At 72.7% G+C, this 56,668-nt stretch carries 48 protein-coding genes and 2 pseudogenes (1 of these 50 cut by a window edge); 24 read left to right on the plus strand and 26 right to left on the minus strand.

Annotated elements, in window-relative coordinates:
• Nucleotides 1-370 precede the first annotated feature (370 nt).
• The 5 genes and pseudogenes from C4U44_RS39660 to C4U44_RS39675 all read right to left on the minus strand — a co-directional run bounded on the left by C4U44_RS39660 (nt 371) and on the right by C4U44_RS39675 (nt 7,237).
• Entirely contained in the window at nt 371-2,692 is a 2,322-nt protein-coding gene (locus C4U44_RS39660; protein WP_103890991.1) for a hydantoinase B/oxoprolinase family protein, read from the minus strand.
• An 11-nt stretch (nt 2,693-2,703) separates the two neighbouring features.
• The gene (locus C4U44_RS43145; RefSeq protein ID WP_235032703.1) at nt 2,704-3,303 is read right to left on the minus strand and encodes a hydantoinase/oxoprolinase family protein; all 600 of its coding nucleotides are present in this window, start codon (nt 3,301-3,303) and stop codon (nt 2,704-2,706) included.
• A 60-nt stretch (nt 3,304-3,363) separates the two neighbouring features.
• Nucleotides 3,364-4,793, minus strand: a pseudogene (locus tag C4U44_RS39665) (hydantoinase/oxoprolinase family protein); the annotation flags it as partial.
• A gap of 30 nt (nt 4,794-4,823) precedes the next feature.
• Nucleotides 4,824-6,455, minus strand: a complete 1,632-nt coding sequence (locus C4U44_RS39670; RefSeq protein ID WP_103890992.1) for an FAD-dependent monooxygenase — start codon at nt 6,453-6,455, stop codon at nt 4,824-4,826.
• Complete coding sequence (locus C4U44_RS39675; RefSeq protein WP_103890993.1) at nt 6,452-7,237, minus strand: alpha/beta fold hydrolase; 786 nt, start codon at nt 7,235-7,237, stop codon at nt 6,452-6,454. Before C4U44_RS39675 ends, C4U44_RS39670 begins: the two co-directional genes overlap by 4 nt.
• A 285-nt stretch (nt 7,238-7,522) precedes the next feature.
• On the opposite strand from C4U44_RS39675, the gene C4U44_RS39680 reads away from it, so the two are divergent.
• Complete coding sequence (locus tag C4U44_RS39680) at nt 7,523-8,107, plus strand: TetR/AcrR family transcriptional regulator (RefSeq protein ID WP_103890994.1); 585 nt, start codon at nt 7,523-7,525, stop codon at nt 8,105-8,107.
• A 78-nt stretch (nt 8,108-8,185) separates the two neighbouring features.
• Here C4U44_RS39680 and C4U44_RS39685 read toward each other — a convergent pair whose 3' ends face one another.
• From C4U44_RS39685 to C4U44_RS39695, 3 genes are all read right to left on the minus strand, one after another.
• A complete protein-coding gene (locus tag C4U44_RS39685; protein ID WP_235032700.1) occupies nt 8,186-8,791 on the minus strand; it encodes a TetR/AcrR family transcriptional regulator in 606 nt (201 codons plus the stop codon).
• Between the two features lie 196 nt (nt 8,792-8,987).
• Complete coding sequence (locus tag C4U44_RS39690; protein WP_103890996.1) at nt 8,988-9,416, minus strand: organic hydroperoxide resistance protein; 429 nt, start codon at nt 9,414-9,416, stop codon at nt 8,988-8,990.
• Nucleotides 9,417-9,463: 47 nt separating this feature from the next.
• Nucleotides 9,464-10,255: an alpha/beta fold hydrolase gene (locus C4U44_RS39695; protein ID WP_235032701.1), complete on the minus strand. Its 792-nt coding sequence runs from the start codon at nt 10,253-10,255 to the stop codon at nt 9,464-9,466.
• 180 nt (nt 10,256-10,435) lie between these two features.
• Here C4U44_RS39695 and C4U44_RS39700 point away from each other — a divergent pair, with 180 nt between their 5' ends.
• The 4 genes from C4U44_RS39700 to C4U44_RS39715 all read left to right on the plus strand — a co-directional run bounded on the left by C4U44_RS39700 (nt 10,436) and on the right by C4U44_RS39715 (nt 13,820).
• A complete protein-coding gene (locus tag C4U44_RS39700) occupies nt 10,436-11,008 on the plus strand; it encodes a TetR/AcrR family transcriptional regulator (RefSeq protein WP_103890997.1) in 573 nt (190 codons plus the stop codon).
• Nucleotides 11,009-11,260: 252 nt separating this feature from the next.
• On the plus strand, nt 11,261-12,511 hold the full coding sequence (locus C4U44_RS39705; RefSeq protein WP_160145210.1) for an MFS transporter: 1,251 nt from the start codon (nt 11,261-11,263) through the stop codon (nt 12,509-12,511).
• A complete protein-coding gene (locus C4U44_RS39710) occupies nt 12,501-13,085 on the plus strand; it encodes a TetR/AcrR family transcriptional regulator (RefSeq protein ID WP_103890999.1) in 585 nt (194 codons plus the stop codon). Before C4U44_RS39705 ends, C4U44_RS39710 begins: the two co-directional genes overlap by 11 nt.
• Before the next feature lie 57 nt (nt 13,086-13,142).
• A complete protein-coding gene (locus C4U44_RS39715; protein ID WP_103891000.1) occupies nt 13,143-13,820 on the plus strand; it encodes a nitroreductase family protein in 678 nt (225 codons plus the stop codon).
• Between the two features lie 32 nt (nt 13,821-13,852).
• Here C4U44_RS39715 and C4U44_RS39720 read toward each other — a convergent pair whose 3' ends face one another.
• Nucleotides 13,853-14,815 (minus strand): NADP-dependent oxidoreductase, encoded by a 963-nt coding sequence (locus tag C4U44_RS39720; RefSeq protein ID WP_103891001.1) that lies wholly within the window; start codon nt 14,813-14,815, stop codon nt 13,853-13,855.
• Between the two features lie 124 nt (nt 14,816-14,939).
• On the opposite strand from C4U44_RS39720, the gene C4U44_RS39725 reads away from it, so the two are divergent.
• Together C4U44_RS39725 and C4U44_RS39730 are read left to right on the plus strand one after the other, a co-directional pair.
• Nucleotides 14,940-15,920 (plus strand): GlxA family transcriptional regulator, encoded by a 981-nt coding sequence (locus tag C4U44_RS39725; RefSeq protein ID WP_103891002.1) that lies wholly within the window; start codon nt 14,940-14,942, stop codon nt 15,918-15,920.
• Between the two features lie 151 nt (nt 15,921-16,071).
• Nucleotides 16,072-16,713: a histidine phosphatase family protein gene (locus C4U44_RS39730; protein ID WP_103891003.1), complete on the plus strand. Its 642-nt coding sequence runs from the start codon at nt 16,072-16,074 to the stop codon at nt 16,711-16,713.
• A gap of 42 nt (nt 16,714-16,755) precedes the next feature.
• On the opposite strand, the gene secY is transcribed toward C4U44_RS39730, so the two are convergent.
• Nucleotides 16,756-18,069 (minus strand): preprotein translocase subunit SecY, encoded by a 1,314-nt coding sequence (gene secY, locus C4U44_RS39735; protein ID WP_235032702.1) that lies wholly within the window; start codon nt 18,067-18,069, stop codon nt 16,756-16,758.
• A 410-nt stretch (nt 18,070-18,479) separates the two neighbouring features.
• Here secY and C4U44_RS39740 point away from each other — a divergent pair, with 410 nt between their 5' ends.
• Together C4U44_RS39740 and C4U44_RS39745 are read left to right on the plus strand one after the other, a co-directional pair.
• The gene (locus C4U44_RS39740) at nt 18,480-19,154 is read left to right on the plus strand and encodes an SGNH/GDSL hydrolase family protein (protein WP_103891005.1); all 675 of its coding nucleotides are present in this window, start codon (nt 18,480-18,482) and stop codon (nt 19,152-19,154) included.
• Nucleotides 19,155-19,357: 203 nt separating this feature from the next.
• A complete protein-coding gene (locus tag C4U44_RS39745; protein ID WP_103891006.1) occupies nt 19,358-19,738 on the plus strand; it encodes a hypothetical protein in 381 nt (126 codons plus the stop codon).
• Nucleotides 19,739-19,764: 26 nt separating this feature from the next.
• Here the strand turns inward: C4U44_RS39745 and C4U44_RS39750 are convergent, their stop codons facing one another.
• Nucleotides 19,765-21,159, minus strand: a complete 1,395-nt coding sequence (locus C4U44_RS39750) for an FAD-binding oxidoreductase (RefSeq protein ID WP_103891007.1) — start codon at nt 21,157-21,159, stop codon at nt 19,765-19,767.
• 473 nt (nt 21,160-21,632) lie between these two features.
• Here C4U44_RS39750 and C4U44_RS41805 point away from each other — a divergent pair, with 473 nt between their 5' ends.
• Nucleotides 21,633-22,298 (plus strand): LAETG motif-containing sortase-dependent surface protein, encoded by a 666-nt coding sequence (locus C4U44_RS41805; protein ID WP_160145211.1) that lies wholly within the window; start codon nt 21,633-21,635, stop codon nt 22,296-22,298.
• Nucleotides 22,299-22,463: 165 nt separating this feature from the next.
• On the opposite strand, the gene C4U44_RS39760 is transcribed toward C4U44_RS41805, so the two are convergent.
• On the minus strand, nt 22,464-23,237 hold the full coding sequence (locus C4U44_RS39760; RefSeq protein WP_103891008.1) for an oxidoreductase: 774 nt from the start codon (nt 23,235-23,237) through the stop codon (nt 22,464-22,466).
• 80 nt (nt 23,238-23,317) lie between these two features.
• On the opposite strand from C4U44_RS39760, the gene C4U44_RS39765 reads away from it, so the two are divergent.
• Nucleotides 23,318-23,908: a TetR/AcrR family transcriptional regulator gene (locus tag C4U44_RS39765; RefSeq protein WP_103891009.1), complete on the plus strand. Its 591-nt coding sequence runs from the start codon at nt 23,318-23,320 to the stop codon at nt 23,906-23,908.
• Between the two features lie 158 nt (nt 23,909-24,066).
• Here C4U44_RS39765 and C4U44_RS39770 read toward each other — a convergent pair whose 3' ends face one another.
• From C4U44_RS39770 to C4U44_RS39790, 4 genes are all read right to left on the minus strand, one after another.
• A complete protein-coding gene (locus C4U44_RS39770) occupies nt 24,067-24,684 on the minus strand; it encodes a TetR/AcrR family transcriptional regulator (protein ID WP_103891010.1) in 618 nt (205 codons plus the stop codon).
• Nucleotides 24,681-25,523: an oxidoreductase gene (locus C4U44_RS39775; protein WP_103891011.1), complete on the minus strand. Its 843-nt coding sequence runs from the start codon at nt 25,521-25,523 to the stop codon at nt 24,681-24,683. Before C4U44_RS39775 ends, C4U44_RS39770 begins: the two co-directional genes overlap by 4 nt.
• Before the next feature lie 265 nt (nt 25,524-25,788).
• Nucleotides 25,789-26,280 (minus strand): NUDIX domain-containing protein, encoded by a 492-nt coding sequence (locus C4U44_RS39785; RefSeq protein ID WP_103891013.1) that lies wholly within the window; start codon nt 26,278-26,280, stop codon nt 25,789-25,791.
• Nucleotides 26,281-26,289: 9 nt separating this feature from the next.
• Nucleotides 26,290-27,183: a TIGR03619 family F420-dependent LLM class oxidoreductase gene (locus C4U44_RS39790; RefSeq protein WP_103891014.1), complete on the minus strand. Its 894-nt coding sequence runs from the start codon at nt 27,181-27,183 to the stop codon at nt 26,290-26,292.
• Between the two features lie 293 nt (nt 27,184-27,476).
• Here C4U44_RS39790 and C4U44_RS39795 point away from each other — a divergent pair, with 293 nt between their 5' ends.
• Nucleotides 27,477-28,013, plus strand: coding sequence for a hypothetical protein (locus C4U44_RS39795; protein WP_103891015.1), 537 nt, complete (start codon nt 27,477-27,479; stop codon nt 28,011-28,013).
• Nucleotides 28,014-28,071: 58 nt separating this feature from the next.
• On the opposite strand, the gene ku is transcribed toward C4U44_RS39795, so the two are convergent.
• On the minus strand, nt 28,072-29,010 hold the full coding sequence (ku, locus tag C4U44_RS39800; RefSeq protein WP_103891016.1) for a non-homologous end joining protein Ku: 939 nt from the start codon (nt 29,008-29,010) through the stop codon (nt 28,072-28,074).
• Nucleotides 29,011-29,182: 172 nt separating this feature from the next.
• Between ku and C4U44_RS39805 the strand changes: the two genes are divergently transcribed.
• Entirely contained in the window at nt 29,183-29,599 is a 417-nt protein-coding gene (locus C4U44_RS39805) for a hypothetical protein (RefSeq protein ID WP_103891017.1), read from the plus strand.
• On the opposite strand, the gene C4U44_RS39810 is transcribed toward C4U44_RS39805, so the two are convergent.
• Nucleotides 29,588-30,592: an Lrp/AsnC family transcriptional regulator gene (locus C4U44_RS39810; RefSeq protein ID WP_103891018.1), complete on the minus strand. Its 1,005-nt coding sequence runs from the start codon at nt 30,590-30,592 to the stop codon at nt 29,588-29,590. The genes C4U44_RS39805 and C4U44_RS39810 overlap by 12 nt on opposite strands.
• Before the next feature lie 231 nt (nt 30,593-30,823).
• Here C4U44_RS39810 and C4U44_RS39815 point away from each other — a divergent pair, with 231 nt between their 5' ends.
• The gene (locus C4U44_RS39815; RefSeq protein WP_103891019.1) at nt 30,824-31,693 is read left to right on the plus strand and encodes an oxidoreductase; all 870 of its coding nucleotides are present in this window, start codon (nt 30,824-30,826) and stop codon (nt 31,691-31,693) included.
• 37 nt (nt 31,694-31,730) lie between these two features.
• Here C4U44_RS39815 and C4U44_RS39820 read toward each other — a convergent pair whose 3' ends face one another.
• The gene (locus C4U44_RS39820; RefSeq protein ID WP_103891020.1) at nt 31,731-32,660 is read right to left on the minus strand and encodes an NADP-dependent oxidoreductase; all 930 of its coding nucleotides are present in this window, start codon (nt 32,658-32,660) and stop codon (nt 31,731-31,733) included.
• A gap of 137 nt (nt 32,661-32,797) precedes the next feature.
• Here C4U44_RS39820 and C4U44_RS39825 point away from each other — a divergent pair, with 137 nt between their 5' ends.
• Nucleotides 32,798-33,181, plus strand: coding sequence for a winged helix-turn-helix transcriptional regulator (locus C4U44_RS39825; protein WP_103891021.1), 384 nt, complete (start codon nt 32,798-32,800; stop codon nt 33,179-33,181).
• Between the two features lie 245 nt (nt 33,182-33,426).
• Nucleotides 33,427-36,480: an alpha-L-rhamnosidase-related protein gene (locus C4U44_RS39830; RefSeq protein ID WP_103891022.1), complete on the plus strand. Its 3,054-nt coding sequence runs from the start codon at nt 33,427-33,429 to the stop codon at nt 36,478-36,480.
• A gap of 125 nt (nt 36,481-36,605) precedes the next feature.
• Here the strand turns inward: C4U44_RS39830 and C4U44_RS39835 are convergent, their stop codons facing one another.
• Nucleotides 36,606-39,836, minus strand: coding sequence for a family 78 glycoside hydrolase catalytic domain (locus tag C4U44_RS39835; RefSeq protein ID WP_200823570.1), 3,231 nt, complete (start codon nt 39,834-39,836; stop codon nt 36,606-36,608).
• Nucleotides 39,837-40,105: 269 nt separating this feature from the next.
• On the opposite strand from C4U44_RS39835, the gene C4U44_RS39840 reads away from it, so the two are divergent.
• Nucleotides 40,106-41,008, plus strand: coding sequence for an NADP-dependent oxidoreductase (locus C4U44_RS39840; protein ID WP_103891024.1), 903 nt, complete (start codon nt 40,106-40,108; stop codon nt 41,006-41,008).
• 69 nt (nt 41,009-41,077) lie between these two features.
• Here the strand turns inward: C4U44_RS39840 and C4U44_RS39845 are convergent, their stop codons facing one another.
• Nucleotides 41,078-41,728, minus strand: a complete 651-nt coding sequence (locus C4U44_RS39845; RefSeq protein ID WP_103891025.1) for a TetR/AcrR family transcriptional regulator — start codon at nt 41,726-41,728, stop codon at nt 41,078-41,080.
• 100 nt (nt 41,729-41,828) lie between these two features.
• Here C4U44_RS39845 and C4U44_RS39850 point away from each other — a divergent pair, with 100 nt between their 5' ends.
• Nucleotides 41,829-42,482, plus strand: a complete 654-nt coding sequence (locus C4U44_RS39850) for a CatB-related O-acetyltransferase (protein ID WP_103891026.1) — start codon at nt 41,829-41,831, stop codon at nt 42,480-42,482.
• Nucleotides 42,483-42,512: 30 nt separating this feature from the next.
• Nucleotides 42,513-42,737, plus strand: a pseudogene (locus tag C4U44_RS39855) (glycosyl transferase); the annotation flags it as partial.
• 25 nt (nt 42,738-42,762) lie between these two features.
• Here the strand turns inward: C4U44_RS39855 and C4U44_RS39860 are convergent.
• Complete coding sequence (locus tag C4U44_RS39860; RefSeq protein ID WP_103891027.1) at nt 42,763-43,473, minus strand: type 1 glutamine amidotransferase domain-containing protein; 711 nt, start codon at nt 43,471-43,473, stop codon at nt 42,763-42,765.
• A gap of 260 nt (nt 43,474-43,733) precedes the next feature.
• Between C4U44_RS39860 and C4U44_RS39865 the strand changes: the two genes are divergently transcribed.
• Complete coding sequence (locus C4U44_RS39865; RefSeq protein ID WP_103891028.1) at nt 43,734-44,345, plus strand: ABATE domain-containing protein; 612 nt, start codon at nt 43,734-43,736, stop codon at nt 44,343-44,345.
• 12 nt (nt 44,346-44,357) lie between these two features.
• Here C4U44_RS39865 and C4U44_RS39870 read toward each other — a convergent pair whose 3' ends face one another.
• A complete protein-coding gene (locus tag C4U44_RS39870; protein ID WP_103891029.1) occupies nt 44,358-45,764 on the minus strand; it encodes an amidase in 1,407 nt (468 codons plus the stop codon).
• Complete coding sequence (locus tag C4U44_RS39875; protein WP_200823571.1) at nt 45,761-46,846, minus strand: DMT family transporter; 1,086 nt, start codon at nt 46,844-46,846, stop codon at nt 45,761-45,763. The genes C4U44_RS39870 and C4U44_RS39875 overlap by 4 nt, the downstream gene beginning before the upstream one ends.
• Before the next feature lie 94 nt (nt 46,847-46,940).
• On the opposite strand from C4U44_RS39875, the gene C4U44_RS39880 reads away from it, so the two are divergent.
• Nucleotides 46,941-47,888: a LysR family transcriptional regulator gene (locus C4U44_RS39880; RefSeq protein WP_103891030.1), complete on the plus strand. Its 948-nt coding sequence runs from the start codon at nt 46,941-46,943 to the stop codon at nt 47,886-47,888.
• A gap of 30 nt (nt 47,889-47,918) precedes the next feature.
• Here C4U44_RS39880 and C4U44_RS39885 read toward each other — a convergent pair whose 3' ends face one another.
• Nucleotides 47,919-49,196 (minus strand): MFS transporter, encoded by a 1,278-nt coding sequence (locus C4U44_RS39885; RefSeq protein WP_103891031.1) that lies wholly within the window; start codon nt 49,194-49,196, stop codon nt 47,919-47,921.
• A gap of 163 nt (nt 49,197-49,359) precedes the next feature.
• On the opposite strand from C4U44_RS39885, the gene C4U44_RS39890 reads away from it, so the two are divergent.
• Nucleotides 49,360-50,271 (plus strand): LysR family transcriptional regulator, encoded by a 912-nt coding sequence (locus C4U44_RS39890; RefSeq protein WP_103891032.1) that lies wholly within the window; start codon nt 49,360-49,362, stop codon nt 50,269-50,271.
• A 45-nt stretch (nt 50,272-50,316) separates the two neighbouring features.
• On the opposite strand, the gene C4U44_RS39895 is transcribed toward C4U44_RS39890, so the two are convergent.
• Nucleotides 50,317-50,754, minus strand: a complete 438-nt coding sequence (locus tag C4U44_RS39895) for a TIGR03618 family F420-dependent PPOX class oxidoreductase (RefSeq protein WP_103891033.1) — start codon at nt 50,752-50,754, stop codon at nt 50,317-50,319.
• A gap of 422 nt (nt 50,755-51,176) precedes the next feature.
• On the opposite strand from C4U44_RS39895, the gene C4U44_RS39900 reads away from it, so the two are divergent.
• Nucleotides 51,177-54,152 carry a helix-turn-helix transcriptional regulator gene (locus tag C4U44_RS39900; RefSeq protein WP_103891034.1) on the plus strand — a complete coding sequence of 992 codons (2,976 nt, stop codon included), beginning with the start codon at nt 51,177-51,179 and terminating at the stop codon, nt 54,150-54,152.
• A 286-nt stretch (nt 54,153-54,438) separates the two neighbouring features.
• Nucleotides 54,439-56,668: the 5' portion of a hypothetical protein gene (locus tag C4U44_RS39905; protein WP_103891035.1), read on the plus strand. Its footprint extends 206 nt past the window's final position; the window shows 2,230 of its 2,436 coding nt (coding positions 1-2,230); its start codon is at nt 54,439-54,441; the stop codon falls past the right edge of the window.

The raw sequence follows: 56,668 nt of genomic DNA on the forward strand, positions 1-56,668 counted from the left end.
GACGAGCAGGGTGACACCGAGCGGCCCGAGGTGGGACTTGTTGGCGAACAGCAAGGCAGCCCAGACGACGGCGAACCCGAACCGCACGAAGTACAGCTGGCGCAGGGCCGGCGTGAAGGAGAGGGCTGCTGGTGAGTCGACGGTGGTCACGATGATCCTTTCGGGACGGGGTGAAGGCGGTCCGGCAGGTGACACGGCCGGCCGCGGGAGGGGTGAGGGCGGCGGGCCGTCGGACCCGCCACCGAGAACGAACGTTCTCTCTCGCATCATCAGCATGGCAACTCCGTCGCGCCCTGTCAAGACCGAACGTTCTCCCCGCTGCACCCGGCCGCCCCCTGGCGTGCTCACCGGTGGGACCCGGCCCCCCGGCTCAGGGGGCGTAGAGGTCGACCGGGAGGGGGTGGTCGACCGGCACCACGCGGGAGTTGACGGCCGTGAGGCAGCCCGGGCAGAGCAGCTGCCGGAAGACGACCTCCGCGTCGACGTACACCGAAGGGTCGTGCCAGATGTGCGGGCCCGCCTCGGTTGGTGCCGCGTCGCGGCGGGCCAGGGCGGCGAAGAACGCGCCGCCGGCCAGCGGCCCGACCGCGTACCCGCAGTGGACGCACACCACCGTGCCGCCGTCCGGCGACTCCCGGACGGCGAGGTTGTCGTCGAGCCGGCGGACCTCGTCCAGGTCCGGTCGCGTGCCGATCGGCGCGAGCGCGGCAGCGGGCAGCCCGGCGCCCGCGGCGCGCCGCCGCCGCAGCCGTTCCCGGCGCTCCTCGGTCGCGTCCCCCCGCACCTCGCCGTCCTCGCCGAGCACGACGCCGTAGACGTCCCGGGCTGCGTCCACCGACACCCGGACCTGCCGCACGTCGTCGCGGACCCGCTCGGCCGGGCGCAGCAGCGGGTCGCCGTATCCACCGCCGGCCTGCCAGTGCAGGTAGAGCGCGTCGCCGGGGCCGAGGTCCGACTCCCCCTCGCAGGGGAGCACCTCGGTCGTGCCGCCGAGCTCGCCCAGGTCGGCGGGGATGGTGGTCGCCCGCACGAGCTGCGGGACGCCGATGCCGCGCACCACCAGGTCGAGCTGGGAGTTCCCGGGATATCCCCCGGCCAGCCCGACGTTCTGGTTCGCGACCTTGCCGGTCCCCGAGACGACCAGGGACATCGTCCCCTTCTGGTCGGGGTGCTGCACGTAGCAGACCGAGCCGCTCATCCCGCCGCGCTGCCGGCCCGGTCCGCCGGAGTCGGTCTGCTCGCGCCGCCACAGGGCGACGAGGGGATAGAGGTACTCGGTCATCTCGACGTCGGGCGCCCGGGCGGAGGGGATGATGAGCCGGCCGCCGGTGTCGACACCGTCGTGGTGCACCTGGGCCCCGTAGCCGCCGGCCATCACGTCGAAGATCGGGGACACGAAACCCTTGCTGCCGCCCCCGCGGACGTCGACGCCGGAGACGACGCACAGGTCGGTGGTGCCGTTGCAGATCGACTGCACGTCGTCGCGGTGGGCCGGTTCGGCGTCCAGCATCTTGGCGAGCACCTCGGCGACCAGGTTGCCCGAGCCCCACGCCGGACCGAACGGTCCCTTGCCCACCGCGGCCGGGAACGAGGCGTTGGTGAGGGTGTCCTCGTCGGTGACGATCTCGAAGCAGCGCATCAACCCGCCCGCGGCCCACGGGATGTCGCCGGCCAGCAGCGGCAGCAGGGTGAAGACGATCCCCGCGCGCAGGCCCGGGTAGGGGCAGTTGATGATGCCGGTCTGCCCGGCGGTGCCGCGGAAGTCGAAGACGAGCCGGTCGGCCTCCTTGGTCATCGCGACCTTGATGGGGTGCAGGCCGCGGTCACCGGTGCGCGACTGCTCCTGGTAACCGACCGCGCTCCACGTCCCGTCGGGCAGGGCCGCGAGCTTGGCGCGCAGCCGGCGCTCGGCGTCGTCCATCATCCGGCGCATGACGCCCTTGACGGTGTCGGCGCCGTACTTGGCGATCAGCCGGAGGATCTGCTCGCCCGCGTTCTTGTTGGCGGCGACCTTGGCCCGCAGGTCGAGGCCGACCAGGTGCGGAAGGCGGGATCGGCGGACCCAGGCGTCGGCGACGTCGCGCTGCAGCACGCCGTCGCGCACCACCTTGAGCGGCGGCGTGGGCACCGCCTCGCCGAACACGTCCTGGGCCGAGGGGCTGAAGGAGCCCGGCCGCGGCCCGCCCAGGTCGACCTGGTGGGCGATCGCCGTCGTCCACCCGAACAGCCTGCCCTCGTGGAAGATCGGGGCCAGCACCGCCGCGTCGTTCTGGTGCAGCCCGCCGCCGATCCACGGGTCGTTGCACAGGAACATGTCGCCCTCGGCGATGCCCGGGTTGTCGCTGCGGTGCCGCAGCGTCCAGACGACGGCCAGGTCCATCGAGCCGATCAGCCCGACGTTGTACGCGCCGACCTGGACCTGCTCGCCGAGTTCGTCGCAGATGGAGAAGTTGAAGTCGTTGGACTCGGTGACGACGTGCGAGCCCGACATCCGCCGCAGCGTCTCGCCCATCTCCTGGGTGATCGCCCACAGCCGGTGCCGGACGACCTCGTAGGTCAGCGCGTCGACCCGGTCGCCGTGCCCGTCGTCGATCCGGTGCAGCCGCAGGGTGGGCGAGATCTGCCGCAGCAGTTCCTCGCGGGGCAGCGGCCGGCTGGTGAACTCGTCCGCGCCGGGGATCTTGGATGTCATGGAAGCCGTCCTCACTGGTAGCGCAGCACGAGGTTGCCGAGATGGTCGACGTGGCCGGTGGCGCCCGCGGGGACCACGACCACCGTGGTCGGGACATCGACGACGGCCGGACCGACGAGCGTGTGGCCGGCGCGCAGCCGGGCGTACTCGTAGACGGGGGTGGGCACGAAACCGGTCTGCGAGTCGAGACAGACCGCGCGTTCGCCGATCAGGGCCTCCGCCGGGTCGGGGCCGTCGGCCCGGGGGACGGTGGGCAGCCTGACCGGAAAGCCGAGGCCGGCCTTGGCCCGTACGCGGTAGGTGATCGCCTGCACGCCGGCCTCGCGGTAGCCGGCGCCGCTGCCGTTGATGCGCTCGTACTGCTCCTCGAAGCGCTCCAGGATCTCCTCGCCGGTGCGCTCGGTGAACTCCGCGTCCGGTACCGGGGTCGCGAGTTCGGTGACCTGCATCGAGTACCGCAGATCGATCTCGCGCTGCAGCGTCACGTCGTGGAACGTCACCTTCTGCCGGTCCAGCGCCTGCCGCAGATCGGCTTCCAGGCGGGCGAAGTGGGCCGCGAGCACCGGGGGCGCGACCGGGAAGGACGACGGGTCGGAGAGCTCGGCGCTCATGACGATGTCCGAGGCCGCCAGCCCGTAGGCGGAGAACGCCGAGGCGACGGGCCCCAGGGGCACGACGACCTCGCTCACCCCCAGGTCCTGGCAGTAGCCGGCGCAGTGGGCGGGGCCGGCGCCGCCGAAGGCGTAGGCGACGAAGTCGCGGGGGTCGTAGCCGGCCTGCACCACGGCCCGGCGCAGGAGGTCGCCGGCCTGCGCGTTCTGCACCTCGTGGATGGCGATGGCGGCCTCCTCGACGGTCAGGCCGAGCGGCTCGCCCACGTGCTCCCGGATCGCCTCCCGTGCCAGGTCGATCCGCAGCGGCTTGCGGCCGCCCAGCAGCCCGCGGGGACTGAGGATGCCGAGCACCAGGTTCGCGTCGGTGTTCGTGGGGCGGGTGCCGCCGTTGCCGTAGCAGGCGGGACCGGGGACGGCCTCGGCGCTCTGCGGGCCCAGCCGCAGGTTGCCCAGGCCAGTGCCCCGCCACCCGAACCGATGGTGTGCACGCGGATGGTGGCCGCGTTGATCGGGAACTGGTTCACCACGGAACCCGGCGCCATGACCGGCTCCCCGTCCACGATGAGCCCGGCCAGGAACGTGGTGCCGCCGACGTCGGTGGTGATGACGTTGCGGTGCCCGAGTTGCTCGGCCAGGCGCATCCCGCCGATGACGCCGCCGGACAGCACGGACCCGACGGTGGTGATGGCGTGCTCGGGTGCCCGGTCGGCGGTGATGGTGCCGCCTTCGCTCTGCATCACCAGCAGCGGCCCCTTGAGCCCGCGCTCCTCCAACTGCCTCTGCAGGGGCAGGAGATACGTGCGCAGCCGCGGGCCCACCTGGGCGTTCATGATCGTCGTGGAGGTCCGGGCGAACTCGCGGATGCGCGGGCTGACCTCCGAGGAGAGCGTGACGTACACGTCCGGGTCGATCTCGTGGATCAGCTCGCGGACGCGCTGCTCGTGGGCGCCGTTCTTGAACGACCACAGCAGGCACACCGCGATCGCCTCGACGCCCTGGTCCAGCAGGGATCTCGCGACGCGGCGGACCTCGTCCTCGTCCAGCGGGACCAGTACCTTGCCGGCGTGGTCGATCCGCTCGGTGACCTCCAGCGCCCGGTACTTCGGGATCAGCGGCGCGGGCTTGCGCTGCCGGAGGGTGTCCTGGATCTCGTGGGCCGACCGGCCGAGCGTGCGGCCCTCGGCGTTCATGATGTAGATCGCGTCCCGGTGGCCCTTCGTGGCGATGAGCCCGACCTCGGCCACCTGGCCCTGGACGAGGGCGTTGATCGACGCGGTGGTGCCGTGGGCGATGTAGTCGGTCTGCGTGAGCAGTTCGCCGACCTCGATGCCCAGCCCGTCCGCGATGTCCTCGATCGCACGCATGACACCGATCTCGCGGTGCGGCGGCGTCGTCGGCGTCTTGGCCGACACGATCCGGCCGCAACCGTCCGAGGCGACCGCGTCGGTGAACGTGCCGCCCACGTCGATGCCCAATGCGTATGACATGTGCGTCCTCCTGGTGATCCCTGGTGATCTCTACCGCGGGTGGGCGGCGACCCGCCCGGTGACTGTGTGCAGGACCTCGGCGGGGCGGGCGTGCTCCCCGCCCATCCAGGCGACGTGCTGGTCGGGGCGCACCAGCAGCAACTCGGCGGGATACCGGTCGGGTCGGCGCACCGGCAGGTCGACCACGGTCAGCGGGATCCCGAGGGCGCGCGCCGCCGAGGTCCAGGACGCCACGTCGGCGCGCGTGTCGGTGCGCAGCAGGGTGAAGTCGGGGCCGAGCAGGTCGAGTACGGACCGGTCACCGTCGAGCCAGACGTGCGGCAACCGGAAGCCGGGCCGCGCGCGTTGCAGGTGGTCGCCCATGGTGATCGCGGCCCGGCCCCCGCCGCCGACCACCAGGGGTGAATCCGCGTAGTGGTAGCCGAAGCTGAACCCGTCCGGCGAGTAGCGGGGCGGCTCCGTGACCGCGAGCCGGCCGGCGAACTCCGCGCGGGCCCGCTCGCCGTCCGGGCCGGGCAGGTGGATGTCCGGCGAGTACTCCGCGTACGCGCTGCGCGCCGCCGTCCCCACCGCGCGGGCGAACTGCTCGCCCACCGGCTTGCGTTCGCGCTCGTACGCGTCCAACACCTCGGGGGGCGCCCAGCGATGGTGGACCGCCGCCAGCATCCAGGACAGCGTCGCCGCGTCCTGGATCCCCGCGTTCATGCCGAACCCCCCGACCGGGATCCAGATGTGGGCGGCGTCGCCGGCCAGGAACACCCGCCCGGCGCGGTACCGCTGGGCCACGAGCCGGCGTCCGGTCCAGCGCACCACGCCGAGCACCTCGTGCGCGACGGGTTCTCCCACCGCCTCCCGCAGGAGCTCGTCGGGGTCCTCGCCCTCGGTGTCGTGGTCGGGGGCGAAGGCGACGTGGTGGAGCCACAGCTCGTCGCCGTCGACGGCGATCAGCGAGGAGATCCGGCCGCCGTAGGTCCAGTACGTCCACGCCGGGTCCCGGGCCGCCAGCCGGCCGAGCGCGGGCGAGCGGAGGAAGGTCGACACGAACCGCTGGATCGCGTCGACACCCTCGTAGCTGATGCCGAGTTGGCGGCGAACGGTGCTGCGGGCGCCGTCGCAGCCGACCACGTACCCGCAGTGCAGGGTGCGCCGCACGCCGGAGGACTCCACGACCGCCTCGACGTGGTCGTCGTCCTGGCGGAGCCCGACCAGCCGGGTGCCCCGTTCGAGGGTCAGTCCGGGAAGCCCGCGCGCGTGCCGCTCCAGGATCGGTTCGAGGAACAGCTGCGAGATCCGGTGCTGCGGCTCCGGGGTGGGCCAGTCCTCCTTGCCGGCGCCGTCCAGGACGTCGCGCGCGGCCGGCAGGTCGATGCGGAAGATCTCCGCGCCGGTCAGGGTGGTCCGGTACCGGATGGACGTGGGGTGGTCCTCGGGCAGCCCGGCGCGCCGGATGTCGTCCGCGATGCCGAGCCGCCGGAAGATCTCCATGGACCGCGCGGAGGTGGTGTTGCACCGGGGGTTGACGGCCCGTTCCCCGCTCTCCTCCACGACGTGGCACGCCACGCCACGCCGGGCCAGGTCGATGGCGAGGGTCAGCCCGGCCGGGCCGGCACCGACGACCAGGACCTCGACCCGCTCCGCACCGCTGCTCGTCGGATGTGTCATGTGCTCAGGAACTCCCCTACCAGGCTGCAGAATTCGTCCGGCCGGTCGACGTGGATCCAGTGCCCGGCCCCCGCCACCACGGCGAGGCGGGCGTCGGGCAGGGCGCGGACCAGGCGCTCGGAGACCTCGACCGGCGAGACCCGGTCGCGTTCCCCGTGCAGCGCGAGCACCGGGCCGGCGATCCCGCTGGGATCGACCGGTGGAGGGCCGCCGGGGTCCGCGGGGGCGAACATCGACCGGAACGCCTGCTCCGCGCCCGGGCGCAGGGCCTGCCGCAGCCGGATCCGGGCGAGCTCGTCGAGGAGTGCCGGGTGGGCGCTCTCGTCGGCGACCAGCCGGGCGAGGGTGGCGCGCATGGAGCGCTCGGTCGGGTCCTCGTAGAAGGGCACCGCGGCGGGCAACGGCCCGCTGCCGGCTCCTCCCATGACGACCGCGCGGGCGATCCGTTCGGGCGCCAGGGACATGAGGGCCAGCGCGGCGGCCCCGCCCGCGGCCGAGTTGCCCACCAGATGCACGCGTGCCAGGCCGTCGCGGTCGAGGATGCCCAGTACCTGCCGCGCCCGGGCCCTCGCCCAGGCACCCGGGCCCTTGATCCCGCTCGATCCGGCGATCTGCGTGCCGAAACCGAGCAGGTCCGGCGCCAGGCAGCGGAACTCGCCGGCCAGCCGGAAGCGCACGGCCGCCCAGTTGCTCTCGGCGTCGACCCCCGGTCCGCCACCGTGGAGCAGGACGAGCGGGATGTCGCCGTCCTGACGGCCGGCGGTCTCGGATGCGGACGGCACCTGCGACCTCCTCGACGCACCACGTCTGTATGTAGCGTTCACTCTACGACCCCGAGGAGGCGTTGGCTACAGCGCGACCGGGACCACGACGGCCATGCCCAGGCCCACGGCCACGGGCCACGGGCCACGGGCCACGGCCACCGAGCGCCAGGATGGCAACCGCCGCCGTTCCCGTCAAGACCGAACGTTCTCCCCTGGCGGGAGAACGCTCGGTTGCGGCCGCGGGGCAATTTCCCTGGTCCGCACTAGAGACCGAACGTTCTTCCGTTTGTTAACCTGGTCAGCATGAGTCGGAGTACAGAAGGCGGCAGCATCTCCGAGGCGAGAGAGCGGCTGCTCAACACAGCAACCCGGATCTTCTACACGGAGGGGATCCATTCCGTCGGCGTCGACCGGATCGTCGAGGAAGCCAAGGTGACCCGGGCCACCCTGTACCGGCACTTCTCGGGCAAGGACGACCTGGTCCTGGCATACCTCTCGCTGGCCGACCAGGGCATCCGCGGGCAGGTCGCCACCGCCGTCGCGAGCAGCGAATCGGCGCCCGACCAGGTCCGGGCCGTCGCCAAGTCGATCACCGCGGGCATCCGGTCCCCCGGATTCCGCGGCTGCGCCTTCCTCAACGCGGTGGCCGAGTACCCCGATGCCTCGCACCCGATCCACCAGTCCGTCATGGCCCACCGCGAGTGGTTCCTGAACACCGTCACGGATCTGCTGGCACAGACGGGCGGCGGACCCGCCGACGCCGCCGGCCGGCACCTGGTCATGCTCCGCGACGGCGCGATGGCGGCCGGCTGCCTCTTCGACCCGGAGCTGATCTCCGACACCTTCCTGCACGGCGTCGAAGGCATCCTGCACGCGCGCACGGCCTGAGTCACCGAGCGGCCGGGCCGCCCGGGAGGCCGGCGCCTCGGCCCGGCGCGTTCCCGCCCGGAAACCGCCGTGAATCCGCTAGGAAGCGCGTCCTGACGCGCGGTCACGCTGCTCCGCGAGACCGCGGACCAGGGAGACGATGCCGTCGACGTGCGAGCTGTAGCTCACGCCGTCGAAGCTGTTGGTCACCGACAACCCGTCCATCATGGCCCGGCCGAGCACGGCGATCCGGTCGACGAACGCCTCGTCGACCTCCCCGCCGTCCGGCGCGAACACGGGGGTGAGGGCCTCCACCCACGAGGCGTGGGCGTAGTCGCGGATCCGGCGCACGGTGTGCGTCACCGGATCCGTCTCCTTGTGCGGGCCGACGCTGATGGCCAGCAGCAGGCGGAGGTACTCCGGCCGCTGGTCAAGGGAGTTGCACGCCGCGGTGACCCACTTCTCGAAGCGCTCGAGCGGCGCGTGCTCGTCGAAGGACGAGGGGTTCGGGAACGTGGCGTGCAGTTCGTCGAAGGTGCGCTCCAGCAGGGCCGCCAGGACGCCGAGCTTGTTCCCGAAGTGGTAGTAGATCGAACTCGGGGGCAGCCCGGAGGTGGCGCTCAGGTCCGAGATGGCCATCCCGTCGTATCCCCGGCTCGTGATGAGGGCCCGGGCGGCGTCCAGGATGACGTCGCGGCTGCTCACGCCGGCAGCGGTCGTTGCGGATCTCGGTTCCTTCACCACCCGTCAATGATAGGGGCCGAGCAGCCGCCCGCGCTGGCGGCGGGCACGAGACGGTACGGGGGCGGGCCGGGTGCGAGGGGCGCGAGGGCACAGGTAAGGACCCCCCTCCTAGGAATACAGCCCTTACCTGATGCCCTCGCCCGACGGAGCCGCCGCCTCAGACGAGGATCAGCTCGACGGCGATGTTGCCGCGGGTGGCGTTGGAGTACGGGCACACCTGATGGGCCTTCTCCACCAGGTCCTTCGCGGTGCCGGGGTCCACGTCCGGTATCGAGACGAGGAGCTTGACGTCGAGGCCGAGACCTCCGTCGGGGGTCTTGCCGATGCCGACCTTCGCGGTCACCAGGGAGCCGGCGACGCTGGTCCCGGTCTGTCGCGCGACAACGCCGAGCGCGCTCTGGAAGCAGGCACTGTATCCGGCCGCGAAGAGCTGCTCGGGGTTGGTGCCCGCACCGCTGCCGCCCAGTTCCTTGGGGGTGTTGACGACGACGTCCAGCTTGCCGTCGTCACTGGCGACGCGGCCGTCGCGGCCGTTCTCCGCGGTGGCGACGGCAACGTACAGGACGTCCACGGACTGCGTGGTCATGAGAAGTTCTCCTTCGAAGGTGGGGATGGGGGTGGGGTCGAGCGGGCTCAGCGTGCGGCCTGCTCGATGATCTTGGTGACGGCGCCGGGCCGGCTGACCATCACCGCGTGTGCGGCCTTCACCTCGGACACGTGGGCGTGCGCACGTGCGGCCATGAAGCGCTGCACATCGGGTGCGATCGCGTGGTCCTGAAGGGTGATCAGGTCCCAGGAGGGGATGGTGCGGAAGGCCTCACCGACGCTGGGGTCGGTGACCGCCCTGGTGTTGGCCGGGCGCTGCGCCGCGGCCAGGTTGGCGGCCGTGTCCGCGTCGACGTCGCCGGCGAACGCCTCCCGGAAGTGCGCCGGATCGATGGACACCTCCGTGCCGCCCGGCACCGGGGTGTAGACCAGCGGCAACGACGGAGAGGTCCGGCCGGCGAGGTCGCCGACCGTCTCACCCGTCACGGGGATGAACCCCGCGATGTAGACGAGGGACTTGACGTCGGGATCCGAGGTCGCCGCGTTGGTGATCACCGCGCCGCCGTAGGAATGGCCCACCAGCACCACCGGCCCCTTGATGGTGGCCAGGTAGCTGGAGAGGTACGCCGAGTCGCTGGTGAGCCCCTGCAGCGGGTCGGCGATGGCGCGCACCGGATAGCCGTCGGCGCGCAGCCGCGTCATCACCGCGTCCCAGCTCGACGAGTCCGCCCACGCCCCGTGGACGAGGACGACCGTCGGCTTGGGCGGCCCGGACTTGCTGTCGTTCGCCAGCGCGACACCGGGCACCATGGCCGCCGCGAACAGGGTGAAGGCGGCGGCTCCGGCGAGCGCGACGCGGCGGGAGAGACGGAGTTGCACGATGAATCCCCTTCTGGAGTGGGACGGGAGGCGGAACGCGGCGCTCGGCGATCGCCTGGTGGGGACCGCGACGCGGCCACGAAGTTCCGCTCCCGTACGAGGTAGACTAACTAGTAACTCTACCTGCCGCCACAGTGCCAGAACGGACGGCTCGACGCAAGCGAAGGGGGAACCCGTACGATGAGCCACGTGAACGTGCCCGTACGAGAGCGTCTGATCGACGCGGCCACCGAGCTCTTCTACGCGCACGGACTGCGCGCGGTGAGCGCCGACAAGATCATCGAGCGGGTCGGCACCACGAAGGTGACCTTCTACCGGCACTTCAGGACCAAGGACGACCTGGTCGTGGCGTACCTGGAGGGGTGTGCGACGCTCGAGCGCGACGGCGTCGGCAGCGTGATCGCCCAGGCCGGCGGGGACGTCGACACGGCCCTGCGCCTGATCTCGGAGGCCATCGGCACCCTGGCCTGCAGCCCGGGCTTCCGCGGCTGCCCCTTCATCAACGCGGCCGCCGAGTACCCCGATCCCGCCGGCTCCGTGCGCCAGGTCGTCGAGGCGCACCGGGCCTGGTACACGAAGACCTTCGAGCAGCTCATCGCGCCGCTCGGACTGCCGGACCAGGCCGCCGCCGCAGCGGATCTGATGGTCCTCCGCGATGGCGCCATGGTCGCCGGCTACCTCGGCGACCCCACCGCCGCCGCCGGTTCGTTCCTGCGCGGCTGCCGCGCGCTCCTTCGCCCGCTGCGCGACTGATCGGCACCAACTCCCGCACGGCGCAACGGGATCGGCCGATCCTCGGGCACCGAAACAGGCCAGTCGCGACCTGCCGCACCGACGACGCCACGTCATGAGCGGCCCGGCGCGCGCCGACCACCCCCCGAGCAGGGCCGTGCGGCGATGCCGGAGCGCCCACTGCCGCCCCCCGCTGCCTCCCCCCTGGACAGACTGGTCGGTCTGTTGTTAGCTTCGATCCGGACAGACCAGTCTGTCTGGAGGAGGGGTCCCTTGGCATCCCACTGCGTCCGCGCGGCCGCGACGGCCGACGCCACGGCGCCCGGCCGCGACCGACCGGACACACCCGTCGGCGCCGGCACGCTCGCCCTCGCGAGCTCCCTGGTCGTGCTCTTCCTCGCGAGCGCGAACGCGCCGAGCCCGCTGTATCAGAGGTACGAGGCGGCGTGGCACGCCAGCGCGCTGATCGGGACGGCCGCGTTCGCCACCTACGCGGCCACGGTCATCGTGGGGTTGCTGTGGCTGGACCGGCTGCCCGAGCGCTTCGGGCGCCGCGCGGTACTGCTCGCCTGCGTCGGCGGCCAGGTGATCGCCCTCGCCCTGTTCGCCGTCGCCGGCTCGTTCCTGGCGATCATCGTCGGCCGGGCGGTGCAGGGGCTGGCCTCGGGCGCCGCGTTCGGGACCCTGTCGGCCCTGATGATCGAGTCCGACGAGGAGCGCGGCCCGATCGCCGGCGCCGCCTCGCCCGGCACCGGGAGCGGGATCGGGGCGCTGCTGAGCGGCCTCCTCATCCAGTTCGCCCCCGGCCCCACCCACACGGTCTACCTCGTGCTGGCCTCGGTCCTGCTGGCCCAGGGGGTCCTGGTCCTGCGCCTGCTCCCGGACACGGGCCGGCGGCCGGGGCCGGTGCTGTCGCTCAGGCCGCGGATCGCCGTGCCCCCGCACGCCCGCGCGGCCTTCCTCGGCAGCGCGCCCGTGGTCTTCGCGGTCTGGGGCCTGTCCGGCTTCTACGCGGCGCTGAGTCCGGCGCTGTTCCGCACGCTGGCGCCCGGAGCCGCCGGCTGGCAGAGCGCGCTCCCGCTGTTCACGCTGCTGGGCACGGCGACGGTGACGACCGTGGCGCTGCGCCGCGTCGGCGGCCGGGCGGTCACCGTCGCCGGCCTGTTCCTGACGCTCGCCGGTCTCGGCGTGACCCTCGCGGCGCTCGCGGCGGGCTCGGTCGGCCTCTACCTGACGGCCAGTTCGATAGCGGGCATGGGGTACGGTTCCGGCTTCCAGGGCCCGGTCCGCATGGTGACCGCGGGTGCGTCGGACCGCGACAGGCCGGCGTTGATGGCCGCCGTGTTCGTGGTCGCCTACCTGGGCCTCGGGGCCGCCGCGATCGTGCCGGGCGCCCTGACGAGTGAGGGGATAGCGCTCACCCGGGTGGCTGCCGGCCTGGCCCTGGTGCTGGCGATCCTCAGCGCCGCCGCACTGGTGGCGGTCCTACGTGTCACAAGGAAGGTCGGATCGGATGCGGACTGACGTCGGCGGTTCACCACGCGAGCGGCTCCTCGCCGCCGCCGCGGAGCTGTTCTACCAGGAGGGGATCCGGAGCGTCGGCATCGGCCGGCTCCTCGAACACGCGGGAGTGGCGAAGGCCAGCCTGTACGACGCGTTCGGGTCGAAGGACGAGCTGGTCGTCGCCTACCTGAGGGCCCGGCACGACGCGATGCGGGGGCTCTTCCGCGACGCCGTCGCACGCCATGGCACCCCCCGCGCGAGGGTGCTCGCGCCCTTCGACGTCCAGGCCGCCTTCGCCGCCGACAGCACCTACCGCGGATGCGCCTTCGCCCGCGCCATCGCCGAGTCGCACCCGGCCGGCGTGGACACCGCGGCCTCGGACTACCGCGCCTGGATCCGCGAGACCTTCGCGGGCCTGGCGGCGGAGGCGGGCGCGGCCGACCCTCCGACCCTGGCGATGCAACTGCACGCCCTGTGGGACGGAGCCGCGCAGTCACTTCAGATGGACCACGACCCCCAGGTGGTGCGCGCCGCGCGCGACGCGGCGGCGGCCCTCCTCGACACGGCGCTGCCGGGCACGCGGAACGTGCCCTGACCACCAAGCAGCCCTTGTCCCTTGACGGATGACCCGAGAGCGACCAGGAGCGACACAGTGAACGACAGTCCCACGTACCCGACCCTCGGGCTCGGCGCCGACGAAGTCCTCACCACCACGCGCGCGGTGCGCCGGCGCCTGGACCTGACCCGCCCCGTTCCCCGGGAGTTGATCCAGGAGGCCGTGAAGGTCGCCACCCAGGCACCGACCGGCCGCAACCAGCAGCAGTGGGACTTCGTCTTCGTCGACGATCCCGAGACGAAGGCGAAGGCGGCGGACATCTGGCGGGCCGGGCTGATGGCCGGGGCGCCGGACGAGCACGACTCCGCCCCACTGCCCACCCGGATGAGTTTCGCCTCGGCGGAGTGGGGGCGGATCCGGGGCAGCCTCGGCCACCTGGTCCAGCACCTGCACGAGGTGCCGGTGCTGATGATCCCGGTGGTGCGGGTCGCCCGCCGGGAGGAACTCGACTCGGTCCGCGGGCAGGCGCACAGCTGGGGCTCGGTGATTCCCGCGGCCTGGAGTTTCATGCTCGCGGCGAGGGAACGCGGCCTGGGCACGGCCTGGACCGTCGCCCACCTCACGTACGAGCGCGAGATGGCCGACCTGCTCGGCCTCCCGTTCGAGAGGACCGTGCAGGTCGCGCTGACCCCGATCGCGTACACGATCGGCACCGACTTCAAGCCGGGCCCGCGGGCCGACGACGCGAACTTCAGCCACTGGAACCGCTGGTAGCCGTTCCCGTTCCCGTCAGCGGGCGGTGGACGTCAGCCGGTGACGGTGAGGACGAGCTTGCCGCGGGTCCGGTTGCCCTCGCCCAGGCGGTGGGCCTCGGCGGCCTGCTCCAGCGCGAAGGTGCGCTCCACCTCGACCCGGACCGCGCCTGCGTCGACCAGACCAGCGATCGTGGCCAGGGCCGGGGAGTCCGGCTCCACCAGGAACGGGCTGGTGCGCACCCCGGCCGGACCGGCCAGGAGGGACAGGCGCTCCGGGACGCCGCCGGGGATCGAGACGACGAGACCGCCGGGACGGGTCACCGACACGGACCGCGCGGCGGTGTCGTCCTGCGAGCCGACCAGGTCGATGACGACGTCGATGCCGCCGGTGACGTCCTCGAACCGCTGCCGGGTGTAGTCGATCATCTCGTCCGCGCCCAGTTCCTTGAGCCAGGCGTGCCGCGGTGCGCTGGCCGTCGCCACGACCTCGGCGCCGAGGTGCTTGGCGAACTGGACCGCCAGGTGCCCCACGCCGCCGGCCGCCGCGTGCACGAGCACCCGCTGCCCGGCCTGCACGCCGGCGGTGTCGACCAGCGCCTGCCATGCGGTGAGTGCCGCGAGCGGCAGGGCGGCGGCCTCGGCATGACCGAGGGAGGCCGGCTTGCGGGCGAAGTGCCGGGACGGCGCCGTGACGAACTCGGCGTAGCCGCCGGCCGGCCGCGGGAACCAGGGCATGGCGTAGACCTCGTCGCCGGGCGCGAGCGTGGTGACGCCGAAGCCGACCTCCTCCACCACGCCGGAGACGTCCCAGCCCAGGATCAGCGGCAGCGTCTGCAGGCCGGCCATGCCCTGGCCGGCGCGGGTCTTCCAGTCCACCGGGTTGATCCCCGCCGCGTGCACACGGACCAGCACCTCGGTCGGCAGCGGCTCGGGCCGGGCGACCCGCCCGGCGGTCAGGACCTCCGGTCCGCCGAACCCGTCGATGGTGACGGCACGCATGGTGTGCTCGCTCATGGTTCCTCGCTCATGTCTGTCGTGTCTGTTCCCGCCCGGGCCGGGCCCGGGCGAGATCCACTGTGTCGCGCCTCCACGACGGCCGGTGAGTGGCCTGAGGGACACCTGTCGTACTATTCCGGCCATGCCCCATCACGTTGCCGTTCTCGCGCTCGACGGAGTCCTGCCCCTGGACCTGGGCATCCCGGCCCGGGTGTTCAACGAGGCGTGCGAGCCGGACGGGACCCGTCTCTACTCGGTGCGCACCTTCTCGCTCGGCGGCCGACCGGTCCGTACGCACGAGGACTTCCGGATCCTGGTCGACCACGACGAGGAACTGCTGGAGACCGCGGACACCGTGGTGATCGCCACCGTGGAGCCCGGCGAGGAACTGCTCGCGACGGGGACGCTGCCGGACGGCCTCGCCGCCGCGCTGGATCGGATCCGGCCGCGGACCCGCATCGTGAGCCTGTGCACCTCGGCCTTCCTGCTCGCGGCCGCCGGCCTGCTCGACGGCCGGCGGGCCACCACCCACTGGGCGCTGTGCGACAGGCTCGCCGGGCGGTTTCCCGGCGTCGAGGTCGATCCGGACGTGCTGTTCGTCGACAACGGCCGCATCCTGACGTCCGCCGGTGGTGCGGCCGGCATCGACACGTGCCTGCACCTGGTGCGACTGGACCACGGGGCGACGGTCGCGGCGGCCGCGGCGCGCCGGTGCGTCGCGGCCCCCTGGCGCGAGGGCGGGCAGGCCCAGTTCATCGAGCACCTGGTCCCGCAGGACACCGACCGTTCCACTTCGGCGACCCGGCAGTGGGCGCTGGAACGGATGGCGGAACCGATCACGCTGGAGGACATGGCAGGGCACGCGCACATGAGCGTACGCACCTTCACCCGCCGTTTCCGCGGCGAGGCGGGCATCAGCCCGCTCAAGTGGCTGGCCCAGCGCCGGCTGGCCCACGCGCGCCAGCTGCTGGAGTCCACCGACCTGACCGTCGCACGTATTGCCGCCGCGAGCGGCTTCGGCGACCCGGTCGCATTGCGCAAGCACTTCCACGCCCAGGTGGGCCTGGCCCCCCTGGCCTACCGCCGCGCCCACCACGCCCCCGACCCGGCCCCGGTACGGTGAACGCTCCTCCCTGATCCGGGGAGGCGGCCGCGCGATCGGCTTGCGCGGGCAGCGGCTCCGGCTCGACTTCCGGTGGTGGGTTGCATGCCGGCTGCCGCAGACCCCGCCAACCGGTTGTCGACTCCCCCGCCGAGCGGAACGAGAGGGTCCCATGCGCACTCTTTACGTCGTCACCCATCCGCAGGCGACGCACCACGTCGAGGGAGTCGTCGGCGGATGGCACGACTCGCAGCTGACGCCCGCCGGCGTCCGTGCGGCGGTCTCCATCGCCCGGGAGCTGCGGGCCCGGATTCCGGCCGGCGCCGAGGTGGAGCTGTTCACGTCGGATCTGCGGCGCACCCGGCGCACGGCCCATGAGGTGGCCGAACTGTTCGGGGTGAAGCCGGTCCTGGACCGCAGGCTGCGCGAGAAGTCCTACGGCGAGGCGGAGGGGAAGCCGCAGGAGTGGCTCGACCGGCGCTTCGTCCCACCGCCGGCGGTCGGGGAGCGAATGGACCACGACGAGGGCGTGCGGGGCTCCGAGACCAAGGCCGCGTGGGCACGCCGCATCTACGCCGCCATGGACGAGATCCTGCGGAACCCTTGCGAACACCAGATCATCGTGACGCACGGCGGCTCCTTGACGTGCGTCGTGGCGTCCTGGATCAGGATGCCGGTCGAGTCGCTCGGTTACGCGGGCTTCCGGGCGCCCTCCGGCAGCATCACCACGCTGCGCGAGGACGACTTCCTCCACAACCGCCAGGTCCTCGGCCTCGGCGACACCCGCCATCTCGACATCCCCGCGGCGGGCTGACCTCGACCCGCGCCGTCCGAAGGGGCGTGCACGGCGGGCCGCTCAGCGCAGGAAGCCCTCGTAGTGGCGCTGTTGGAGCTGGCTCTCGATCTGCTTCACGGTCTCCAGGCCCACCCCGACGATGATCAGGATGCTGGTCCCGCCGAACGGGAAGTTCTGGCTCGCGCCGGTCGCGGCCAGCGCGATGGTGGGGATGAGGGCGATCAGTCCCAGGTACAGCGCGCCCGGCCAGGTGATCCGGTTGAGGACGTAGCGGAGGTACTCGGCGGTCGGCCGCCCGGCCCTGATCCCCGGGATGAAGCCGCCGTACTGCTTCATGTTGTCCGCGATCTCGTCCGGGTCGAAGGTGATCGCGACGTAGAAGAACGCGAAGAACACGATGAGCAGGGAGTAGACCGTGAGGTAGACCGGGTGGTCGCTCTTGGTCAGGTTCTGCGTGATCCAGACCTGCCACCCCGCGTCGCCGTGCGAGAACTGCACGATCAGCGCCGGGAGGTAGAGGAGGGACGAGGCGAAGATGACCGGGATGACGCCCGCCTGGTTCACCTTCAGCGGGATGTAGGTGGAGGTACCCCCGTAGGAGCGGCGGCCGATCATGCGCTTGGCGTACTGCACCGGGATGCGGCGCTGGGCCTGCTCCACGAAGACCACCAGGCCCACCACGGCCAGCGCGACGAGAACGACACCGCCGAACTCGATCCAGCCGCCGGCCAGACTGCCCTGCTTCTTGATCGCCCACAGCGCGGACGGGGTGGTGGCGGCGATCGAGACGAACATCAGGAGCGACATGCCGTTCCCGATGCCGCGGTCGGTGATCAGCTCACCGAGCCACATGACCACGCAGGTGCCGGCGGTCATGGTGACGATCATCGTCACGGTGGTGAAGAGCGCCTGGTCCGGGACGATGTCGGAGGCGGCGGTGCAGTTCGAGAAGAGGGCGCCGCTGCGGGCGGTGGACACCAGCCCGGTGCTCTGGAGGACGGCGAGTCCCACGGTCAGGTAGCGGGTGTACTGCGTGATCTTCGCCGCGCCGGCCTGGCCCTCCTTCTTCAGGGCCTCCAGGCGCGGGATCACCACGGTCAGCAGCTGCAGGATGATGCTGGCGGTGATGTACGGGAGAATCCCGAGCGCGAAGATCGTGATCTGCAGCAGGGCGCCCCCGCTGAAGAGGTTGACCAGCCCGAACAGCCCCTGGCTGCCCGAGGTCTGGTCGAGGCACTGCTGGACCGCGTGGTAGTCGACACCCGGGACCGGGACGTGGGTGCCCAGCCGGTAGACCACGATGATGCCGAGCGTGAAGAGCAGTTTCCCGCGCAGGTCGGGCGTCTTGAATGCGTGGACGAAAGTGGCGAACACGGTGCCTCCGGCGACCCTGCGCGCATGCGCCGCCGTCAGGGTCGGAGATTGTCGACGGCGCATCACCGCGGAGGCGATGGCGTCGCTCTGGTGAGGAAGGAATCGGCAGAGCGGGATGACGTGGCGGCGGCTCTCCTCGCCCTGCGCCCGGCACCCGTCCCACGCGTCTCGCGCGAGCCGGCGGGGCGCCTCGTCGAGACCAAACGTTCTGTCTTGTGCGATGCTGGGCCATCCCGGCGCCGCTGTCAAGACCGAACGGTCTCCCTCACGGCGGCGGAGGTCGTGCGGGCGCGCCCCAGAGGGTGTTCTCGCAGGTCCAGCAGATCGCGTGCCTTCGGTGCGCGCCCCGGGGGGAAAGAGAGATGATGCGTGCGCCGGAGCAGTGCGTGAACCCCTTTCAAGGAGAGACGATGTCCATACGGCTTGGCGATGCGGCCCGCGTGCTTTTCCAGGGCGACAGCATCACCGACGCGAGTCGGGACCGCGAGGACGATGCCGGCCTGGGAAACGGATATGTCAGCCTGATAGCCGGGCGGTTGGCCGCCGACGGCTCCGGCCGGAAGGTGCTCAACCGGGGAATCAGCGGCAACCGCGTCGTCGATCTGCGGGCGCGCTGGCAGGAGGACGCCCTTGATCTCGCGCCCGATCTGCTGTCCGTCATGATCGGCGTCAACGACACGTGGCGCCGTTACGACGCGAACGAGATCACGACGATCGAGGACTACGAGCGGGACTACCGCTTCATCCTCGAACAGGCGCGGGCGATCGGCGCGCAACTGGTCCTCATCGAGCCGTTCCTGGTGCCCGTCGACGACGAGCAGTGGACCTGGCGGGAGGACCTCGACGGGCGGATCCACGTCGTCCGCCGGCTTGCCGCCGACTTCGACGCCGCCCTGCTCGCGGCCGACGGACTGCTCAACCAGGCGGCGCGCGAGGCAGGCAGCCCGGCCGCGATCGCTGACGACGGCGTGCACCTGACGCCGGCCGGGCATGCCTGCCTGGCCGCCGCCTGGGAGAAGCTGGTCGGTGTCGAGCCGGTCACCGCCCCACACGAGCCAGAGCTCAGCGCCAACACCCCTTCATGACCACGGAAGTTGCCTGACCGGCCCGCCTCCCGGCCAACACCGGCCGCGCGCACCACGGCGAGGGCGTCCGCCCCGGAACGGATCCGGGTATGGACGCCCTCCCGCCGTCTCAGCCGCGCATGGGACGCTCGGCTCCCGGCCGCCCGGCCCACGCACCGGCGCACCCGTGCCGTTAGGGGGCGTTCGGCGCGTATCGTCCGGACATGGACCCCGCCGCCTCTCCCCGCGTCCTCGTCATCGGACTCGATCCGTACCGGGTGCCCGGGCCGTGGGATCCCGAGCCGGTGGTCCGGGCGATCGAGGAGGGACTGGCCGAGTTCGCCGAGCACGGCGTCGGCGTGGAGACCTGCCTCATCGGCCTCGACGGAGGCGACGACGTCGACGGGGTTCTGGGGAACGCGCTGCGCGCCCATCCGTGGGACTGCGTCACCGTCGGCGGCGGCCTGCGGCACTCCGACGACCAGGTCGAACTCCTGGAGCAGGTGATCAACCTGGTCCGCCGGCACGCCCCCGACGCCGCCATCGCCTTCAACAGCAGCCCGGCCACCACCTACGCGGCCGCGGCCCGTTGGATCGACCGATGACGGCCCGTCCCTGACGCCCCTCGAACCTAGCGCCCCTCGAAGTGCTCGGGCCGGCTGAGGGGCAGAGGGGTCGCGCGGAAGACGTTGTCCGGGTCGAACCGCTGCTTCACCGCCAGCAGGCGCTCGGTGTTCGGGCCGTAGGCGTCGGCGGTCCGGACGGCCTCGTCGGGGCCGAGGAGGTTGGGGTAACCGCCCGGCAGCGCCTCGCCCTCCAGCGCGGAGGACAGGCTGCCCGCCCAGGCGCGGTGGTCCGGCGCCCGGTCGTCATCGGGCTCCCAGACGGCGATGATCTCGATCATCAGGTGCGGGTCGCGGTTGCCGAAGGCCGTCTCCGTCACGGGTACCCGGGTGGCGGCTCCGTGCAGGCTGTGCACGGACACCGCGGAGAGGGGCGAACTCAGCGTGGCGCCGGCAAGGTTCAGCACATCCGTCACCCCCACGGTGAGCTTGGACACCGAACGGGTGCGGATCTCGACGTGGCGGCCGGAGGGGAACTGCGCGTCGATGCCCGCGAGCAGCTCGGGGACGGTCGTCGGGCCGATCCGCGAGAACAGCGGTGTGCCGAGGGTGTTCAGCCGCTCCAGCGCGCGTTCGCCCGCGGCGGCGTCGTCGCCGCTCCAGGTGGGGGCGAGGAAGACCACGGGTTCGCCCATGGGACCCAGGAGGACGCCGAACTGCACCGTCAGCTCGTCCGGGTTCTCGGGCAGCAGCTCCGCGAGCCCGGCGAGCACCGGCGCCACCTGTGCCCACGGGAACATCACGATGCCGGACAGCACGGTCGGTACGGCGTGCAGCCGTACCCGCATCGAGGTGACCAGACCGAAGTTGCCGCCGCCACCGCGCAGCGCCCAGAACAGGTCCGGACTCCGCTCCTCGTCCACGGTGACCGCCGAGCCGTCCGCGAGCACCATGTCCGCGGACACGAGGTTGTCCAGTGCGAGTCCGAACCGGCCGACCAGCGGCCCGTATCCACCACCGAGGGTGAGGCCCGCCATGCCGACGGAGCCCGCGGTGCCGGTGGCGGCGGTCAGGCCGAAAGGCTGGGCGGCGCCGACGACATCACCGGCGGTGGCCCCTCCGGACACCTCGGCGATCCGGGCCACCGGGTCCACCGTGACACCGCGCATCCCGGCAAGGTCGAGGGTCAGACCGCCGTCGCTCAGCGCCCGCCCGGCCCAGTCGTGGCCGCCGCCACGTACCGACAGGGGCACCCCGAACTCCTGCGCGGCCAGCACCGCGGTCCGGGCGTCGGCGGGGTCACCGCACCGCACGATCACGCCGGGGCGAGCGGACACCGCGCCGTTCCACACCTGCCGGCCCGCGTCGTAGTCCGGCCCGGCGGTGTGCACCCGGCCGGCGCCGACGGACCGCTCCAGGGCGTCGGCAAGGCGGCTGGGGCGCGGGTCTTCCGGTGGGGTCATGAGCACATCTCCTCAAGGGATCGTGGCTGCGCCGGCGGACAACAGCGCCCTGCCGGACGGGACTCGACGCGTCATGGCTCGCGTCACGGCAGTGTCGTCCACGCGCGGACAGAACGTTCGTTCCCCCATCACGATACAACGTCGCCCCGCCGTGTCAAGACCGAACGTTCTCCTTGAGGACGCGCGGGAGCGAGCGGTCCGGGCGCGGCCGGGCGCCGGGGCGGTACCGCGGACCCGGGCAACGCGGCCCGCACGGGCGGCCGTTGCGTGCGCGCGGGGAAGCGCGGCCGGGCTCACCGGGACGAACTCCCGGCACCACGGCGGGGGCCGGTGCGTGGACGGATCTCCGGGGTGACATGATGCGAGCCGCTTCGACCGGGCCATCGAGCCCTCGAAGCCTCTCGCGGGTGTGGGCCCGCAGCGAGCGGGGCCCGAGCCGGGCGCCGCTCGTCGAATTCCCTGGGGAGGGACTCGTGTTTTCCAAGCGCGCCGTCACCGCTGCCGCCGTGGCGGGAACCGCCGCCGTACTCCTGGCCTCCGGCAGCGCCTACGCCTGCAGCATCGGCGACTTCACCGCGAAGGCGTCCTGCGACACCAGCACGGGCGAGGCGCAGGCCGCCATCACCGTGACGGACACGGACCCCTCCGGCACGCCCGCGGACATCACCGTGCGGATCCGGATGGCGAGCGGGTTCGACGGTCCGACCGTCGGCACCGGGCACATCGACCACTTCACCACGGGAGAGGCGCGGACGACGATCCTGGTGCCGTGGCTCCAGGGCTACCAGTGGAACGTCTCGGTGACGGCGGGCGGTCTCGTCGACGAGCGGCTGACCGACCTGCCGATCTCGCCGGACACCGCGTGCGTGCCCGACACGTCCCAGCCGTCCGGCACGCCGGCGACCGGCAGTCCGGCGCCCTCGGCGTCGGCGACCTCCTCGGCCTCCGTCGCGCCGGTGTCCTCGACGTCCGCGGCCCCGTCGGCGCCCGCGTCCTCGACCGCCGCGGCGGCCGGGCTCGCCGAGACCGGAGGCGGAAGCAACACCGGCCTCATCGCCGGATCGGCGGCCGTGGTGATCGCCGCCGGTGGGGGCATCCTGCTCGCGATGCGCCGCCGCACGGCCGCCGGACGGCACTGACCGCCGGCCTGCCCGGGACCGGGACCACCGGGTCGTACGCGTCCGGAGACGCGTACGCCCCGGTGCTCCAACGGCCGTTCGGCACGGCGCATTTCACCGCGGATCGGACCACGCGGCCCGGATCGCGGATCGGAGCACGGGTCGGACCACGGGTCGGACCACACCTCAGACCACGGGGATGATGCCGCCGTCGACCCGGAACTCCGCCCCGGTCAGCCACTTGGCACGAGGCGAGGCGAGGAACGCGATCATCTCCGCCACGTCCTCCGGATCGCCCGGACGCCCCATCGGAATCCGGAGGCGCTCCACGATCTGCTGCGTCAGCTCGTCCATGCCGATGCCCTGGCTGTCGGCCGCCCGCTGCAGGTGGTCGACCGCTCCCTCGGTGGCGATGAAGCCCGGCAGGACGCACACCACGCGCACGCCGCTGCCGCCCACCTCGGCCGCGAGCCCACGGCTGTAGGTGTTGAGCGCCGCCTTGGCCGCGTCGTACGAGGCCGCGCCGGGCTGGGGCAGCCTGCTGGAGATCGCCGAGACGTGCACCACGACGCCGGAGCCGCGCTCGACCATCCCCGGGACCAGGGCGCGGTCGAGGCGCACCGCGCTGAGCAGGTTCATGTTGAGGTCGGCGAGCCAGGACGCGTCGGACCGCTCCAGGGCCGGCGCCGGGGTGGTGGCGGCCGCCGCGTTGTTGACCAGGACGTCGACGCCTCCGACGCTCTCCAGCACCCGCCGCCCGAGTTCCGCCACCCCCTCCTCGGTCCGCAGGTCCGCGGGGATGAAGGCGGCCGGCATGCCGTCCGGGGGCGCGCTGCGCGAGGCCGTCAGCACCGTGGCGCCGGCCGCGGCGAAGCGGCGGGCCGTCGCCTCCCCCAGGCCGCGGCTGCCCCCGGTCACCAGGACCCGCAGGCCGCCGAGCCCCTCGTCCACAACCGTCACGTGCGCGCTCCTTCAGTAAAGTGAACCTGACTCCGGAACTGTACACCTAAGCGGAACCCGACTCACCTTATGGAGGACCGTTGCCCTCGCCCCGCCCGATGCGCGCCGATGCCCGCCGCAACCGCGAAGCGCTGCTGACCGCCGCGCGTGCCGCGTTCCTGACCGGCGACGCCGACGCCCACGTGGAGGAGATCGCCCGACGGGCCGGAGTGGCGGTCGGCACGCTCTACCGCCACTTCGACACGCGCGAGGCGCTCGTCGCGGAGGTCTACCGCCAAGAGGTGGCCGAGCTGTGCGCGGCGCCGCCGGACCTGCTCGCACAGCACGCCCCCGACGAGGCGCTGCGCCGCTTCCTCCTGCTGCTCGTGGCGCACTCGGCGGTGGGCAAGGGCATGGGCGAGGCGCTGGAGAGCATCATGGCGACGGACTCCGCGGTTTTCGACGACGCGCGCACCGAAATGGCCACGGCCCTCGACGAGTTGCTCGCCGCGGGCGTGGCCGCCGGGGTCGTGCGCGAGGGCGTGAACGGACGCGTCCTGCTGCGCGCCCTCGGCGGCATCTGCGGCATGCACGCGAAGGGTTGGCAGGACGACGCGGCGCGGATCACCGAGATCCTCTACGACGGGATGCGGTACGGCGCGGCGAACTCCGCGCGGGCGAGCGACGGTTGAGGTGTGGGGTTGCCGCGCGCGTGAACGGGGACGCGCCGGTCGTACCGTTACGGGGGGGACGCGCGCAGGGCGGGACGCGCGTTCACCATCGGCGACGGCTGACGTCGCGCGTTCGGGCAGGCGGGCGGATCGGGCGGGCGGGCCGACCGGCCGGCGGGTCAGGCGGTCAAGCCGGCGCTGGTCAGCCAGATGTGACGGCACGTCAGGGAGGCCGACTCCAGACCCTCCCTTCCTTCGCGCGAGGCGTGGTAGAAGGTCCGCTCGATCATCCAGCACAAGGCCGCCGCCATCGCCGACGCCTGTTCCGGTCCGCGCCCGGGCGCGATGCCCGCCCGTTCCAGGACCGCCGTGATGGCCGCGATGAACAGTTCGGCCGTACGGTCCCACAGGTCGCCGATCTCGGGCACGGTCAGGGACAGGTCGATCGCGGTGCGCATCACCACGCCGTGCTGGTCCCACAGGTCGACCGTGCGCTGCATGGCCGCCGCGACGGCCTGGCGCGGGTCGTCGTTCTGCGCCGTGGCGCGTGACCGCTCCCACAGGTGCTCGACGGTACGGGCCACGAGCGCCGTGACCACGTCCTGCTTGGAGCCGAAGTAGAAGTACAGGGCACCCCGCGTGATGCCGGCGCCCTGCGCGATGTCGCCGACGGTCATGGCGTCGTAGCCCTTCTGCGCCAGCAGGGCCTCGCAGGTGTCCAGGATGGTGCGCTCGCGGACGTCGCCCTTGCGTTCGGCGGGCCGCCGGCTCTGCGCGTGGGGGCGGTCGGGTGTCACAGCTGGGCCCCCTCAGGGAAGTCGGTGGTCCGGGAGAGGGCGTCCCACGCGCGGATCTCCTCGTCCATGGCCTCACGCGCGGCGGTGACCAGTCGCAACGCGTCCGAGCCGAGCACGAGATGGGCCGGCGGGCGCTCCAGCGAGGCGATGTGCACGATCGCCTCAGCGGCCTTGGCGGGGTTGCCGAGCTGGTTCCCGCTGGCCGCCTGCCGCCGCTCGCGGATCGGGCCGAACAGGGTGTCGTAGTCGTCGACGGACCGCTCCGCACGGGTCATGGACCGGCCCGCCCAGTCGGTGCGGAAGGAACCGGGCTCGATCGCCGTCACATGGACGCCGAACTGCTCGACCTCCTTGCCCAGCGACCAGAGGATTCCCTCCAGGGCGAACTTGCTGCCGGCGTACGCGGACATCCCCGGCACCGGCATCAGGCCGCCCATCGAGCTCACGGCCATGAGGTGCCCGCGGCGGCGTTCGCGCATCGCGGGAAGGGCCGCCTGCAACGTCGACACGGCCCCGAAGACATTGACCTCGAACTGCCGGCGCACCTCGGCGAGCGGGGTCTCCTCGAAGACCCCCTCCAAGCCGTAGCCGGCATTGGCCACGACGACGTCCAGGGGGCCCACGTTCTTCTCCACCTCCGCGAACACCCGCGGGACGGCCTCGTCGTCGGTCACGTCCAGCAGGCGCCCGTGCGCGCGCCCCGGCTCGAGCTCCTCGAAGGCCCGCAGGTCCTCGGGCGAGCGAACCGTCCCCACGACCACGTGCCCGGCGTCCAGGACGGCCTGGGCCAGGGCGCGCCCCAGCCCGGTGCTCACGCCGGTGATGAGCCATTTCTGCATGACGTACCTCCCAAGAGACCGAGCGGATCCCGGTCCACTCCACAAATTCTACACCGTGCAGATTTTCGTCATCGCGTCGCTTATTCTGGTCACGCGGGCCGGGGGCCGCGAGGCCGTACGGGCGGAGGCGGGCCGGCAGCGGGTACGGGATGCCGCGGCCGCACAGCAGGCGGCGGAGGACGCGAGCTCTTCCGGTCGCTGAACGACACCCGGCGCGGGCAGCCGAGCCGACTCCTCACCCTGGTTGCCGGGGGGGGTCGTCCGTTCAGAGGCCGAGCCGCACCGGTGCCGCGGGAACGCCCGAGGTGAGCAACGCCGTCAGAAGCGTCGCCAGGTCGCGCGGGGAGAACTGGTCGGGACCGGCGTAGGACGCGACCTCGCCGGGGTGCCACCACTGCAGAGCGGTGATGTGCTCCGCGGCGAGCTGGTCGTCGGTCAGCGTCCCGCGCGGAGCGAAGTGGGCCTGGCGCACGAGGAAGTAGTCGTTGACGATCCCGTCGTAGCCCTCGGCGTGATCGGGCGCCAGGACTTCCTGGTGCCAGATATGCGGCGGCTCGACCCCGACCACCAGGCCCACCTCCTCCCGCAGTTCACGACGGAGCGCGGCGAACGGCGTCTCCCCGGGCTCGATCCCTCCCCCGGGAGTCGCCCACACCACGGCCCCCGCCGGCTTGGCAAGAGCGAACCGGCACAGCAGGAGCCGGTCGTTCTCGTCGAGGATGATCGCGCGGACTGAATGGCGCAGGTTCACGGGCACCCGGACACGTCAGTGTCCGCCGAGGCGCGGGACGACCTCGGCCGCGATCCACTCCATGGCTCTCTCCACGTGTTCCGCCGCGATGGGCAACCACAGGGTGCAGACGGTGAGTCCGGCCTCCGCGAGTTCCGCGAGGGCGTCGGCGACGCTCGCCGGAGTGGGGGAAGGGCCGCCGAGTGGGCGCCCGGGAGCCGGGACGGCCGCGGGGATTCCCGGCGGCGTGAGGAACACCGCCGAGGCGAGCGTCATGCGGTCGGCTTCCTCCGTGGTGGTGGCCAGTTCGCCCAGGCGGCTTCGCACGTCGGCGAGTTGCGCGGCGTCGATGCCCGTGCCGTACCAGCCGTCGCCGAACCGGAGGGCACGGCGCAGGGCGGCGTCGCTGTGACCGCCGATCCATACCGGCGGGCCGCCGCGGGTGACCGGAGGTACTCCCAGGCGGGCGGCGCGGAATTGCGTGAACGGCCCGTCGAAGTCGGCGGGGCGCGTCGTCCACAGGGCCCGGGCGGCCGCGAGATGGTCGTCGGTCCGGGCGCCGCGTTCCCGGGAGGGTACGCCGACGGCGTCGAACTCGTCCGGGTTCCAGCCGGTGCCGATGCCCAGGATCAGGCGACCGCCGGAGACGACGTCCAGGGTGGCGGCCTGGTTGGCCAGCACCAGGGCCGGATAGTACGGCGCGACGAGTACGGACGTCAGTAACCGCAGGCGCGTGGTCGCGCCCGCGACGGCCGCCAGCAGGACGAGGGGATCGGTGTCGAGTCCGAATCCGCTGTCCAGGAGGCGGTTGCCGACCGCCACGTGGTCGAAGCCCAGTTGCTCGGCACGCAGGGCGGCACGGAGTATGGCGGTCCCGTCGTCGACGGGCCAACGCGGCTGGAAGGAGACACCGAGGCGCAACAGCGGCATACGAACGAACCTTTCAGTGGCGGTCGGACGCTGACACGACGGCAGGACGGCTGGCAGCCCGCCCCGTCACCTCTCCCAACTCCCCCGCGGCGCACATTCATCCGCGGAGAGGCAACGTGATTCCCTTGCCGGTCGGAGCACGGGCGGCGTGCGCCGGCGGCGGCCGATCGAACAGGGAGACGGCCCGACGTTGCCCCGAGGAGGCAGCAACGGGAAGGGGACGATCCTCACGATGTCCAGGGGATACCGTTCGGGAACGTCCTGCTTTTCGTGGTCAGTCGAGGAGATCTGCTGTGCCTTCGCCCTGCGACCCCCAGCACGCTCCCGCCGGAGATGTGGGCACCGCCCTCATGATCATCGACTCCCAGCTCAGAGCCGTCCACGACGGCAAGAGCGAGGCCGACCCCCAACACCAGCTCCTCGTCGACCAGTTCACGGCATCCATGGACCCCGAGGGAGCCGACGACGTACTGGACGGCACCTGCTCGATCATCTACATGTTCATGCAGTGGCTGCAGGCCGCCTACGACGACCACGGCAAGAACGCCCTCGAGTACGTGGTCCCCGACCTCGTCGCCGCACTGCGCATGATGCCCCTCAGCGTCCGCCCCGAGACCGTCCCCACCATGGCCGGCCTGCTCATCGCCGCGGGCACCGGACTGAGTCCCAGCCTGTGGCGCAAGCAGTACGGCTACTGGACCGAGGAGGAGATGAAGCCCCTCGAAGCCACCGCCTTCCTCCTCGCCGAGCACATCAACCGCCTCACCGAGGACCGCGACTTCGCCACCCGCATGATCGGCAACGCCCTCTCCAGCGCCGAGGGACGCTGAGCGACACCCAAAGGCGCGGTGCGGCAGCCCCGTTGGGAGGAGGTTGCCGCGTGCGCGGCTAACCGGCCCGTTTCCGGGGGGACTTCTTCGCCGGGGCGTTCTTCGCGGCCTTCTTCGCCGCGGTCTTCTTGGCCGCCGTCTTCTTGCCCGTCGTCTTCTTCGCCGCGGCCTTCTTCGCGGGCCGCCGTTCGTCGAGGTGGTGGATGTCGGCGTCCTCGCCGCGATCGGCCCGCGCCCGCTCGGCCGCCGTCTTGAGCGCCCCCATGAGGTCGGTCACCGAGGCCTCGGCCGGCTCGCGCGCGGGGGTCGGCGGCGCGTGGTGCTCCACCTTCGCCTCGATCAGCGCCTGGACGGCCTCGGAGTACTCGTCGTGCATCTGCTCCATGTCGAGGTCGCCCATCGCCGCGATGTACTCGAGCGCGGCGTCGACCTCCGCCGGGTCGAGGTCCACGTCCGCGGGAGGCGCGGCGCCCGCCGGGGAGCGCAGTTCGTCCGGCCAGCGCAGCCGGTGGACGACGAGGATGTCCCCGGCGGCGTAGATGAGCCCCAGCGCCTCCCCCGACCCGCGCAGCGCGTACTTGCCGACGGCTGCCTTCCCGGAGCGTTCCAGGGCCTGCCGCATGAGGACGTAGGGCTTCTTGGCGGCGTCCGAGCTGGGCGCGAGGAAGTAGGGCTGGCCGAACATCTCTCCGGGTACGTCGCCGAGGTCGAGGAACCCGCTGATCTCGATGGTCCTGGCCGTCGGCAGCGGCAGCTCGTCCAGTTCCTCGTCACTGATCGGCACCAGCCGCCCGTCGGGGGCCTCCCAGGCGCGGCCGATGTCCTCCTGGTCGAGGACGTGCTCGTCCAGCTCGCAGGTCTTGCGGTAGCGCACCCGGCCCATGTCCTCGGTGTGGACCTGCCGGAAGCTGATCTTGTGACTGCTGGTGGCGCTCGTCATCGACACGGGTATCGCCACCAGGCCGAACGTGAGCGTGAACTTGCCGATGGGCGGCATGCTTCCTCCAGGTCGGCCCCCTTCCGGGCAGCGTAGGCCGCGGTGGGGGTCCCCGCTTGTCGGGGAGTCACCGCCCGGCCCGGAGGCGGGGCGTGACGGACCGGGGTCCGGTGGCACCGGACACGGCCGGTCGGCTGTACTCCGTTCGGATCAAGCCACTACGATCGAACACATGTCCGAAACCGAGCTCCCGCGCGTGACCGTCACCCTTCCTGGCGGACACCGGGTCACCGCGCGCGTGCACCGGTGGCGGCAGGACCGGGACGGACGCTGGTGGGCCGAGGTCACCCTGTACATACCGGCGTCGGAGGTCGACCGGGTCGAGGGCGAGGACTATCGCCGGGTCCGGCGCGAGGCCAGGCGACCGCCCGAGCCCCGGTACGTCCTGCAGTCGCTCCCCCCGGCCGCGGGGAGCCGGCGCCCGCGGATGGAACTCCACGAGGCGGGTTGCTGGGCACTCCGCGAGCACCTCGGCGGGCGCATCACCCCGGTCGAGGACGCCACCATGGCGCGGGCGTCGCTCAGATTCGCCGACACCACCGCCTGCCCCGCCTGCCGGCCGGCTCCCCGCGCCACGTCAGGCGGGTGAGAGCCGGTCGTCGTGGATGCGCGTGCCGGCCTGCTTGAGGCGGCGCAGGACCGGGACGACGTCGACCCGGGTGACGGCCGGGAGGGCGCCGACCGTGCCGGTGACGTAGCCGTAGAGGTCGTCCATGGTCGGGCAGGTGACGGTGACCAGGAGGTTCGCGGCGCCGGTGACGGCCGCGGCGAAAGAGGTCCCGGGGTGGCGTGAGAGGGCCTCGCCGGTGGCGTTCAGCCCGCCCGGGGCGACGGTGAGCCAGAGATAGGCGGAGGCCAGGAAGCCGAAGCGTGCGTAGGCGAGGTCGACGGCGACGTGGAGCGCGCCGTCGTGCAGCATCTCGTCGAGCCGGGTCGAGACCCGCGCCGTGGACCAGCCGGTGCGGCGGGCGAGTTCGACGGGCCCCGCGCGGCCGTCGCGGGCCAGTTCGGCCAGGAGCGGCGCGTCGGCGTCCCGCAGGGCGTCGGCCCCCCGCCTGCCCGCGGGCCGGGCGGCCGGGCGGCGGCCGTCGCGCAGGACAGCCCCGTCCAGGACGGCGAGCTCACCGGGGGTGAGGGGTTCGTCGAACGCCTGCCACTTGGCCTCGGGCCCCAGATGCATGTGGAGGACGGCGTGGGCGTGGAAGCCCAGGACCTTGGCCGTACGAGGGAGCCGTTGCAGGACGGAACCCTGCGGGCGGGCGGGGTCGGTACGGGTCCGGCAGACGATCTCGGAACCGCCCGAGGTGACGCTGACGTAGGAGGTGTCCTCGCGGGCGGCGAGGGCGTCGGCCAGTGCCTCGGTCACGTCCGGGCGGCACTGCACGCGTACGAACCAGGTCTGCTCGGCGGCCCCGCCGGGTCCGGGCAGCGCGCGGACCCGGACCACCCCGTCGGCCACGAGGGCGCGGTACCGGCGGGCAGCGGTCTGCTCCGAGACACCGACCACCTCGGCGATACGGCGGAACGGCGCACGGGGGTCGTGCAGCAGGCACTGCACGATGCGGCGGTCGGTCGGATCCATGGTGGAAGTTTAGGCGACCCCAGGACGGCGCCATGGAAATTTTGAGCGCTTCTGCCCTGATCCGCTGGGCCGGCGGCGCTCGCGACGGCACAGTGGGCGCCAGGGCCGCGACGACCCGCCGGACCGATCGGCCGCGAGGTCGCCCCGCCGCACCCGCCAACCGACCGCACCCGCGAACCGACTGCACCCGCCGCACCCCCGAACCGCCATGCCCCCGAGGAGTTCCCCCCGATGACCGACCCGCTGCCGGGCCGCGCCCTGCGCCTCTCCGACACCCTGACCCTCACCCGCGTCGGCTACGGCGCCCTGCAGCTCGCCGGGCCGATGGCCTACGGGCCGCCGCGGGACCGCGACGAAGCCCTGGCCGTCCTGCGCGCGGCCGCCGACGCGGGGATCACCCACCTGGACACCAGCGACTACTACGGCCCGTACCTCGTCAACGAGTTGATCCGCGAAGCCCTGCATCCGTACCCCGAGGGCCTGCACCTCGCGACCAAGGTCGGGGCGCGGCGCACGCCTGACCGCGGCTGGCCCGCCGCCCTCTCCCGGCCGGAACTCGTCCGGGCCGTGCACGACAACCTGGACCACCTCGGCCTGGACGCGATCGACCTGGTGAACCTGCGGATGACCGGCACCCTGGAGCCGGCGGACATCGTCGAACCGTTCACGGTGCTGGCCGAACTGCGCGAGCAGGGACTGATCCGCAACCTCGGCGTCAGCAACGTCAGCCGGGCCCAGGTCGAGGCCGCCGGGCGGATCGCGCCGGTGGTGGCCGTGCAGAACCACTACAACGTCGCCCACCGGCAGGACGACGCCCTGGTGGACTGGTGCGCGGAGCGGAACATCGCGTTCGTGCCGTTCTGGCCGCTGGGCGGGTTCCGACCCTTGCAGGTCCAGGCCCTGGAACAGGTCGCCGCCGAACTCGGCGCCGCCCCGCGGCAGATCGCGCTGGCCTGGCTGCTGCACCGCTCCCCCGCCGTCCTGCTCATCCCCGGCACCTCCACCCGCGCCCACCTCGCGCAGAACATCGCCGCCGCGGCGATCGAACTGCCCGAGGAGGCGCTGCGGTTGCTGAACGCCATCGCCGAACCGCCCCGCTGACGCCGCGCCTTCCGGAGCAGCCGCGCCCCGGACGTGCTCACACGGTGAGGACGATCTTGCCCTGGAGGTGGCCGCGGTCGAGCAGCCGGTGCGCGGCGGCGACGCGCTCGAACGGGAACGTCTCCTGCACGTGGACCCGGAGCCTGCCCTCTTCGACGAGTCCGACGAGCCCCCGCAGGGCGACCGGATCCGGGTCGACCGCGATACCACTGAAGCGCATCCCGGCCGCCTCGTACCGGGCGACGAGCGCCGTGTCCTCCTCGGCGACCGCGGTCACCAAGTGGCCGCCCGGACGCAGCACTTCGAGTGACCGCTCGACGGTGTCGCCGCCGATGGTGTCGAGCACGAGGTCGACGCCGCGGACCGCCCCGGCGAAGTCCACGGCGGTGTAGTCGATCACCTCGTCCGCGCCCAGCCCCTCGACGAACGTCCGCTTGCTCGCGCCGGCGGTGGCGATCACGTACGCGCCGAGGGCCTTCGCGATCTGGACCGCGACATGGCCGACCCCGCCGCCACCGCCGTGCACCAGGACACGGTCTCCCTCGCCGATGCCGCCGAGGTCCACCAGACCCTGCCACGCCGTCAGTCCGACGACCGGCAGCGCCGCCGCCTCGACGTGCGAGAGCGCGGCGGGCTTGCGCGCGAGGTGCAGCGCCGGCGCCGCCACGACCTCGGCGTACGCGTTCGCCGCCCGCGGGAACAACGGCATCCCGAACACCTCGTCACCGGGCCGGAACCGCCAGGTCTGCGGCGCCTCCTCCACCACGCCGCTGACGTCCCAGCCGAGGACGAACGGCGGCGGGCCGATCAACGGGAACTCGCCCGCCCGCAGCCGCGCCTCCAGCGGGTTCAGCCCGATCGCTTTGACCCGGACGAGGACCTCGCCCGGGACCGGCCGGGGCTCGGGCATGTCCACGACGGTGAGGACCTCGGGACCGCCGAGCGTCCGCTGGGTGATGGCGCGCATGACTCTCCTGACAGGGGGCTTGGTGACGTGGGGAGTGGGGGGCTCTGGGAAATGCGGGAGGGGGGAGGTTCGGGGAGTGGGGGGTGGGATCACCCAGGCTAGGTATCCGACAGGAACCCCCAGGTACCTTTGGCGCCATGAGCGGTTTCGGTCCCGGTGGCCCCTTCCTCGCCGACTGCCCGGCGCGTCTGGCGGTCGAGCTGCTCGCCGACAAGTGGACGGCGGTCGTGCTCTACGGCCTGAGCAAGGGCCCCGTGCGCCACGGCGAGCTGATCGACCTGATCGGCGGCATCTCCCGCAAGATGCTCACCCAGACGCTCCGGCGGCTCCAGGCACACGGGCTTGTCCGCCGCCATGCCTACGCCGAGGTGCCACCCCGCGTCGAGTACGAACTCACCCCGCTCGGGGCGACGTTGATCGACCCGATCCACATGCTGACCGAGTGGGCGAGGGCGAACGGCGAGGCAGTGCTCGACGCGCTCGACGATGAACCGGAGCCGGTCGCCGGCCACCGCGGCTGAGGGCTCGGAAGGTCTCCCGCTCCCCCGGGTCCGATTCTGCCTGCCCGATTCGTGGGTGCCCGATGCGTGCGGAACCCATTGACGCACGGCGGGCCGCTCGTTAATGTCGCGCCGACACCGCTGATTGAAACGATTCACACCCACGGTGCCGTTTTCCTGCCCGTCCCGTGCACCGCGCCCCCGCCCCACCACCAGGCGCGCGCACAGCCCCTCACCCATGCCCTCCTTCCCCCACGGAGCTGATCATGGTCCTTGACCGGCGAGCCCACCGGCGGCGCATCGCAGCCGCCGCTGTGGGCGGCACCCTCGCGCTGACCTTCTGGTTACCCGCCTCTCCCGCCGCCGCCTCGGGCGCAGCGGCGGCCGCCGCTGCCGACACACCATGGCCGTCGGCGCCCGACTGGCAGAGCTACGTCCGGACGCCGCAGAGCGCGACGCTCTGCCCGGCATCGGTGGTGAGCACGTCGGGAACCGTCAGCGGGGCGCAGAACCTGGTGTGCGGCGGCTCGGGCACCGCCACGCTGTCCCTGACCTCCGGCGGCACCACCCCGTCCATCGTGCTCGACTACGGGCAGGACATCGGTGGCGTCCCCTACTTCGACGTCCGGTCCGAGTCCGGCTCGCCGACGCTGCAGGCCGGCTACAGCCAGTCCCGGGGGTTCCTCACCCCGACCGGCGACGCCGCGACCCCGTGGGCGGAAGGCGACCCCGCGCGCCACGACACGTACCCGGTCTCCGCGCCGGGGACCATCACCGCGCGCTACGTCCAGGGCGGCGAGCGCTACGAGGAGATCACCCTCACCTCCCCGGGCACCCTCACCCTCGGCGACGCGGGCGTCCACTACATCGCCGACCGGACCGGCTCCGACGGCTACCAGGGCTACTTCGTCTCCAGTTCCGACCAGCTCAACAGGATCTGGTACGACGGCGCCTACACCGACCAGCTCGACACCGTGCCGACCGGTTCGCTGCCGGGGAGCTGGACGGTCACCGGTGGTGCGCTCGACGACTTCGGCGGCGACGTCGGCCTGCTCAAGCAGGGCTCCTACTGGGGCGACTACACCACCACGTTCGACACGAAGATCGTGACGAACCAGGCGGGTTGGGTCGTCCGCGGCCAGGACGCCGACAACGGCTACGTGTTCATCCTGAACGCCGCCGGAGACACCGCGGGCACGCCGAACACCCTCCAGGAACTCGACCTGCACGACGGGCAGTACACCAGCCTCGGCAGCGCGCCCCTGCCCGCGAACCTGGCGCCGGACACCTGGCACACCGTCAGCACGACTGTCTCCGGGAGCACGTTGACGGTCTCCCTCGACGGCCAGGAGATCGCCACGCTCGACAGCGGCTCCTTCCCTTCCGGCGCCGGTAGCTACCCGATCGGCAGCGTGGGCCTGCGCGAGTACAACGGCGAGGAGGCCCAGTTCCGCAACCTGACGGTGGTCGGCTCCTCCGGCGACACCGTCTACAGCAGCCCGCTGAGCAGCGGTTCGGCGCTGGCGGACTTCGACGTCCCCGGGACGAACACCGTGCCGTCCGTCCTCGACGGCGCCGCGCGCGACCGCGCCGTCTGGAGCGGGGACCTGAACGTCGAAGGCCCCTCCACCTACTACTCCACCGGCGACAGCGCCGCGCTCAAGGGGGCGCTGCAACTGCTCGGCAGCTACCAGGAGACCAGGGGCTCCGTCGCGGGCGCGATGCCGCCGGGAACGACCGTGAACACCGGCGGGCCCATATCCGGCACCACCGGCGCCTACTCCGCGTCGTACTCCGTCTACTGGGTGCTGGGCCTGGCCTCCTACTACCTGTACACCGGTGACACCGCCTTCATCCAGCAGGAATGGCCCGCCGTCCAGCGCGAACTCGCCTGGAACGCCTCGCAGGTCGACGGCAACGGGCTGCTCGACACGCCGGCCGCGGACGGCGCCGACTGGGACTTCTACGACGGCAGCAAATCCGGCGAGGTCACCGAGTACAACGTGCTGTACTACCAGGCCCTCCTCGACGGCGCCCAGATCGCCACCGGGGCCGGCCAGAGCGCGCAGGCCGCCGCGTACACCCAGCAGGCGGCCGCGCTGAAGTCGGCCATCAACGCGCACCTGTTCAACACCGCGACCGGGCTCTACCTGACCAGCAACAGCCAGACGTCCTCTGTCGCGCAGGACGCCAACGCCCTCGCCGTCCTGTACGGGGTGGCGCCCGCGGGCAAGGCCACCTCGATCCTCGCCGCACTGAAGTCCCGGCTGTGGACGAGCCCCTACGGTCCGCTGCCCTTCTCCTCCGACGCCGGCAACGAGGCACTGGTCAGCCCGTTCGTCAGCGGGTACGAACTCCAGGCCCGGCTGGCGAACGACGACACCGCCGGCGCCGAGCAGCTGCTCTCCACCCTGTGGGGCCACATGATCGCCGAGGGGGACTACTCCGGCGGCACCATGTGGGAGAACGTCTCGGCCGCCGACGGCACCCCTGGCCTCGGAAGCAGCACCAGCCTCGCGCACGGCTGGTCCACCGCGCCGACCAGCGCCCTCTCCGGCTACGTGCTCGGCATCCTGCCGACGTCGCCGGGCTACGCCACCTGGTCGGTGCAGCCGCACCCCGGTGACCTGGCCTGGGCGGAGGGGCGGGCGCCGACGCCGCACGGCGCCGTGCAGGTGTCCTGGGCGTCGCAGGGCGGTGCCGGCGCGTTCTCCATGAACGTCACCGCGCCCGCCGGTACCAGCGGCACGATCGCGGTGCCCACCGGCGGCGCGACCGACCCCATCGTCGCCGTCAACGGCCAGGTGGTCTGGCAGGGCGGCACCTTCACGGCGACCGGCGGCATCGGCGGCGCCCACCGGGACGGCGCCTTCGTCGACCTCACCGGCGTCCAGCCCGGAACGTACACCGTCGCCGCGAATCCCGGCGGTTCGCCACCGGCCGACTACACCCAGTGCGCCCCGCAGAACGGCACCTGCGCGTTCAGCGGCACCCGGTCGGTGGCCTACGGGGCCGACGGCGTCTACAGCTACCGCACCGTCACCGGCGGCACGGCCTGCGACGACGCGACGCTCGGCGACCCCGACTTCGGCTTCGTGAAGGCGTGTTACGCGGGCGCGGTCACCAATGGCCCGAGCGGATCGGCGTACTGCGCACCCGAGAACGGGCTGTGCGCGTTCAGCGGCACCCGCACGGTCGCCTACGGGGCGGGCGGGACCTTCACCACGAGGTCGCTGACCGGCGGGACCGCCTGCACCAACACGGTGTTCGGCGATCCCGCGCCCGGCACCGTCAAGTCCTGTTTCCTCACCTCGGGCTGAGGTTCGGGCGGAGTATCCCCTCTCGTCCCCGAGGGCCTCCGCGCGGTGCGGTCCTGGACGGCCGCACCGCGTCGAAGGTCCTCGCCAGGGTCAGGGCCCGACCCCGCGAGCAAGGCTCGTGAGCGCTACTCCTGGCCCGTGACGCGGAACAGGTGGCTGCCCGCGCCGACGGTGAAGTGCGCGTAGCCGTCCGCGATCCGGCCGGATGTCGCGGCCGCGGTGGCATGCACCTTCTGCCGTCCGCCGACCGGCACGAGGACGTCGGCGCTCGATCCCACCGGTATGTCGACGCGCAGGGTGAACTGCCCCTGCTTCCTCGTCCACGACGAGGCGATCCGACCGAGCGGCGACTCCACGTGGGCGGAGGCGTGGGTCAGGTCGCCGACGGCGAAGGGCTGGACGGTCACCTTCGTGTAGCCGGGCGCGGCGACCTTGATGCCGGCGACGCCCTGGTAGAGCCAGTCGTCCACCGTTCCCATGAAGGCGTGGTCGTGGGAGCGGGAGTTGGCGTCCCACTCCTCCCACATGGTGGTGGCGCCCAGGCCCTCGAACCAGTAACCCCAGCCGGGATAGGTCGGGTTGGTCGCGACCGTGTAGGCGAGGTCGCCGTGCCCGGCGTCGGTGAGGACCGGCAGGAGCACCTTGGTGCCCAGCGCACCGGTGTCCAGGTGGTCCCCGCGGGCGTGGATGTCCGCGACGAGGTTGTCGGTCACGACCTTGCGGTACTTCTCGGGCACCAGGCCGAAGCTCAGCGGGACCACGTTCGACGTCTGCCGGTAGCCCGCGGCCTTGTCGTCGAAGTAGGCGCCCTGGTCGGCGTCGTAGAAGGTCGCGTGGAAGGTGTCCTTGACCTGCGCGGCGAAGGCGTCGAAGTGGTCGGCGTCGGCACCGTGCCCCAGCGCCCTCGCCATCGTCGCGAGCCTGGTGGCGGTGCGGTAGATGTAGGCGGTGCCCGTCAGGCGGGTGCCTTCGGGGGCGTTGGCGCCTTCGGGCGAGAGCCAGTCGCCGTAGCTGAAGCCGGTGTAGATGCCCCCGGTGCCGGCGATGTTCTGCTCGTAGTACGCCATCCAGGCCTTCATGCCGGCGTAGTTGTCGGCGACCGCCTGGAGGTCGCCGTAGTACCAGTACAGGTCCCAGGTGCCGAGGACGTAACTGGCCGACCAGACCGGGTCCTTGACCAGCTTGCCGGACTCGGTGGTGGGTACCGTGGGGCCGATCGACCCGTCGGCGTTCTGGTCGTCGCGGTGCGAGCGCATCCAGCTCTCGTAGAAGTTCTGCATGTCGAAGTTGGCGATCGCCGAGTCCGCGTAGAGGAAGCCGTCGGCCGTGTAGGGACGCTTCTCGTACATCGGCGTGTCGGTCGGGACCGAGTACAGGTTGTTGAGGATCGTGTCGGCCTGCGCGTCCTGGTAGCGGTTCAGCAGGTCGCTCGAACTGGTGAAGCCGCCGGTGGACGTCACCGCCGTGTGGACCCGCATCCCCTCGACCGACCGGAGGGTTACCCCCTGGGGGACGACGACCTGGGCGTAGCGGAAACCGGCGTAGCTGTAGCTCGGCTGGTAGTACTCCACCCCGTCACCCTTGAGGGTGTAGGTGTAGGTCTGCAGGCCGAGGCCGAAGGCGCCGGTGTTGTCGACGGTGAGGTCGTCGTGGAGCTTCTCGCCGTAGGTGACGGTGACCGTCGACCCGGCGGGGCCCTGGACGCCGATGCGCGCCCAACCGGCCGTAGGGGTACCGAAGTCGTGGACGTGCGTGCCGTCGACCGGAGTGGTGGTCTGCTTGAGCGTCAGCCGGCCGGTCACCTTGATGGGCGGGAAGCTCTCCGAACGGAGCGTGCCGGTCGGCCCGTCGACCTCCAGGGCGGGGTGCCAGGAGCTGTCGTCGAAGCCGGTGTCGTTCCAACCGGCCTGTTCCGCACGGGCGTCGTAGGTCTCACCGAACCACAGCGACTGCGTGGACGTGGGCCCGTCGGACACCTTCCACCCGCTGTCGCTGACCACTTGCTGGCGCGTACCGTCGGTGTAGGTGATGTCGAGTTCCAGCTTGAGCTTGGGCTCGCTCCACCAGGACGACGCCTCCCACTCGTCCGGGGACGTCATCGCGTAGTAGCCACGCCCCAGGCTGACCCCGATCCCGTTGCCGCCGGTGCGCAGCGCGTCGGTGACGTCGTAGGTCGAGTACAGGACGGTCTTGGAGAAGACGGTGAATCCGGGTTCGAGTTCCCGGTCGCCGATGCGCCGGCCGTTCAGGTAGAGCTTGTTGTAGCCGAGGCCCGCGACGTGCGCCCGCGCCGAGGCGATGTTCTTGCGGGCGGTGAAGTCGCTGCGCAGCAGGGTCTCGGGCGCGGGCGGGGCGGACACCGACGAGCCCCAGGGGCCCGCGCCGTAGGAGGCGGCGACCAGTGCCTGCGGCCAGGCCGTGTCGTCGTAGCCGGGCTGCTGCCATCCGTCGGCGGCGGTGTTCGCCGCCTTCCAACTGCCGTCCGTGACGAGGTCGGCGGGCGCTGCCGTCCCCTCGAAGTGGAGGCTGCCGAGTACGCCCGCCGGTCCCTGGTTGCTGTTGGTCGCCTCGACCGCCAGCACGTTGGTCCCCGCGTGGAGGTACGGCGCGATGTCGAGGACGCTCGCGGTCGACCAGGAGTTCGCCACGCGCGGGGAGCTCGCCACCTCGGTGCCGTTGACGTACAGCGTGAAGCTGTCGTCGGCGGTGAGCTGCATCTCCGCGGACGCGATCTGCGCCCCGGCGGCCAGGTCGAAGCTGCGGCGCAGGTACCGCGTGCCGGCCGGGGCCGAGTCGGAGGGATCGCCCTCGGCGTACCAGATCCAGTTCGCGCCGGCGAGCCGCAGCACGGGCGCGCTCGCGTGGGCGCCGATCCAGGTGCCCTGGAAGTCGCCGGGGTCGACGAAGGACGTCTCGAACGGTTCCTCGGCGCTCCACTCCGACGCGCGTCCGGAACGGTCGAAGACCCGGACCCGCCAGGAGTACTTCGTACGCGACGCGAGGGCGGCGCCGCCGTAGGTGACGTCGAAGGACTGCGAGGAACGCACCTTCCCGCTGTCCCACACCACGCCCCGGCCGCCGGGCGAGGTGGACACCTCGACCTGGTAGGCCGCCTGCTCGACGGCGTCGCGCCCCGGGGCCACCTGCCAGCTCAGCCGGGGCCGGGGAACGTCGATGCCCAACGGCTTTGCCTGGTGCTCCACTTTGAGCCCGCTCACCGCGAGCCCCGCCGCGCTCCCCGCGCCGCCCTTGGGGTCGTCCGGTCCGGGCGCGGCGGCCGCTCCGGGCGTGGCGTCCAGCCCGGACGCGGCGGCCACGACCGACAGCATCAGCCCGACAGCAGATCTTCGCTTCATCACGCTTGCCTCCAACGACGACACACGATTCGGCGCACGAGGCAGTGAATCGTTGAGAGTGAATCGTTTCAACCGTTCCCCATGTCACTCAACCACAGGCCGCGCGGGGAAGACAAGATCTCTCACGCCACCTCGCTCGGCGGGGACACGGCCGCGTGGGGTGGAGGTCGGGGCGGCGTTCCTGGCGTACGGTGCCCGAAGCCGGAAGAGCGGTGATCACCGCCGGGTGCGTCGCGAGGCAGCAACCCGCGGCCAGAGGGGAGCCGTTGATGAAGGCCGCGCGCTTCAGCAGGTTCGGGGGCCCGGAGGTCCTGGAGATCGTGGAACTTCCCGATCCGCGGCCGGGCCCCGGGCAGGTGCGGATCGCGGTACGCGCGGCCGGCGTCAACGCGAGCGACTGGAAGAAGCGAAGGGGTCTGCTGGACGAGGAGTTGCCGCAGACCCTGGGCTACGAGGCCGCGGGCGTCGTCGACGAGGTGGGCGCGGGTGTCTCGGACGTGGCCGTCGGCGATCGCGTCTTCGGCTTCTGCCCCGACGGGGCGGCGCAGGCCGAACTGGCGGTGCTGGCCTTCTACGCGCCGATCCCGCCGCGGCTCGACTTCGCCGGCGCCGCCGCGCTGCCCGCCGCCGCGGAGACCGCCCTGCGCGCGATCGACACCCTCGGCGTCGAGAGCGGCCGCACGCTGCTGGTCAACGGGGCCTCCGGGAACGTGGGCAGCGCCGCGGTCCAGTTCGCGGTGGCCCGCGGCGCGCGCGTGATCGGGACCGCCGGTCCGGCGCACCACGACCACCTGCGGGCGCTGGGTGCCGAGCCCGTCGCCTACGGCGAGGGCCTGGTCGAACGCGTCCGCGCGCTCGCGCCGGACGGCGTCGACCTGGCACTCGACGTCGCCGGGAGCGGCGTGCTGCCCGCGCTCATCGGGCTCGCCGGCGGCCCGGAACACGTCCTGACGGTCGCCGACTTCGCGGGGGCGCGCGAGCACGGGGTGAGGTTCAGCCGCGGGGACGACGGGCGCGCGGTCCATGTGCTGGCCGAGATCGGCGAGTTGATCGAGGCGGGGCGCTTCGCGGTCCCGGTCACGCGGTCGTTTCCGCTCGACCGGATCGCGGAGGCGCACCGCGTCGGCGAGGAGGGCCACGTGCGCGCGAAGCTCGTCCTGCTGGTCGGCTGACGCGGCGGGATGCACGCGCCCGTCGGCCGACACGGCGGGGTGCGGGCACCCTCCGCACGTCTCCCCCGCTCACGTATCCGCTTCCCGGGGGACGAAGAAGGCACCAGCGGCAGCCGCCAGGACCGCTGCCCGCGCGGCCTGTTCCGGCAACCGCGGGTCCGGTTCGGCGCGCAGCAGCACGAGTTGGTGGTAGAGCGGCGCCGTGGCGGCGATCAGCAGGCTCCTCGCGTCCACCTGCCGCGCGGGGAGTTCGCCGCGCTCGACGGCGCGCTCGACGAGGACCTCGCACTGGGCGTACCGGTCCGCCCACAACCGCGTCTGGGCCCGCGCGGCCTGCGGGGAGTGGAACGAGGCAGCCATCAGGGCGAGGGCCGGCGACGGGCGGACGACGAGGGATTCCTGGATCTCCCGGTTGAGGGCCGTGAGATCACCGCGCAGCGAACCGGTGTCCGGCGGCTGCCAGTCGATCTCGCCGGCGGCGTCGATGACGTCGACGAGCAGGCCGCCGACGTCGCGCCAGCGCCGGTAGACCGTGGCGCGGTGCACCCCGGCACGCGTCGCGACCCCCTCCATCGTGAGTCGTTCGTGACCGCCCTCGGCGAGTTCGGCGCGCACCGCATCGAGGACCTGCGCGCGGATGCGGGCGGTACGGCCGCCCGGACGGCGGTCCGGCGTGGTGTCCGGCGTGGTGTCCGGCGTGGTGTCCGGCGGGTCTGTCATCGGCACTCGGTATCCGGTTGATCAACGGGGCAGGGGCATGCGAGCATCCTAATGCGACAGCCGTCGCTCTAAGGCCACCGGAGAGGAACCGCCCGCCGCGATGCCACCCGTTCCCGCCGACCCCACCGTGCTCCATCCGATGCCCGGGCAGCCGCGCGTGGTACTGCTCAAGCCACTGCTGACGTCGCCGCTGATCGAGGTCGGCGACTTCACCTACTACGACGATCCGGACGACCCGACCGCGTTCGAGACGCGCAACGTCCTGTACCACTACGGCCCCGAGCGGCTGGTGATCGGCAACTACTGCGCGCTGGCGACCGGCACCCGGTTCCTGATGAACGGTGCGAACCACCGCATGGACGGTCCCTCCACCTTCCCGTTCCCCACCATGGGGGGTTCCTGGGCGGAGCACTTCGACCTGATCACCAACCTTCCCGGCCGGGGCGACACGGTCGTCGGCAGCGACGTGTGGTTCGGGCACGGCGTCACGGTCATGCCAGGTGTCCGCATCGGGCACGGCGCGATCATCGCCGCCGGCGCCGTGGTCACGGGCGACGTCCCCGACTACGGCATCGTCGGCGGCAATCCCGCCCGGCTCATCCGCACGCGGTTCGACGCCGGGGACATCGCCCGGCTCCTCGCAGTGGCGTGGTGGGACTGGCCTCTGGACCACGTCACCCGGCACGTCCGGACGATCATGTCGGGGACGATCACCGAACTGGAGGAGGCCGCCGCGCGGATCGACCGGTCCTGACGCCGCGCCCCGCCCCGCCGCCCGCACCCGCAGTTCATGAACGCCGACCGGCTCGTGGAACTCGGCGTCGCCCGCCGCGTGGACACCGACGACGCCACCGCCGGGACCCTCCGCGCGGCGCTGGACGACCTGCTCGCCGATCCCGAACGCGTCCGCCGGTCCGAAGAGTTGCAGGCCGCCGCGCGGGCGGAGGGCGGCACCCCGCGCGCCGCCGACCTCGTCGAGCAGGTGCTGGCCGCGGCCCTGGAGCACTGACCCGTACGGAGGCGGCGCGTCGCGGTCAGACGGCGAGCAGCTTCAGGACGGCCTCGGCGGCGGGGCCCGCGGACGCCGGGTTCTGGCCGGTGACGAGATTGCCGTCGACGACGACGTGCGGGGACCACGCCGGGCCCTTGGAGTAGTCGGCGCCCGCGGCGCGCAGCCGGCTCTCCAGCAGCCAGGCGGCGTTGGCGGCGAGCCCGGTCATCGTCTCCTCCTCGTCGGAGAAGGCGGTGAGGCTGCGGCCCTCGAACAGCCAGGACTCGGCACTGCCCGCGGAGAGCAGGCCCGCCTGGCCGTGGCACACCGCGGCGACGACCTTGGAGGTGTCGGGCAGGGCGGTCTCCAGCAGGCGGCCCAGATCCTCGTTGACCGCGAGGTCCTGCATCGGGCCGTGGCCGCCGGGGATCAGGACCGCGTCGAAGTCGCCCGGGACGACGTCCTCCAGGCGCCGTGGGGACGTCAGCAAGTCCTGGACGCTGCCGGACTCCAGATAAGCGCGCAGGTCCGCGACCTTCGCGGTGTCGCCGTTGTTCGCCTCGGGGGCGAGGCTGAGCTCGTCGACGGTCGGCGCGCGGCCGCCGGGGGTGGCGAGGGAGATGTCGAGGCCGGCCGCGGTGAAGGCGCGGTGGGGCTCGACGAACTCCTCGGCCCAGTAGCCGGTGGGGCGCTGGCTGCCGTCCGCCTGGGTCCACCGGGTGGCGGCGGACAGCACGATGAGAACCGAGGACATGGTGTGCCTCCGTGGGAAGAAGGGTTCGGGGGGCTGCAGGGGGTTTCAGGAGAGCGTGCAAGGGGCCGGGATGTCGCGCGGGGGCGACCGGCCAGGGAGTTCTCCCTCTCAGCCGCGAAACAACCGTAACACCCTCGCATGTCGTCTCTGCGAACCGGTGGAACCATTCGTCATATGCGTATGTCGTTCGGTCATGACGCCGTGGAGATCGCGGGCGTAGGATAGGTTCTCGTGTGGACGTGATGCGGAGGTGAGAGGACGTGCAGCAGACACCGGACCTGCAGCAGACAGCGGCGGACACGTGTGCCGGTGACGTGTGCCGCAGCTCGGAACTGCTCCTGGGCTTCGTGAACACCGCGCCCCACGGCAGCGAGCGGATCGAGCTGCTGGGCGACGGTGCGGCGCTGCGGGCCTGGATGGCGGGCGCGGGGCTGGAGCCCGGCGAGGACGAGCCGGTCACGCAGGCGGACGCGATGGCGGGCCGGGAGCTGCGCGATGCGCTGTGCACGGTCTTCCGCGATCACTCCGGGTGCGTCGAGGGCGCGGAGCTGCTGCCGGCCGCCGAGGCGTACCTGCGGCGGACCGCCGATCGCCATCCGCTGACGCTTCGGGTCACCGCCGGCGGCTGCGTGCTCGTGCCCGCGCAGAGCGGGGTGCTGGGCGCGTTCGGTGCGCTGTTCGCCGCCGCGGCCGACCTCGCGGCCCGGGGGGCGTGGGCCCGGATGAAGATGTGCGCGAACAAGGGCTGCCACTCCGGGTTCTTCGACAAGACCCGCAACACCTCGGGGCTCTACTGCGGCACGGCGTGCAGCTCGCAGGCGTCGCAGCGCGCCTACCGCAGCCGGCGGAAGGCCACCACCGGGGCGGCGTGAGGTCCCCGGCTGTCAGAGGGTGGGGTGCCGGTCGCGGACCTGGCTCAGCGTCTCCAGCAGCGAGGCGACGTGCAGGATCGTCGACTCGGCGTGCCAGGTGGATACCAGCTGCACGCCGATCGGCATGCCGTCGCCGCTCGTGCCGAACCGCATGGACAGGGCCGGGAGCCCGGTCAGGCTGAACGGCACGGTCGTCGAGCTCACGTGGAAGGGGCCCACCGTCCGTCCGCCGAGCTCGAACTGCCCGAGCTGGTGGACATGTGCGGGGATCGTCGTCACGGGGAGCAGCAGCACGTCGTGCTGCTGGAAGTACTCCGCGAAGCCGTCCCGGAGGCGTTCGAGGCCCTGCTCGGCCCGGACGTAGTCCTCCACGGACGTGTCGGGGGTGGCGAGCAGGGTCTTGGAGTAGGTGAACATCTGGTCCTCGTGACCCGCGACGGTCTCCCGGACGGCGGGCTTCAGCTCCATGACGTGCTGCCGGGCGAAGAGGTCGAGGGCGTTGTCCCGCTGGAGGGCCGGGATGTCGACGGCCTCGACCCGGGCCCCCGCACCCTGCAGGGCGTCGGCGGCGGCGCGCACGGTCGCCGCGACCTCCGCGTCGACCGGCCCGAGTCCCGAGTCGACCAGCCAGCCGACCCGCACGGCCCGGTCCGGTGAGACGCCCAGGCCGGCGTCGAACTCGCGCGGGACCACGGAGTAGCCGTCGGCGCCGTCAGGACCGGCCAGCAGCGAGTACGCCAGCGCGAGGTCGCGGACGGTGCGGGCCATGGGACCGGCGTGCCAGTCGCGGCGCGGTGCCCGGGGCCAGAACCCCGTCATGGGGATGCGCCCGTGCGTCGGCTTGAGGGCCGCGATGCCGGTGTCGGCGGCCGGCCCGCGGACCGAGATGGACAGGTCGCTGCCGAGACCGAGCGGCGACATCCCGGCGGCGATGGCCGCGGACTCGCCGCCGCTCGAACCGCCGGACGAACGGTCCAGGTCCCAGGGGTTGTTCGTCCTGCCCGTCAGGAGGTTGTCGGACTCCACCCAGTAGGAGAACTCCGGGAGGTTGGTCTTCGCCAGCAGGATCCCACCGGCCCCCTTCAGGCGCGCCACGCCGGTGGCGTCCGTGTCCGGAACGCGCCCCGCGAAGATCGGCGAACCGCGCTGGGTGAGCACCCCGGCGGTGTCGAAGCCGTCCTTGACCGTGAACGGCACGCCGTGCAGCGGCCCCACCGCGGCACCCCGCGCACGTTCCTCGTCGGCCGCCTTCGCGGCGTCGAGCGCGCCGTCGGCAAGCGTGACGATGGCGTTGAGCCGCGGATTGGTGGCCTCGATGCGATCGAGGTGTGCCTGCACCACTTCGACGGAGGAGACCTCGCCGGTGCGGATCAGCTCGGCGAGTTCCGTCGCGTCTCGGTGAACGAGGTCAGCGGTCATGGGGGCTCCCTTTCACCGGTGCGGGCCGGACCTGCGGGGCGGATCCGCGCGACGGCGTGATCCCTTTGCGGTGATGCCGCGGGCGCGGGTACGCCCTCACGGACCCGCGCCGACGGACATCTCACCATTCGTGCGCTTTTTCCCGCGGCATTGCACCGGAGTGCCGCCGCATGTCCACCCGGCCGCGCCGTTCGTTCACCCGCCTTGGCGCGGTGGGCGCGTTCGATGGCCTGGCCCCAGTACGTTCCGGCGACCATGAGCACGGCGCCGAGGAAGGCGAGCGCGGTGAGCCGTTCGCCGCCGAAGCTGATGCCGATCGCGACGGCCCAGATCGGTTCGGTGCCCAGGAGCAGGCTGGCCCGGCTGGCGGAGGTGCGTTGCACCGCCCAGGTCTGGGCGAGGAAGGCGAACACGCTGCAGAACAGGGCGAGATAGACCAGTTGCGACCATGTGGTGGCGCTGCTGCGGGCCAGGTCGGGCAGGTGCGTGAGGGCGGGCGGCAGGAACAGCGCCGAGCCGACGACGGTCTGGACGGTCGTCAGATGCAGTGCGTGCATGGGGCGGCGGGCGGTGAGCCGTCCGACGAGCGCGACGTGCCCGGCCCGGACGACCGCGGCGGCGAGGATCAGGGCGTCGCCGAGCCGCGGCGCGTGCAGCCCGGTGCTGGAGGTGAGCAGCCCGACGGCCAGCACGCACAGCCCGGCGGCGGCGAAGAACGTCCGGGGCAGCCGGCGGTCGCCGGCCGTCCGGTCGAGCAGCGGGGTCAGCACGATGGTCAGGCTGATGATCAGGCCGGCGTTCGCGGCGCTGGTGTGCGCGACCCCGTACGTCTCCAGCACCAGGACGGCTGCCTGCGTGACCCCCAGCAGCGATCCGGCGCGGAGCTCCGTCCGGGTCCAACGGCGCCTCGCCCGGCGGGCGGTGACGAACGCCCCGCACGCGAGCGCGGAGATCGCGTACCGCGCGAACAGCACGCTGGTGACGGGGAGCGCGCCGGTGGCTGTCTTGGCCGCCAGGTAGCTGGAACCCCAGACCAGCGCGATCACGAACAGCGTGGCATCGGTACGGCGGGCAACGGGCATGCCCTCACGCTGCACCCCTCCCCATGGTGAAGGCAATCACCAACTTCTACAGTGAAGTTGTAGCTGCCCTACACAGTCGCCCTACACTGGGCCGATGGACGAGCGGCAACTGCGGATACTGCGGGAGCTGGGAGAGCTCGGCAGTGTCAGTGCGGTCGCCGAGGCCCTGCGCGTGACGCCCTCCGCGATCTCGCAGCAGTTGCGCCTGTTGCAGCGGTCGATCCCCGTCCCGCTCACCGAGCGTGCCGGGCGCCGGGTGGTGCTGACGGAGGCCGGACAGGCCCTCGCCCGGGCGGCGATCGAGGTCGAGACGGCCCTGGCCCGGGCACGCCACTCCCTCGCCGACTTCGCGGAACAGCCCGACGGCGCCGTCTCGCTGGCGGCGTTCCACAGCGCGGCCTCCGCGTTCTTCCCCCGGTTGCTGCGTGACCTCGCCGGGCCGGGCCACCCGCGACTGGCGCTCGCCGACCAGGACGTCGCCCAGGACCGTTTCCCCGCCCTCGCCCGTGACCACGACCTCGTCCTCGCCCACCGGCTCGACCACGGTCCGGCGTGGCCGCGTACCGTCGCCACCAGCACCCTGCTGCGCGAGCCGCTCGACGTCGCCCTGCCGGCCGGCCACCCGCTCGCCGCCAGGACGCTGCTCCACCCCCGTGACGTGGCCGGCGAGCCCTGGATCACCGTCCACGACGGCTTCCCGCTCATGGCGACCATCGAAGCCATCGCCAGTGTCGCCAACCGCCGCCTGCACATCGTCCACCGCATCAACGAGTTCGCCGTGGTGGCCGAGGCCGTGGCCGCCGGAGCCGGTCTGGCGCTGATGCCCCGCTGGACCGCCCGCGCGCACCCGGACCTCGTTCTGCGGCCACTGGACGCGGTGCACGCCCGGCGCCACATCGACGTCCTCCACCGGCCGGAGCGCACCGCGCGGCGGGCGGTCCGCACCGTCCTCGCCGCACTGCACCGCGCCGCCGGGGAGATCCAGGGGCAGGACGCCGACCCCGCGTCCCGCCCCGGCTCCGGCGGCTCCCCGACCCCGTGAGAACCGAGAGGCCGGGCCGGTTCCGCCGCCTCAACGCACGGCGGGCCCACCGGCGTCGGCGCGCCGACCGAGGGCGGCGACCGCGCCCAGCATGACCAGCAGGACCGCGGTGAACCAGGTCATCGCCGTGGTGGTGCTCACCTCGCGGGTCGCGAGGCCGATGCCGAGCGCGGGCAGGCTCAACCCGACGTAGGAGATGAGGAACAGGTCGGCCAGCGCCTCGCTCCGCTTGGCGGGGACCGCCGCGGCGGCCACGGCGCCCAGGGCGGCCTTGAAGAGCACGCCCGCGCCGATCCCGGACAGGATGCCCCCGGCCAGGAAGGCCGGCAGGTTCGCGTCGCGCATCCCGGCCAGCAGCACCACCAGGCCGACCGCCTGGGTGAGCAGGCCCGCGCGGCGCTTGGCGGCGGTGCTCAGCCGCCCGGTGAGGGTCTGGGCGACGGCCGCGGCGCCGAACACGACGAAGACGATCAGGCCGGCCAGGGCCCGGGAGGGATGGTGCAGCGTGCCGCCGACGAAGCCGGCCGCGATCGAGGTGAACATGCCGAAGACCGCGAACGCGGCGAACCCGGAGGCGGCCGCCACGAGGAATCCGGCGCGGTCGCCGTGGTCGGCGCTGACCCGCTGCGGCCGGTAGGCCGGCTTCACCATCTGCTCGGCCACGGTCTCCGGGGTGAGGGCGACGGCGACCATGCCCAGGCCGAGCAGCACGGCGAAGACCAGGAACGGGACCCGCAGCGGCGCCCCGACGAACTGCGCCAGGATGCCCCCCACCAGCGGGCCGACCCCGAGACCGCCGATGTTGGCGACGGTCGAGACCAGTTCGAACCGCTGCCCGCTCGCACCCGGCCGGTGCGCGGTGTGCAGCTCCTGGAGGTGGGCCGTGGCGGTGGCGGTCAGCATGCCGACGCCCAGCCCGGTGACCAGGCGGCCGGCGAGCAGCAGCGGCAGGGACGCGCCGGACAGGTACACCAGCGCGCCGGCCAGTTCCAGCCCCAGCGAGGGCAGCAGGATCTTCTTGCGGCCGACCCAGTCGGAGATGTGCCCGGCCAGCATCAGGCTGATCACGACGCCGACGGCGAAGGTGGCGTAGACGACCGTCACGGTGAAGGTGGAGAACCCGTCGCGGGCCTCGTAGAGGGGGTACAGCGGAGTCGGCACGGTGGAGAACGCCATCCCGACCAGGAAGGCGAACGCGACCATCCAGAAGCCCGCGCCGTGCCGGCGGCGCGCGACGGCCGGGCGGGTCCGGTCGCCGACCGGGAGAGTCCGCGGGTGCGGCTGGTGTTCGAGCAGCGACGTCGTCATGTGCCATGCATCCGTTCTGGATGAGCCGGGTGGGCCGGGCAGCCGGGTGAGCTGCCCGGGCGGGGAGGGAGGCGGTTGCCCGTTCCCATCGTCGGCGACACCGATCATCACGTCCAACGAAAGTTAGTGACATCAACCATCAGAATCGGCGATAGTTGACCTCATGGATCTGCGGCAGCTGGAGTACTTCGTGGCGGTGGTCGAGGAGGGCAACTACACGCGGGCGGCGAACCGCCTGCATGTCGTGCAGTCCGCCGTCTCGGCGGCGATCAAGACCCTGGAGCGCGAGCTGGGCGCGCAGTTGCTGGACCGCAACTCCAAGCGCGTGCTGCTGACCGACGCCGGGTCGGCGCTGCTGCCGCGCGCCCAGGTCGTGCTGGACTCCGTCCGGGACGCCGCCGACGCGGTGGCCGAGGTGCACGGCGGCCTTCGCGGCACCCTGCGGCTGGGCACCATGACCTCGGTGGGGCTCCTCGACCTGCCGGCGCTGCTGGGCGCGTTCCACCGGCGCCATCCCGGCGTGCTGCTGCAGACCACCGCCGCGCACTCCGGTTCCCGGGGGCTGGTCGACGGCCTGCGCGAGCGGCGCCTGGACCTCGCCTTCGTCTCCCTGCCCGGCACCCGGCCGCCGTCGTTGCAGGTCATCGATCTGACCTCGTCGGTCCTCGACCTGGTCGTCCCCGACGATCATCCGCTGTACGGCCGCGGCAGCGTGGCCATCACCGCACTCGCCGACCTGGACTTCATCGACTCCCCCCTCGGCTTCGGCACCCGGGCGGTGACCGACGCCGCCTTCACCGCCGCCTCCGTACCGCGCCGGGTCACTCTGGAGATCTCCGACGTGGAGACCGGAACGGCGTTCGTCCGCGAGGGGCTGGGCATCGCCCTCATCCCCCGGTTCGTCCTGGGGCCCGCCGACAACCCGTCCAGGCTCACCGTCACCGGGGCGGACCTCAGCTGGCCGGTGTCGCTCGCCGTGCCGACCGACCGGACGCCCAGCGCGGCGGCGCAGGCGATGATCGCCCTGACGCGGGAGTTCGTGGGCACCACCGCGGGCCCGCCGGCGGCCCGTTGAGGGTGCGCAGCGGCGGGCACCGGGGGAAATTCCTGGAGGCCGGCCTCAGTTGGAGTAGACCCGGGAAGGCGCGACCAGCACCGCGGTACGCCGCTGCTCGGCCATCACCCGGTCGTACTCCGCCCAGTCGGCGTGCTGCCCGCCGGCCGCCGTGAAGATCTCCCGCAGCAGACCCGGCAGTGCCTCCGGCTCCAGCCACGGCCGGGGGTCGTCGGGGCCCGCCAGTTCCGCGGCGCCCTCGACGGTCGCCCACCGGCTCCCGTCCCGGAAGGTCGCGCCGAGCTGGGGCCGGACGCGGAGATTGCCCAGCTTCACCCGGCCGTAGGTGACGAACGCCAGCACGGGCTCGCCGCTTCCGGGGTGCGCGATCATCCCGGCGTTCACCAGGGAGGACTGGATCGTGTGGTCCGCGCGCAGCGTCGAGACCACCGCCAGGAACCCCTCGTTCCTGCCGACGGACACGGCCTCGTGCAGGGTCGTCATCGTTGCCTCCTGTGTGGGGCGGATCCGCTCACCGGGACCGGGCCCGGTGAGCGGTGCGGGCAGTACGTCCGGTGTCGGCGCGGCGCGGGCCGCTCGGCTCGGGCCGCCGACCCCGGGTCTGGTTCACGTGTACCGGTCGAACAGGGCCTGCGTGCAGTCCTCCAGCCGCTTCGTCATCACGGCGGGGGTCGGATCCGCCCGGCCCATTATCGACCGCCCCACGGCGCAGGTCCCTCCTCCGCAGCTCCCGATGGCTGCCCGCCGGGGGCAACGGTCCGGTGACCCGGATCTCCGATGCGAGGCGCCCACAGGAACCGAAAGAGGTCTCGGCGCAGGGGCGTTGGTGATGGCGTCGAACCGCGCTCGTCAACTGCGCGACTTATCCTCCTGCTTGGGTGATCAGCAAGGAACGAGGGGCCGACATGGCGGTATCCGAGCAGGACGGCGGCAGCGGCTCAGCAGCCGTCCACCCTCCCGAACTCGTGGGCCGCGAGCGGGAGATGGCCGAGCTCGCGCGGGCCCTCGACGCGCCGCCGGCGGCGGTGTGGATCGAGGGCGAGGCCGGAATCGGCAAGAGCAGGCTGCTGCGCGAGTACCTGGCCCGGACCGCGGGCCGCGCCGACCGGGTGCTGCTGGCGCGCTGCCCGCCGCTGCACCATCCGCAGACGCTGGGGCCGCTGGTCGACGCGGTCCGCCAGGTCACCGAGACGGTGGCGGGGCTGCCGCTGAGCCCGCTGGCGGGTGCGCTGCGGCCGCTGTTCCCGGAGTGGGCCGCCGACCTGCCGGCCGCCCCCGGGCCGGCCGAGGACCCGACGGCGGTCCGGCACCGGGTGTTCCGGGCGCTGGCCGAGCTGCTGGCCCGTCTGGACGTCGACGTGCTGGCCGTGGAGGACGTGCACTGGGCGGACGAGGCGACGTTGGAGTTCCTGCTCTTCCTGGCCTCCGGGGTGCCGCAGCCGGTGGGCCTGGTGGTGACCTGCCGGCCGGAGGACGTGGCGGGCGGCTCGCTGCTGCGGCGACTGGCGGCGCGCCTCGCCGCCGACTCCGTCTCGGCAGCGGGGCGGCTGCGGCTGGCCCTCCTGCCGCTGGACGTGGCCGGCACGGCGCGGCTGGTGTCGTCGATGCTCGCCGGGGAGCACGTCTCCGACGGGTTCGCCGGGTTCGTCCACCGGCGCACCGAGGGCGTGCCGCTGGCGATCGAGGGCGCGGTGCGGCTGATGGCCGACCGGTCCGACCTCAGCCACGGCGCGGGCGGCTGGGGACGTCGCCGGCTGGACGAGATCGGCGTGCCCGCCACCGTCCGCGACATGGTGCTGGAGCGCCTGGGACGGCTCGGCCCCGACGGGCGGGCGATGCTGCGGGCCGCGGCGGTGCTGGGCCGGCCCGCCGACGAGACGATCATCCGCGCGGTGGCGGGACTCGCGCCGGGTCGAGCCCAGGCGGGCCTGATCGAGGCCCTGGACCGCGGGCTGCTGGACGACGAAGGCTGGGGGCAGGTGGCGTTCCGGCACGTGCTGGCCCGCCAGGCGGTGTACGACGCGATCCCGCCGCCCCGCCGCCGGATGCTGCACCGGCGCGCCGGACGGACCCTGGAGGCCCTGGCCCCGCCGCCCGTGGGGGAGCTGGCCGACCACTTCCGGGTGGCCGGGGAGAGGAGCGAGTGGTGCCGGTACGCCGAGTGGGCCGCCGACCTGGCGCTTGCCTCCGGTGACGAGACGACCGCGGGCACCCTGCTGCACGACCTGGTCGTCAACGGCGGCCTGCCACCCGCGTCGACGGTCCGGCTGATCAGGAAGTTCCCGTTCGCGTCGTTCGCGGGGCCGGCCCGGTTCCGGGAGCTGGTGCCGCCGCTCCGCGCCGCGCTGGCCGCCACGGCGGGCGACGCCGTCCAGGAGGCCGACATCCGCGTCCAACTGGGCAACGTCCTGCTGTTCATGGGTGAGGACGACGCGGGCCGCGCCGAGTTGAAGCGGGCGATCCCGCACCTGGGTCACGATCCGGCCGAGGCCGCGCGGGCGATGATGCGCCTCGGCTGGCCGCGCAGCAGTAGCTGGCCCGTCTCGGCCCACCTGCGATGGCTGGAGCGCGCCGCCGAACTGGAGGTGCCGTCGATGACGGCCGCCGACCGGCTCGGCTTCGCCGCGGACCAGGCCACCGCCCGGCTCATGCTGGGCGAGACCGACGGGTGGGCGCTGGAGGCGGGGATACCCGACGACGCCGACGCCCCGGCGGAGTGGCAGCAGATCACCCGCGCCAACGTGAACCTCGGGGACATGGCGATGCTGTGGGGCCGGTACGCGGTCGCCGCCCGGAGGTTGGACACGGCTCTGGCGCTGGCCGACCGTCGGCGGTACCGGCGCTACGAGTCCGTCGCCCTGGTGACCCGGACCCATCTGGACTGGCTCACCGGCGCCTGGGACGGCCTCGCCGAACGGGCCGCCGCGCTCGCGGAGTCGGAGGACATCCTCCCGCTCGCGCGGCTGGAGGTGCTGTTCGTCGTCGGGCAGCAGCAGGCCGCGGCGGGCGCGTACGGGCCGGCCGCCGAGCGACTGCGTCTGGTGCTCGACGGGGAGGTGGACAGCGGGGCGCTCGCGGACTCGATGGAACCCGCGGCGGCGCTGGCCCGGTTGGCGCTCGCCGCCGGCCGCGTCGACGAGGCGCTGGACATCACCGAGGAGCCGGCCGCCCTCATCGCCCGCAAGCGCACCTGGGTCTGGGCCTCGGACCTCGGCCCCGTCCGGGTGGCCGCGCTGGCCGCCGCCGGGCGGGTCGAGGAGGCCGCGAAGCTGACCGCGGCCTTCGCCCGGGGGCTGCGCGGCCGCGACGCGCCGGGGCCGCGCGCCGGACTGGCCACCTGCCGGGCGGTCCTGGCCGACGCGCGCGGCGAACATGCCTCGGCCGCCCGGCTGTTCGCCCGGGCGGCAGCGGCCTGGCAGGTCCTTCCCCGGCCGTACGAGGCACTGTTGGCCCAGGAGCGGCAGGCCCGCTGCCAGATCGCCGCGGGACAGCGGGAGGTGGCACTGTCCCTCCTGGCGGAGGTACGCGAACGGCTGATCACCCTGGGCGCCCTCGGCGACGCCGACCGGGTGGTGTCCTGCCTGCGCGAGTACGGCGTCCCCGCGAAGCGGCCCCAGCGCGGTGGCCGCCGGGCCAACGGCAACCGGTTGTCCCCGCGGGAACTGGAGGTCACCCGCCTGGTGGCCACCGGCCGCAGCAACCGGCAGATCGCCGAGACGCTCTTCCTGTCCCCCAAGACCGTGGCCCAGCACCTGAGTTCGTCGATGCGCAAGCTCGGCGTCTCCTCGCGCACCGCCCTGGCGGTTCTCGCGACCAGCGCGGAGTTCGCGCAGCGGGACGTACCGGACCGGCGGCCCGGCGGCGGTGCCAAAAATAGGTGATCCGCCGGATGCCCGGCCGGGCCGGCTGAGGCCAGAGTTACCGGACAGGCGCGCCACAGGTCGTCGAGTGCGACCGGGCGTGCTTCGGCAGTCGCGTCGTGGGGACACCTCCGGGTCCGCCCAACCCGGGCCCACGGCAGGGCACTTCCAGGCCCGGCACTTCCAGGTCCGCCCGATCTCGGCCCGCAGCAGGGCACTTCGGCCCCCCGCCGGACGGGATTCGCACCGCACGCTCTCGGCGACGCCGCCGAAGGCGCATGTCCCCTGCACAAGGAGAAGTCGAGTGATGAGTGATCACAGACGTCGCCCGCGGCTGCCGGCGGGGCCGAGCCGGCGCTTCACGCGCCGGCTGGCCGTGCTCGCCGCGCCGCTGCTGGCGCTGTCGCTGACCGTCGCGCTGAACGCCGCCCCGGCACAGGCCGATCCACCCGCCGCCCTCGACGCGGCCTCCGCGCAGACCGAAGTACCGGCCGCGCAGACCGGCGCGCCCACCGCCCCGGCGGGCTCCGCGACGCCCGGGGACGGGCAGACCGTCACGACACTGACCGGCGGAAAGATCCTGATCCGCCCCGACGGCACGCAGGAGGATCAGGGCGGCGGCCCCGCGCTGAACTACTCGGGCCCGAACGGCGACCACTACGTCGTGCCGGCGGAGGCCGCCCCGTACGCCGGCAGGTCGCTGGACTGGACGCTGTTCGACGTCTCCGCGCTGGTCCGCGACCACGTCACCGACGGGGCGAGGATCCCCGTGGCGCTGTCGTTCAGCAGCGCCGGTGCGAGCGCGCCGCCCGGGATCACCCTCACCTCCTCCGGCTCGGGCATCAGCGCCGTGGGCTACATGACCCCCGCCTCCGCCCAGGAGTTCGGCGCGTACCTGCGCGGCCGGATCGCCGCCGACGTCGCCGCGGGCAGGCCCGCCGGCACCACTGCGCTGCCCGGCGTGAACCGGCTGGCGCTGGCCGCCGCCGCGCCCGGCCAGGGCGTGACCCCGCAGTACGCCTACCAGGTCGCGCAGTTCGACACCCCGGGGCTGACGGGGCAGGCGAACGCGATCATCAGGCTGTGGGACATGGACTCCTTCACGGCGGTGTCGACCACGATCGCCTCCTCCGACGGGATCGCCCGGATCGCCCTGCCGGCCGGCCGCTACTTCGCCGTCGCGCAGTTCGGCGAGTTCGACGACCAGGGCAACCCGGTCGAACTGCGGTACGTGTCCGCCGGTTTCACCGTGCCCGACAGCAGCGGCACCGTCACCACGGTGAACCTGGACGAGAAGAGCGCCACGACGCGCTCCACCGCGGCCACTCCGCGGCCGGCCCGGCAGATCAACCAGACCGTCGCCTGGGGGCTGCAGAGCGCCACCGGGGACTGGGACATCATCTCGACGGTGGTCGAAGGTGCGAAGGGAACCGACATCCAGGGCGAGCCCGGAACCGACGTGTACGTCGCGCCGACGTCCTCGGGCCCGCCCGCCGGGAAGCTCCGCTACTTCGTCCAGTGGGACGGCATCGCACCCTCGTCCCGGGGCGACTTCCCGTACGCCGGTGAGAGTGCCTACCCCTACCGGTACGACCTGGCGTTCGGCTGGGACGACCGGATCCCGAAGGGCCCCTACCCGGTGCGGAACCGCGACCTGGCCACGGTCCACGAGCACCTCTACGCCGACCCGGCCCAGACCCCCGCGGACTTCGAGTTCTCCAAGGCGCCCATCGACCCCGTCCTGCCCGCGGAGTTCGCCGCGATCCAGACGACCGACGGGCTGCCCCGCGAGGCGCCCGGCGACTTCACCGACTACGTCGGCACCGCGGACGGGGGCGACTGGATCTTCAACGCGGACATCGGACCGGGCTACGGCCTCGACGAGACCATGGCCGACCCGCGCACCTACGCCGGCGGCCACGTGTACGCGACCGACTGGGGACGCGGGCCGCTGAGCCCGCAGTGGGGCCAGCACCTGCCGCGACCGGACGCCCTGTACCAGAACTGCGAGGCGTGCGTCACCGAGAACGCGGGCGAGGACTACCTGACCGCGCTCTACCCCGCCGACGCCCAGGACACCCAGCAGGCCGCGAGCGGCGTCCGGTACCTCGACGAGAGCGGCGCCTGCTACGTCAACGGGCAGCTCTTCGCGGGCTATCCGGCCTGCATCGACGACCACGCCCTCTCCGCGGACAGCGGTACCCCGGCCGAACCGAACACCTACCGCCTGGTCTACGACACCAGCCTGAGGCCCACGCTGCCCCTGTACAGCCAGGCCACCTCGACCCACACGGACCTGACGTTCAGGTTCGCCTACAAGGCGCAGCCACCCGCGGACATGGCGCTGCCGTCCGGCTACCAGTGCACCGAGTACCCCGTCCAGGGCGCCTGCGAGATCCTGCCGGTGCTCACCCTCGGCTACCAGCTGGACGAGAACGAGCTGAACACCAGCTCCGCCCCGGTCCAGCAGCTGAAACTGGACGTCGGCCACCTGACCTACGACGGCATCGGGTCGCACGCCGCGATCACCTCCGCCT

Source organism: Actinacidiphila yanglinensis (assembly GCF_900107965.1).
GTDB lineage: Bacteria > Actinomycetota > Actinomycetes > Streptomycetales > Streptomycetaceae > Actinacidiphila > Actinacidiphila yanglinensis.

What these genes read in the sequence shown, in the direction of transcription:
- C4U44_RS39660 (WP_103890991.1), bottom strand. Translation starts at nt 2,692, where the DNA reads ATGACATCCAAGATCCCCGGCGCGGACGAGTTCACCAGCCGGCCGCTG.
- C4U44_RS43145 (WP_235032703.1), bottom strand. Translation starts at nt 3,303, where the DNA reads ATGAGCGCCGAGCTCTCCGACCCGTCGTCCTTCCCGGTCGCGCCCCCG.
- C4U44_RS39670 (WP_103890992.1), bottom strand. Translation starts at nt 6,455, where the DNA reads ATGACACATCCGACGAGCAGCGGTGCGGAGCGGGTCGAGGTCCTGGTC.
- C4U44_RS39680 (WP_103890994.1), top strand. Translation starts at nt 7,523, where the DNA reads ATGAGTCGGAGTACAGAAGGCGGCAGCATCTCCGAGGCGAGAGAGCGG.
- C4U44_RS39690 (WP_103890996.1), bottom strand. Translation starts at nt 9,416, where the DNA reads ATGACCACGCAGTCCGTGGACGTCCTGTACGTTGCCGTCGCCACCGCG.
- C4U44_RS39700 (WP_103890997.1), top strand. Translation starts at nt 10,436, where the DNA reads ATGAGCCACGTGAACGTGCCCGTACGAGAGCGTCTGATCGACGCGGCC.
- C4U44_RS39710 (WP_103890999.1), top strand. Translation starts at nt 12,501, where the DNA reads ATGCGGACTGACGTCGGCGGTTCACCACGCGAGCGGCTCCTCGCCGCC.
- C4U44_RS39720 (WP_103891001.1), bottom strand. Translation starts at nt 14,815, where the DNA reads ATGAGCGAGCACACCATGCGTGCCGTCACCATCGACGGGTTCGGCGGA.
- C4U44_RS39725 (WP_103891002.1), top strand. Translation starts at nt 14,940, where the DNA reads ATGCCCCATCACGTTGCCGTTCTCGCGCTCGACGGAGTCCTGCCCCTG.
- C4U44_RS39730 (WP_103891003.1), top strand. Translation starts at nt 16,072, where the DNA reads ATGCGCACTCTTTACGTCGTCACCCATCCGCAGGCGACGCACCACGTC.
- C4U44_RS39740 (WP_103891005.1), top strand. Translation starts at nt 18,480, where the DNA reads ATGTCCATACGGCTTGGCGATGCGGCCCGCGTGCTTTTCCAGGGCGAC.
- C4U44_RS39745 (WP_103891006.1), top strand. Translation starts at nt 19,358, where the DNA reads ATGGACCCCGCCGCCTCTCCCCGCGTCCTCGTCATCGGACTCGATCCG.
- C4U44_RS39750 (WP_103891007.1), bottom strand. Translation starts at nt 21,159, where the DNA reads ATGACCCCACCGGAAGACCCGCGCCCCAGCCGCCTTGCCGACGCCCTG.
- C4U44_RS39775 (WP_103891011.1), bottom strand. Translation starts at nt 25,523, where the DNA reads ATGCAGAAATGGCTCATCACCGGCGTGAGCACCGGGCTGGGGCGCGCC.
- C4U44_RS39790 (WP_103891014.1), bottom strand. Translation starts at nt 27,183, where the DNA reads ATGCCGCTGTTGCGCCTCGGTGTCTCCTTCCAGCCGCGTTGGCCCGTC.
- ku (WP_103891016.1), bottom strand. Translation starts at nt 29,010, where the DNA reads ATGCCGCCCATCGGCAAGTTCACGCTCACGTTCGGCCTGGTGGCGATA.
- C4U44_RS39805 (WP_103891017.1), top strand. Translation starts at nt 29,183, where the DNA reads ATGTCCGAAACCGAGCTCCCGCGCGTGACCGTCACCCTTCCTGGCGGA.
- C4U44_RS39810 (WP_103891018.1), bottom strand. Translation starts at nt 30,592, where the DNA reads ATGGATCCGACCGACCGCCGCATCGTGCAGTGCCTGCTGCACGACCCC.
- C4U44_RS39815 (WP_103891019.1), top strand. Translation starts at nt 30,824, where the DNA reads ATGACCGACCCGCTGCCGGGCCGCGCCCTGCGCCTCTCCGACACCCTG.
- C4U44_RS39820 (WP_103891020.1), bottom strand. Translation starts at nt 32,660, where the DNA reads ATGCGCGCCATCACCCAGCGGACGCTCGGCGGTCCCGAGGTCCTCACC.
- C4U44_RS39825 (WP_103891021.1), top strand. Translation starts at nt 32,798, where the DNA reads ATGAGCGGTTTCGGTCCCGGTGGCCCCTTCCTCGCCGACTGCCCGGCG.
- C4U44_RS39830 (WP_103891022.1), top strand. Translation starts at nt 33,427, where the DNA reads ATGGTCCTTGACCGGCGAGCCCACCGGCGGCGCATCGCAGCCGCCGCT.
- C4U44_RS39835 (WP_200823570.1), bottom strand. Translation starts at nt 39,836, where the DNA reads ATGAAGCGAAGATCTGCTGTCGGGCTGATGCTGTCGGTCGTGGCCGCC.
- C4U44_RS39840 (WP_103891024.1), top strand. Translation starts at nt 40,106, where the DNA reads ATGAAGGCCGCGCGCTTCAGCAGGTTCGGGGGCCCGGAGGTCCTGGAG.
- C4U44_RS39845 (WP_103891025.1), bottom strand. Translation starts at nt 41,728, where the DNA reads ATGACAGACCCGCCGGACACCACGCCGGACACCACGCCGGACACCACG.
- C4U44_RS39850 (WP_103891026.1), top strand. Translation starts at nt 41,829, where the DNA reads ATGCCACCCGTTCCCGCCGACCCCACCGTGCTCCATCCGATGCCCGGG.
- C4U44_RS39860 (WP_103891027.1), bottom strand. Translation starts at nt 43,473, where the DNA reads ATGTCCTCGGTTCTCATCGTGCTGTCCGCCGCCACCCGGTGGACCCAG.
- C4U44_RS39870 (WP_103891029.1), bottom strand. Translation starts at nt 45,764, where the DNA reads ATGACCGCTGACCTCGTTCACCGAGACGCGACGGAACTCGCCGAGCTG.
- C4U44_RS39875 (WP_200823571.1), bottom strand. Translation starts at nt 46,846, where the DNA reads ATGCCCGTTGCCCGCCGTACCGATGCCACGCTGTTCGTGATCGCGCTG.
- C4U44_RS39880 (WP_103891030.1), top strand. Translation starts at nt 46,941, where the DNA reads ATGGACGAGCGGCAACTGCGGATACTGCGGGAGCTGGGAGAGCTCGGC.
- C4U44_RS39885 (WP_103891031.1), bottom strand. Translation starts at nt 49,196, where the DNA reads ATGACGACGTCGCTGCTCGAACACCAGCCGCACCCGCGGACTCTCCCG.
- C4U44_RS39890 (WP_103891032.1), top strand. Translation starts at nt 49,360, where the DNA reads ATGGATCTGCGGCAGCTGGAGTACTTCGTGGCGGTGGTCGAGGAGGGC.
- C4U44_RS39895 (WP_103891033.1), bottom strand. Translation starts at nt 50,754, where the DNA reads ATGACGACCCTGCACGAGGCCGTGTCCGTCGGCAGGAACGAGGGGTTC.
- C4U44_RS39900 (WP_103891034.1), top strand. Translation starts at nt 51,177, where the DNA reads ATGGCGGTATCCGAGCAGGACGGCGGCAGCGGCTCAGCAGCCGTCCAC.